The sequence below is a fragment of the Streptomyces sp. NPDC001781 genome, assembly GCF_053596035.1.
Genome location: NZ_JBSFFI010000012.1, coordinates 112,521 through 169,710, shown reverse-complemented (window position 1 = coordinate 169,710; position 57,190 = coordinate 112,521). Strand labels below are relative to the sequence as shown.

47 protein-coding genes and 1 pseudogene (2 of these 48 only partly in view) are annotated in these 57,190 nt (G+C 71.9%); 29 read left to right on the top strand and 19 right to left on the bottom strand.

Annotation, left to right across the window (positions count from 1 at the left end):
• The 5 genes from glnII to ACWCV3_RS14375 all read left to right on the top strand — a co-directional run.
• Positions 1-838, top strand: partial view of a glutamine synthetase gene (gene glnII, locus ACWCV3_RS14395; RefSeq protein WP_451222962.1) — the 3' portion only. The gene continues 203 nt to the left of window position 1, outside the view; the window shows 838 of its 1,041 coding nt (coding positions 204-1,041); its start codon lies beyond the left edge, outside the window; it ends in the stop codon at positions 836-838.
• A gap of 155 nt (positions 839-993) precedes the next feature.
• Positions 994-1,116 (top strand): hypothetical protein, encoded by a 123-nt coding sequence (locus ACWCV3_RS14390; RefSeq protein WP_451222960.1) that lies wholly within the window; start codon positions 994-996, stop codon positions 1,114-1,116.
• Between the two features lie 158 nt (positions 1,117-1,274).
• Positions 1,275-1,889, top strand: coding sequence for a winged helix-turn-helix domain-containing protein (locus tag ACWCV3_RS14385; RefSeq protein WP_451222956.1), 615 nt, complete (start codon positions 1,275-1,277; stop codon positions 1,887-1,889).
• Positions 1,890-1,950: 61 nt separating this feature from the next.
• Positions 1,951-2,979, top strand: a complete 1,029-nt coding sequence (locus ACWCV3_RS14380; protein WP_451222954.1) for an NAD-dependent epimerase/dehydratase family protein — start codon at positions 1,951-1,953, stop codon at positions 2,977-2,979.
• A 138-nt stretch (positions 2,980-3,117) separates the two neighbouring features.
• Entirely contained in the window at positions 3,118-4,680 is a 1,563-nt protein-coding gene (locus tag ACWCV3_RS14375; protein ID WP_451222952.1) for a DUF1996 domain-containing protein, read from the top strand.
• A gap of 116 nt (positions 4,681-4,796) precedes the next feature.
• Here the strand turns inward: ACWCV3_RS14375 and ACWCV3_RS14370 are convergent, their stop codons facing one another.
• A complete protein-coding gene (locus tag ACWCV3_RS14370; RefSeq protein WP_451222950.1) occupies positions 4,797-5,204 on the bottom strand; it encodes a hypothetical protein in 408 nt (135 codons plus the stop codon).
• Between the two features lie 125 nt (positions 5,205-5,329).
• On the opposite strand from ACWCV3_RS14370, the gene ACWCV3_RS14365 reads away from it, so the two are divergent.
• The 5 genes from ACWCV3_RS14365 to ACWCV3_RS14345 all read left to right on the top strand — a co-directional run bounded on the left by ACWCV3_RS14365 (position 5,330) and on the right by ACWCV3_RS14345 (position 10,622).
• The gene (locus ACWCV3_RS14365) at positions 5,330-5,836 is read left to right on the top strand and encodes a tetratricopeptide repeat protein (RefSeq protein ID WP_451222948.1); all 507 of its coding nucleotides are present in this window, start codon (positions 5,330-5,332) and stop codon (positions 5,834-5,836) included.
• Between the two features lie 61 nt (positions 5,837-5,897).
• Positions 5,898-7,820, top strand: a complete 1,923-nt coding sequence (locus ACWCV3_RS14360) for a hypothetical protein (protein ID WP_451222946.1) — start codon at positions 5,898-5,900, stop codon at positions 7,818-7,820.
• Between the two features lie 79 nt (positions 7,821-7,899).
• A complete protein-coding gene (locus ACWCV3_RS14355) occupies positions 7,900-8,802 on the top strand; it encodes a metal-dependent hydrolase (RefSeq protein ID WP_451222944.1) in 903 nt (300 codons plus the stop codon).
• Complete coding sequence (locus ACWCV3_RS14350; RefSeq protein WP_451222942.1) at positions 8,795-9,865, top strand: PDR/VanB family oxidoreductase; 1,071 nt, start codon at positions 8,795-8,797, stop codon at positions 9,863-9,865. Before ACWCV3_RS14355 ends, ACWCV3_RS14350 begins: the two co-directional genes overlap by 8 nt.
• Positions 9,866-9,932: 67 nt before the next feature.
• Entirely contained in the window at positions 9,933-10,622 is a 690-nt protein-coding gene (locus ACWCV3_RS14345) for a TetR/AcrR family transcriptional regulator (protein WP_451222941.1), read from the top strand.
• 4 nt (positions 10,623-10,626) lie between these two features.
• Here the strand turns inward: ACWCV3_RS14345 and pulA are convergent, their stop codons facing one another.
• From pulA to ACWCV3_RS14315, 6 genes are all read right to left on the bottom strand, one after another.
• Positions 10,627-16,023: a pullulanase-type alpha-1,6-glucosidase gene (gene pulA / locus ACWCV3_RS14340; protein ID WP_451222939.1), complete on the bottom strand. Its 5,397-nt coding sequence runs from the start codon at positions 16,021-16,023 to the stop codon at positions 10,627-10,629.
• 313 nt (positions 16,024-16,336) lie between these two features.
• Positions 16,337-17,713: an alpha-amylase gene (locus tag ACWCV3_RS14335; protein ID WP_451222937.1), complete on the bottom strand. Its 1,377-nt coding sequence runs from the start codon at positions 17,711-17,713 to the stop codon at positions 16,337-16,339.
• A gap of 158 nt (positions 17,714-17,871) precedes the next feature.
• A complete protein-coding gene (locus ACWCV3_RS14330) occupies positions 17,872-19,554 on the bottom strand; it encodes a glycoside hydrolase family 13 protein (RefSeq protein WP_451222935.1) in 1,683 nt (560 codons plus the stop codon).
• A 56-nt stretch (positions 19,555-19,610) separates the two neighbouring features.
• Positions 19,611-20,531, bottom strand: coding sequence for a sugar ABC transporter permease (locus ACWCV3_RS14325; RefSeq protein ID WP_364927501.1), 921 nt, complete (start codon positions 20,529-20,531; stop codon positions 19,611-19,613).
• Between the two features lie 19 nt (positions 20,532-20,550).
• A complete protein-coding gene (locus tag ACWCV3_RS14320) occupies positions 20,551-21,555 on the bottom strand; it encodes a carbohydrate ABC transporter permease (RefSeq protein WP_451222932.1) in 1,005 nt (334 codons plus the stop codon).
• Positions 21,556-21,659: 104 nt separating this feature from the next.
• Positions 21,660-22,934, bottom strand: a complete 1,275-nt coding sequence (locus tag ACWCV3_RS14315) for an extracellular solute-binding protein (RefSeq protein WP_451222930.1) — start codon at positions 22,932-22,934, stop codon at positions 21,660-21,662.
• Positions 22,935-23,393: 459 nt separating this feature from the next.
• Between ACWCV3_RS14315 and ACWCV3_RS14310 the strand changes: the two genes are divergently transcribed.
• Positions 23,394-24,428: a LacI family DNA-binding transcriptional regulator gene (locus ACWCV3_RS14310; RefSeq protein ID WP_451222928.1), complete on the top strand. Its 1,035-nt coding sequence runs from the start codon at positions 23,394-23,396 to the stop codon at positions 24,426-24,428.
• Positions 24,429-24,525: 97 nt separating this feature from the next.
• Positions 24,526-25,371 carry a phosphatase PAP2 family protein gene (locus ACWCV3_RS14305; RefSeq protein ID WP_451222926.1) on the top strand — a complete coding sequence of 282 codons (846 nt, stop codon included), beginning with the start codon at positions 24,526-24,528 and terminating at the stop codon, positions 25,369-25,371.
• On the opposite strand, the gene ACWCV3_RS14300 is transcribed toward ACWCV3_RS14305, so the two are convergent.
• Positions 25,359-28,352 carry a bifunctional [glutamine synthetase] adenylyltransferase/[glutamine synthetase]-adenylyl-L-tyrosine phosphorylase gene (locus ACWCV3_RS14300; protein ID WP_451222924.1) on the bottom strand — a complete coding sequence of 998 codons (2,994 nt, stop codon included), beginning with the start codon at positions 28,350-28,352 and terminating at the stop codon, positions 25,359-25,361. The genes ACWCV3_RS14305 and ACWCV3_RS14300 overlap by 13 nt on opposite strands.
• 472 nt (positions 28,353-28,824) lie before the next feature.
• Positions 28,825-30,186, bottom strand: coding sequence for a glutamine synthetase family protein (locus ACWCV3_RS14295; RefSeq protein WP_381140842.1), 1,362 nt, complete (start codon positions 30,184-30,186; stop codon positions 28,825-28,827).
• Positions 30,187-30,512: 326 nt separating this feature from the next.
• Here ACWCV3_RS14295 and ACWCV3_RS14290 point away from each other — a divergent pair, with 326 nt between their 5' ends.
• From ACWCV3_RS14290 to ACWCV3_RS14275, 4 genes are all read left to right on the top strand, one after another.
• The gene (locus ACWCV3_RS14290) at positions 30,513-31,193 is read left to right on the top strand and encodes a DUF3105 domain-containing protein (protein WP_451222921.1); all 681 of its coding nucleotides are present in this window, start codon (positions 30,513-30,515) and stop codon (positions 31,191-31,193) included.
• Positions 31,190-31,819, top strand: a complete 630-nt coding sequence (locus ACWCV3_RS14285) for a DUF305 domain-containing protein (RefSeq protein WP_451222919.1) — start codon at positions 31,190-31,192, stop codon at positions 31,817-31,819. The genes ACWCV3_RS14290 and ACWCV3_RS14285 overlap by 4 nt, the downstream gene beginning before the upstream one ends.
• Positions 31,820-32,017: 198 nt before the next feature.
• Positions 32,018-33,958 (top strand): S53 family peptidase, encoded by a 1,941-nt coding sequence (locus ACWCV3_RS14280; RefSeq protein WP_451222917.1) that lies wholly within the window; start codon positions 32,018-32,020, stop codon positions 33,956-33,958.
• A gap of 83 nt (positions 33,959-34,041) precedes the next feature.
• Positions 34,042-35,796 (top strand): NAD+ synthase, encoded by a 1,755-nt coding sequence (locus tag ACWCV3_RS14275; protein ID WP_451222915.1) that lies wholly within the window; start codon positions 34,042-34,044, stop codon positions 35,794-35,796.
• On the opposite strand, the gene ACWCV3_RS14270 is transcribed toward ACWCV3_RS14275, so the two are convergent.
• From ACWCV3_RS14270 to yczR, 3 genes are read right to left on the bottom strand one after another with little or no spacing between them, the layout of a single operon-like run.
• Positions 35,797-36,321, bottom strand: a complete 525-nt coding sequence (locus ACWCV3_RS14270) for a putative immunity protein (RefSeq protein WP_451222913.1) — start codon at positions 36,319-36,321, stop codon at positions 35,797-35,799. It abuts the gene before it with no gap.
• Complete coding sequence (locus tag ACWCV3_RS14265; RefSeq protein ID WP_451222911.1) at positions 36,318-36,521, bottom strand: hypothetical protein; 204 nt, start codon at positions 36,519-36,521, stop codon at positions 36,318-36,320. The genes ACWCV3_RS14270 and ACWCV3_RS14265 overlap by 4 nt, the downstream gene beginning before the upstream one ends.
• Before the next feature lie 60 nt (positions 36,522-36,581).
• Positions 36,582-37,973, bottom strand: a complete 1,392-nt coding sequence (gene yczR, locus ACWCV3_RS14260; protein ID WP_451222909.1) for a MocR-like transcription factor YczR — start codon at positions 37,971-37,973, stop codon at positions 36,582-36,584.
• Between the two features lie 117 nt (positions 37,974-38,090).
• Here yczR and yczE point away from each other — a divergent pair, with 117 nt between their 5' ends.
• Both yczE and ACWCV3_RS14250 read left to right on the top strand, forming a co-directional pair.
• Positions 38,091-38,741, top strand: a complete 651-nt coding sequence (gene yczE / locus ACWCV3_RS14255) for a membrane protein YczE (RefSeq protein WP_451222907.1) — start codon at positions 38,091-38,093, stop codon at positions 38,739-38,741.
• A gap of 23 nt (positions 38,742-38,764) precedes the next feature.
• Positions 38,765-39,508, top strand: coding sequence for a phosphodiesterase (locus ACWCV3_RS14250; protein ID WP_451222905.1), 744 nt, complete (start codon positions 38,765-38,767; stop codon positions 39,506-39,508).
• A 233-nt stretch (positions 39,509-39,741) separates the two neighbouring features.
• Here the strand turns inward: ACWCV3_RS14250 and panB are convergent, their stop codons facing one another.
• Entirely contained in the window at positions 39,742-40,605 is an 864-nt protein-coding gene (gene panB / locus ACWCV3_RS14245; RefSeq protein ID WP_030807844.1) for a 3-methyl-2-oxobutanoate hydroxymethyltransferase, read from the bottom strand.
• Between the two features lie 186 nt (positions 40,606-40,791).
• Here panB and ACWCV3_RS14240 point away from each other — a divergent pair, with 186 nt between their 5' ends.
• The 4 genes from ACWCV3_RS14240 (at position 40,792) to ACWCV3_RS14225 (ending at position 45,632) form a co-directional block, all read left to right on the top strand.
• Positions 40,792-42,375 (top strand): MFS transporter, encoded by a 1,584-nt coding sequence (locus tag ACWCV3_RS14240; RefSeq protein WP_451222903.1) that lies wholly within the window; start codon positions 40,792-40,794, stop codon positions 42,373-42,375.
• A 74-nt stretch (positions 42,376-42,449) separates the two neighbouring features.
• Complete coding sequence (locus tag ACWCV3_RS14235) at positions 42,450-43,079, top strand: TetR/AcrR family transcriptional regulator (protein ID WP_451222901.1); 630 nt, start codon at positions 42,450-42,452, stop codon at positions 43,077-43,079.
• Between the two features lie 187 nt (positions 43,080-43,266).
• On the top strand, positions 43,267-44,319 hold the full coding sequence (locus ACWCV3_RS14230; RefSeq protein ID WP_451222899.1) for an endonuclease/exonuclease/phosphatase family protein: 1,053 nt from the start codon (positions 43,267-43,269) through the stop codon (positions 44,317-44,319).
• Positions 44,320-44,417: 98 nt separating this feature from the next.
• Positions 44,418-45,632, top strand: a complete 1,215-nt coding sequence (locus tag ACWCV3_RS14225; protein ID WP_451222897.1) for an MFS transporter — start codon at positions 44,418-44,420, stop codon at positions 45,630-45,632.
• Between the two features lie 80 nt (positions 45,633-45,712).
• On the opposite strand, the gene ACWCV3_RS14220 is transcribed toward ACWCV3_RS14225, so the two are convergent.
• Positions 45,713-46,306, bottom strand: a complete 594-nt coding sequence (locus ACWCV3_RS14220; protein WP_451222895.1) for a YdeI/OmpD-associated family protein — start codon at positions 46,304-46,306, stop codon at positions 45,713-45,715.
• Between the two features lie 76 nt (positions 46,307-46,382).
• Between ACWCV3_RS14220 and ACWCV3_RS14215 the strand changes: the two are divergent.
• The 3 genes and pseudogenes from ACWCV3_RS14215 to ACWCV3_RS14205 form a co-directional block, all read left to right on the top strand.
• Positions 46,383-46,571: pseudogene (locus tag ACWCV3_RS14215) on the top strand (ADP-ribosylglycohydrolase family protein); the annotation flags it as partial.
• A gap of 90 nt (positions 46,572-46,661) precedes the next feature.
• Positions 46,662-47,687, top strand: coding sequence for an ATP-binding cassette domain-containing protein (locus ACWCV3_RS14210; RefSeq protein WP_451222893.1), 1,026 nt, complete (start codon positions 46,662-46,664; stop codon positions 47,685-47,687).
• Complete coding sequence (locus ACWCV3_RS14205; RefSeq protein ID WP_451222891.1) at positions 47,684-48,505, top strand: ABC transporter permease; 822 nt, start codon at positions 47,684-47,686, stop codon at positions 48,503-48,505. Before ACWCV3_RS14210 ends, ACWCV3_RS14205 begins: the two co-directional genes overlap by 4 nt.
• Positions 48,506-48,531: 26 nt before the next feature.
• Here the strand turns inward: ACWCV3_RS14205 and ACWCV3_RS14200 are convergent, their stop codons facing one another.
• Entirely contained in the window at positions 48,532-51,816 is a 3,285-nt protein-coding gene (locus ACWCV3_RS14200; protein WP_451222889.1) for a BTAD domain-containing putative transcriptional regulator, read from the bottom strand.
• Positions 51,817-51,968: 152 nt separating this feature from the next.
• On the opposite strand from ACWCV3_RS14200, the gene ACWCV3_RS14195 reads away from it, so the two are divergent.
• Positions 51,969-52,769, top strand: a complete 801-nt coding sequence (locus ACWCV3_RS14195; RefSeq protein WP_451222887.1) for a site-2 protease family protein — start codon at positions 51,969-51,971, stop codon at positions 52,767-52,769.
• On the opposite strand, the gene ACWCV3_RS14190 is transcribed toward ACWCV3_RS14195, so the two are convergent.
• Positions 52,759-52,956 carry a hypothetical protein gene (locus ACWCV3_RS14190; protein WP_451222885.1) on the bottom strand — a complete coding sequence of 66 codons (198 nt, stop codon included), beginning with the start codon at positions 52,954-52,956 and terminating at the stop codon, positions 52,759-52,761. The two genes, ACWCV3_RS14195 and ACWCV3_RS14190, sit on opposite strands and share 11 nt — an antisense overlap.
• Positions 52,957-53,019: 63 nt before the next feature.
• On the bottom strand, positions 53,020-53,745 hold the full coding sequence (gene npdG, locus ACWCV3_RS14185; RefSeq protein ID WP_451222883.1) for an NADPH-dependent F420 reductase: 726 nt from the start codon (positions 53,743-53,745) through the stop codon (positions 53,020-53,022).
• A gap of 127 nt (positions 53,746-53,872) precedes the next feature.
• On the opposite strand from npdG, the gene ACWCV3_RS14180 reads away from it, so the two are divergent.
• Positions 53,873-54,469 carry a hypothetical protein gene (locus tag ACWCV3_RS14180; RefSeq protein WP_451222881.1) on the top strand — a complete coding sequence of 199 codons (597 nt, stop codon included), beginning with the start codon at positions 53,873-53,875 and terminating at the stop codon, positions 54,467-54,469.
• A gap of 63 nt (positions 54,470-54,532) precedes the next feature.
• Here ACWCV3_RS14180 and ACWCV3_RS14175 read toward each other — a convergent pair whose 3' ends face one another.
• Positions 54,533-54,763 (bottom strand): hypothetical protein, encoded by a 231-nt coding sequence (locus ACWCV3_RS14175; RefSeq protein ID WP_451222879.1) that lies wholly within the window; start codon positions 54,761-54,763, stop codon positions 54,533-54,535.
• A 58-nt stretch (positions 54,764-54,821) separates the two neighbouring features.
• Between ACWCV3_RS14175 and map the strand changes: the two genes are divergently transcribed.
• Positions 54,822-55,679, top strand: a complete 858-nt coding sequence (gene map, locus ACWCV3_RS14170; protein WP_451222877.1) for a type I methionyl aminopeptidase — start codon at positions 54,822-54,824, stop codon at positions 55,677-55,679.
• Between the two features lie 86 nt (positions 55,680-55,765).
• Here map and ACWCV3_RS14165 read toward each other — a convergent pair whose 3' ends face one another.
• Positions 55,766-56,410, bottom strand: coding sequence for a PhzF family phenazine biosynthesis protein (locus ACWCV3_RS14165; RefSeq protein ID WP_451222875.1), 645 nt, complete (start codon positions 56,408-56,410; stop codon positions 55,766-55,768).
• 212 nt (positions 56,411-56,622) lie between these two features.
• Here ACWCV3_RS14165 and efeO point away from each other — a divergent pair, with 212 nt between their 5' ends.
• Positions 56,623-57,190 carry the beginning of an iron uptake system protein EfeO gene (gene efeO / locus ACWCV3_RS14160; RefSeq protein WP_451222873.1) on the top strand. Its footprint extends 569 nt past the window's final position, so only the first 568 of its 1,137 coding nucleotides appear in the window; the start codon lies at positions 56,623-56,625; its stop codon lies off the right edge, out of view.

The window sequence follows — 57,190 nt, the reverse complement described above, 5'->3', positions numbered from 1 at the left end:
CCGCGGCGGCGACGACATCCTGGTGCTGTGCGAGGTCCTCGACACCGACATGACGCCGCACGTCTCCAACACCCGCGCGGCGCTCGCCGAGACCGAGGAGCGCTTCGGCGCCCAGGAGCCGGTCTTCGGCATAGAGCAGGAGTACACCTTCTTCGACGGCACCCGCCCGCTCGGCTTCCCGGAGAACGGCTTCCCGGCCCCCCAGGGCGGCTACTACTGCGGTGTCGGCGCGGACGAGATCTTCGGCCGCGACGTCGTCGAGGCCCACCTGGACAACTGCCTCAAGGCCGGTCTCGGCATCTCCGGCATCAACGCCGAGGTCATGCCCGGCCAGTGGGAGTTCCAGGTCGGCCCGCTCTCCCCGCTGGAGGTCTCCGACCAGCTCTGGGTGGCCCGCTGGCTGCTGTACCGCACCGCCGAGGACTTCGGCGTCTCCGCCACTCTCGACCCCAAGCCGGTCAAGGGCGACTGGAACGGCGCGGGCGCGCACACCAACTTCTCCACCAAGGCCATGCGCGAAGGGCCTGAGGGATACGCCGCGATCATCACCGCCTGCGAGTCGCTCGGCGAGGGCTCCAAGCCGCTGGATCACGTCAAGAACTACGGCGCCGGCATCGACGACCGCCTCACCGGCCTGCACGAGACCGCCCCGTGGAACGAGTACAGCTACGGCGTCTCCGACCGCGGCGCCTCGGTCCGCATCCCGTGGCAGGTCGAGAAGGACGGCAAGGGCTACATCGAGGACCGCCGCCCCAACGCCAACGTCGACCCGTACGTCGTGACGCGTCTGCTGGTGGACACCTGCTGCGCCGCGCTGGAGAAGGCGGGCCAGGTCTGATCCCGCCCGCCCGGGAGGGGGCGCCCGCCGAGCCGGTGGGCGCCCCCTCCGGCTACCCCGGCAGGCGCCGGGTTTCGGCAAGGAAGGCGTCACGGAGGCGTCCGGGGAGTGAGAGAAGGCTCCTGCGCGGCGCCCGCGTCTGCTTCAATGGGCCCATGGTCGGCATCCAGAACTTCGTCGCTACGGGTCGTGAGGACCTGGAGCCGTTCTGGCCTTCCCGTCAGCACGACGACTTCGACCGGGTGTGTTGCCGCGCGGCCACCGCGCGAGCCCTCTGAGCACCGTAGCCCGCTGAGCGCCGTACACCGACGGCCCACGGACTACCCGGCCTCCGGCCAGCGCGTCACGACGAACGTCCCCCAGGCGTGCGCCCGACCACGGGTCAGGGCCGCCGCCTCGCCCGACGACACTCCTCGCGCGAAAGAGCTGACCTCTCATGGCGACCCACCGTCCCCAGTCCACCGCCACCACCCTCACCGACCGCCCCGCCGCCCCGGCCGGGGGCCCCCGGCACCGGCTGCGCGCCGTCGACCGGGACGAGGAGTGGCATCTGTCCTCCCCCGCCGTCGCGGAGACGGCCGCGGTGACCGCGGCGGACCTGCTGCCGCCCGGCTCCACCTGGCTGCCCGCGCCGCCGCACACCCTGCCCGACCTCCCCGGCCGGCCGCCGATGGTCGGCTACCTGGTCCTGGTCCCCGCCGGCCAGCACCCGCCCTTCGCCCCGGCGGCCGTCCCCGAACCGGCCGGGTCCGCCGCCGAACCGGTGGTGCGGATCGACGCCGTGCGCCGGATCGCCCTGGTGGACGGCCGTGAACTCGAACTGACCTACCTGGAGTTCGAGCTGCTCGCCCATCTGGTGGCGCATCCGCACCGAGTGCACACCCGCGACCAACTGGTCGGCACGGTCTGGGGATACGGCCATGTCGGGGACGGCCGTACCGTCGACGTGCACGTCGCCCGGCTGCGCCGGAAGCTCGGCGCCCAGTACCGGCACGCCATCCAGACGGTGCGCAGGGTCGGCTACAAGTACGCCCCGCCGACGTCCGGTTGAGCCGGTCCGCTCTGGGCGGACTCGCGTGCCGTCCGCGTCCGTCCGGGGCATGATCCCCGGCATGAAGCTACTCGTGCTGGGCGGAACCGAGTTCGTGGGCAGGGCCGTGGTGGAGGCCGCGCTGGAACGGGGCTGGGAGGTGACCGCGTTCAACCGCGGCAACCGTCAGCCCCCGCCGGACGTCAGGTCGTTGCACGGTGACCGCACCTCACCCGAGGGTCTGGCGGTGCTCACCGCCGACGCCACCCGCTGGGACGCCGTCGTCGACACCTGGACGGGCGCGCCGAGGACCGTACTGGAGACGGCCCGCCTCCTGGAGGACCGCGTCGAGCGGTACGCCTACATATCCACCCGCTCCGTGTACGCCTGGCCCTGGCCCACCCTCGGCGGCCTCGCCGAGGAGGGGCCCCTGGTGGAGGGCGCCGCCGACGCGGACGCCACCGACTACGCGGCCGACAAGCGGGGCGGTGAACTGGCCGTCCTGGACACCTTCGGCCCGGACCGCACTCTGCTGGCCCGGGCCGGCCTCATCCTCGGCCCGTACGAGAACGTCGGCCGGCTCCCCTACTGGCTGAACCGGATCGCGCGCGGCGGCGAGGTGCTCGCGCCGGGTCCGCGCGAGATGCCGATCCAGTACATCGACGCCCGCGATCTGGCCGACTGGGTGCTGGGCGCGCTGGACAAGGGGCTGAGCGGGCCGTACGACCTGGTGAGCGAGGCGGGCCACGCCACCATGGGAGAGCTGCTCCAGCGGTGCCGGGAGGTCACCGGCTCGGCCGCCGAGCTGTGCTGGACCGATCCGGAGACGATCCTCGGGGCCGGGATCGAGCCGTGGACCGAGCTGCCCGTCTGGACACCCCCGGACGGCGAGCTGGCCTGTGCGCACCGCGGGGACGTGTCGCGGGCACTGGCCACCGGGCTGCACTGCCGGCCGGTGGACGAGACGGTCGCCGACACCTGGCGCTGGCTCACCTCGATCGGCGGGCAGGTGCCCGGACGACCGGGCCGCACGGCGCCGGGCGTGCCGGCGGACAAGGAGGCGGCGGCACTCAAGGCCAACTCCAACTCACGCAGTTCAGAAGGTATTTGATCCACCGGGCGCGGGTGGATCCAGGAAAATGTTTGTGAGGCCGGTGAACACCTCTGGGGCGGCGTGCGTATGGAAGGGCGCCGCTTCACTCCTGTCGGGCGCCTCGAAGCTGCCCCGCAAGGAAGTCAGAGGAGTTCCATGGGACGCAACACACGTAAACGCCGCTCGCCGCTGGCCGTGAAGGTCACCGCCGCATCGGCGGCCCTAGCGCTCGGCGGGGGCGGGCTGATCTGGGCGAACTTCTACGCCTCGGCGCACGAGTCGGACAACGACGCGTGGGGAGGCAACCGCACCAAGGCCGCGACCGCGCAGGTCGCCACGATCTCCTGCCCGGACGTCGGCCAGAAGCTGACCAGCGTGCCGGACCGGGCCCGTACCGACGTCGCCGGCGAACTGTCCAACCTGGACCGGCAGATCACCGAGGCGTACCAGCGCCTGGCGACCACGCGGGACGCCCAGACCCGGGACGCGAGCTTCGTCCAGAACGCCATCCTCCAGCCGCTCAAGGACCGCCGCCAAGCCATCCTGGACCGGATCAAGCTGGAGATCACCCGCGTGGGCGGCACCGCCCCGGGTGACCTGGACACGCTGGCCAACTGCACCGGCACCCCGGCCGGCCAGACCAACGCCGGCGGCCAGCAGCAGGGCGGTCAGAACGGCGGACAGCAGCAGGGCGGCCAGCAGGGCGGCGGCCAGAACAACGGCGGCCAGCAGCAGGGCGGCCAGAACAACGGCGGTCAGCAGGGTGGCGGCCAGCAGGGCGGCAACATCGGCGGCCAGGCCGGCAACGGTCCCGTCGCGGCCGACTTCGTCGACATCACCAAGGTCCAGGCGAACGTGAAGGCCAAGCCGCGCAAGGCCCGCAACGCCTCGCGGGGCACCTTCACCACGCGGTGCGGTGTGAACACCAACAAGAACCACAACACCGACAACGTCATCGTGGCCCCCGGAGTGAAGAACGGCGCGCACCACCTGCACGACTACGTCGGCAACCAGAAGATCGACGCGTTCGCCAGCAACGACACCTTCCTCCAGGGCGGCTCCAGCTGCCAGAACAAGAGTGACCTGTCGTCGTACTACTGGCCGGTCGTCCGGGTCCAGGACGGTTCGCAGGACTTCGACCAGAACAACGACGGCGGCGGCAAGGAGGGCAACGTCGGCAAGATCCTGACGCCGGTCCAGGCGCAGATCAAGTACGTCGGCAGCCCCACCGGCAAGGTCGTGGCGATGCCGCAGTTCCTGCGGATCATCACCGGTGACGCGAAGACCACCACCAACGGCCTGGCCAACGCCAACGCGCACTGGAGCTGCACCGGGTTCGAGAACAAGGTCCAGCTCACCGAGCAGTACCCGATCTGCCCGCAGGGCAGCAAGGTCGTGCGGTCCTTCGCCTTCCAGAGCTGCTGGGACGGCCAGAACACCGACAGTGCCAACCACCGCACCCACGTGGCGTTCGCCGACGCGGGCGGCAACTGCCAGAACGGCTTCAAGGCCATTCCGCAGCTCACGATGCGCCTGGTGTACGACATCGCGGCGCCCACCGTCCAGAACGGCCAGGTGAAGAACGCCTACGCGGTGGACGGTTTCCCGGAGCAGCTCCACAAGCCCTCCACCGACCACGACGACTTCATCAGCATCACGACCAACGGCCTGGCCAACAAGATCGCCAACTGCGTGAACCGCGGCCAGAACTGCTCGTGACGCACAGCTCTTGAACCAGGACTCGTGATCCTCCGAAGACCCCCCTCCCCGGGGGATCACGACGGAAGGCCGGTGCCGGGAACCTCCCGTCACCGGCCTTCGCCGTGCGTGCCGCGTCAACCGGCGTGGTTCGCGCCGTGGCCGCCGTGGTCGGTGCCCACCTCGACCTCACCGCCGAGCGTGCCGCGCAGCGCGTCGACCACGCGGTCCTCGCCCACCGCGACCCACTTGCGGCCGACGAGGTAGTGACCGCCGTAGTCCTTCGCGTCGTTGATCCACTCGCGCTGGCCCCGGTCGGTGGCGAAGGTGGCCAGGACGAACTTTCCGTCGGCGTTCCTGCAGAGCGCCTGGCGGATCTCGTCGGCGTCGGTCTGCATGTCCGGGCGGCACTTCACCTCGGCGGCCAGGCTCTCCAGGCTGCCGGTCGCGGTGGCCGGCATCTTCGCGCCGGTGTCCCGGTCCGCGTCGCAGCCCGCCAGCGTCAGCACCACGGCGCCCACGAGCACCGCGCTGGTCATCCTCATCCGTTCCTCCGGTCCTGGTGGGACCGGGCATCTTTGCACCCGGGCCCTCGCAACGGGTACGGCTGCGAGGCCGGAGATGCTCAAATCCTTTGATCGCCAGGTCCGGTGCCTGCCAGAGTGGCCCGATGGACCAAGACTGGGAAGAGCGCGTGGCGGCCGCCTGGGCCGCCCTGGACACCTGGCCCGAGGACGACGCGGCGGGCTTCCGTGCCACGATCGACAAGCTGGCCGCCGAGCTGTCCGAGGACGACCCGCTGGGCCTGTTCGAGCGGGCCTGCGCCTTCGACTCGACCGGCCGCTCGGCCGAGGCGGTCGGGCTGTACCGCGCGGCCCTGGACAACGGCCTGTCAAAGGTCAGCCCGTACAAGGGCCGCCGGACGAAGATCCAGCTGGCCAGCTCGCTCCGCAACACCGGGCACGCGGAGGAGGGCGTCGCCCTGCTCACCCCCGAACTGGACGCGCAATTCGACGAGTTGAACGACGCGGTACGCGCCTGCCTGGCGCTGTGCCTGTCCAGCCTCGGCCGCGACCGCGAGGGACTCTCGCTGGTGCTCGGCGCGCTGGCCCCCCATCTCCCGCGCTACCAGCGGTCGATGGCCAACTACGCCCGGCTGCTGACCGAACCGGCTTGATCCCGGCCGCACATCACTCGTGCGGCGGTGACCTACGGCCGTCTCGCTCGTTCTCCCCGATGTGCAGTCACAGGATGTAGCCCAGCGTCACGCACCCGCCTCCTCCCGGAACCAGGAACCGGCCGTCGACGTCGGCCGGGCCGAGGCCGCACTCGTCGAGCACTATCCCCGGCTGGTCCGGCTCGCCTACCTGGTGCTTCCGCCCGCTCTCGGCCGGGGGCGCCGGGTCCTGACCGCACACGCCCTCGCCCAGCGCGCCCTGCCGCGCGGCCGCAGGCAGCGCGCGCTGATCCCGGCCCAGCCGACCGGGCGGGACGGCGACCCCGGCTACGACTTCGTCCGGCTCCGGGTGCTGCGCAGCGCGCTGGAGGCGTCCGAGCCGCGCAAGGGACTCCCCAAGCTGTCCCAGCTCCCGGCCCCGCTCCCCCAGGTCTGGGGTCTGAGGCTCTTCCCGCGCTCCGGCGGCGCCGATGAACTCGCCCTGGAAGAAAGGCTGTCGGACCTCTCCGGCCCGGCCCGCGCCGCCTACGTCCTGCGCGGCCTCGAGGGGCTGGCGGACGACGAGGTGCGCAAGGTCCTCAAGGGCGCGGGCGTCACCCGTACCGAGTCCGCGCTGGCCGGGGCGAACGGGGTGCCGGCGCGGTACGCGCTCCTCGCCTCCCCCGAGTTCGACGCCTGCTCGCTCCAGGCCCGGCCCACCGATCTGATGCGCCGCCGCCAGCACACCAAGGCGGCGGTGGCCGCCGCCGCCGCGCTGGCGGTGGCCTGCGTGCTGGTCGCGCTGCCCGGCGGCGGCTGGGGCCCGGACGGCGCCGCCGCCCCCGCGTACGCGGAGAACCCGGCGGCGGTGGCCGCGCTCGACCCCGCCAAGGTGCAGCGGGTGACTCCGGCCGCGTGGAGGACCTCGGCCCGTACCGACTTCTCCGTCTGGCCCGCGCGCGGCCCGCTCACCGGCGACGCCGGCCTGCTGCGCCGCGCACTGGCGGTCTGGGCGCGCCCCGGCGCCACGGTCCGGGTCTCCGCCACTCCGGGCACCTTCACCGGCGGCCCCGCCGGACCGCCCCAGCTCCTCTACGCGGGCGACGTGGACGCGGCCCGCGTGGTGGTCCTCTACGACGGCCTGCGCATCGCCCGCTACGCCGAGCCGAGGGACGGCACCGAGGGCGCGGCCCTCGACCTCGCCCGGGTGGACGGCGCGACCGGAGCCGAGGCGAGCGCGCTGGTGCTCGGCCGCTCCGACGGCAACGTCCGTTATCTGACCGCCCCCTGGGTGACGAAGGCCGCCGGGCGGGACCTGACCAAGCCGGAGTCGGCGCCGACCGCGCTCACTCTCACCGACGGGGTCACCTCCCCGCTGACCAGCCCGGCGCTGCGGGCGGGCGACTGCACGTCCTGGACCGTGCTCCAGCTGACGGACGGCGCCGGCACCCAGCTGTCCACCGATCTGGGCGAGCTGGTGCCCGCCCACCTCACGGCGGGCCGGCCGGGATCGACGGGTGAGGCGACCGGGGCCGACGGGCTGCGCGCCTGGGCCCCGTTCGCCTGCTCGCTGGCGGCGGAGCGGGCGGCCGGGGTGCGCGGGGTGAACGCGTGGGCGTTCGCCGAGCAGCCGCTGCCGGACGCGAGCGGCGCCGGGCAGTGGGTGTGCACGCGGGCCGAGACCTGGCGCGGCGACGGCACGGCCGCGCTGGCCCAGTTCCGGACGCCTGGCGGCCCGGCCGGTGCGGTGGTGGCCAAGGGCACCGACACCACGGCGTGCGGGCCGCGTGATCCGCACGTGCTGGCCGGGGTGCTGTGGAAGTCAAGTGGCGGGCACTGGTACCTGCTGGCGGCGGGCAGCCGGGGCGTGACCTCGATCCGGTCCTCGGGCGGAGTGTCCGCGTCCGGGCAGGGCCAGTTGCTGGTGGCCAAGGCGGAGCAGGGCGCCCAGGCGCGACTGGCGGGCACGCTGGAGGGCGGCCGGAAGATCGGCGGGCTGCACTGACCGGGCGCTGCTGACAGTCTGCCGAACAAGGTCGCGCACGGGGGTTCTCAGGCGCGGTACCCGTCAGTACATTGACGCCATGTCTAACAAGCAGCCCGGGCCCGGGCGGGCCGAGCGCATCCCGCTGAAGGCCCGCCGGGTGTCCTTCGCCTGGGAGGGCACCCCGCTGCACTGGGTGCCGGGCGACCCCTTCGCCTCGCACACCATCAATGTGCTGCATCTGCTGCTGCCCGCCGGTGAGCGCTGGTTCGTCCGTGTCTACGAGCAGGCACTGCCGCTGATCCGGGACGACCGGCTGCGCGAGGACGTGATCGGGTTCATCGGCCAGGAGGCGATGCACTCCCAGGCCCATGACGAGGTGCTGCCGCACCTGCGCGAGCAGGGGCTCGACCCGACGCCGTACACCGCGCAGGTCGACTGGTTCTTCGAGAAGCTGCTCGGCGACCGCGCCCTGCCGCCGGGGCGGGCGCGGCGCTGGTGGCTGCTGGAGCGGATCGCGCTGATCGCGGCGATCGAGCACTACACCGCGTTCCTCGGCGACTGGGTGCTGAACGCGGCCGAGCTGGACCGGCGGGGCGCCGACCCGACCATGCTGGACCTGCTGCGCTGGCACGGCGCGGAGGAGGTCGAGCACCGATCGGTCGCCTTCGACCTCTTCACGCACGTGGACGGCGGCTACCGGCGCCGGGTGCGGACCTGGGCGCTGGCCTTCGGCGCGCTGCTGTTCCTGTGGCAGCGCGGGGCCCGCTTCTTCATGGAGCACGACCCGGCGCCGGCCGTCGGCAGGGCGTCGTTCCGCGAGTTCCACGCGAGCGGCCGCCGGGGCACGCTGCCCGCCACGGGCGCCCTGCTGAGGTCCGTCCCGCGGTATCTCAGCAGGGCCTACCACCCGTCCCAGGAGGGCTCGACCGCGCAGGCGGTCGCCTACCTGGCCTCGTCCCCCGCGGCGCTGGCCGCGGAGAAGGCGGAGCACGATGCCTGAGCGGACCAGTCGCTCCGTCGCCGCCGCCGCGCTGCTGGTGGGCGCCGGTCTGCTGACCCGGCGGGCGCTGCGGCGCCGGGTCAGCAACTCGCCGCTGTGGCCGATGCCCGCGCTGGACCCGCCGGTCTCCGGGCGCCCCCGCACCCGGGCGCTGCGGCTGCTGCTCACCGGGCACGAGCGCGTCGCGGACGGCGTGGTGCGGCTCCGCCTGGAGGGCGGCGACCTGCCCGCCTGGGAGCCGGGCGCGCATCTGGACCTGGTGCTGCCCTCGGGTCTGGTGCGCCAGTACTCGCTGTGCGGGGACCCGGCGGACTCCTCGGCGTACGAGGTGGCCGCGCGGCTGGTCGGGGACGGCCGGGGCGGCTCGCGGGAGGTGCACGAACGGCTCGCCGTGGGGGCGGAGCTGGAGGTGCGGGGTCCGCGCAACCGGTTCCCGCTGGTGGCGGCGCCCGCGTACGTCTTCGTGGCGGGCGGCATCGGGATCACCCCTGTCCTGCCGATGCTGCGGGCCCTGGCGGGGGCCGTGGACGTGGACGTGCGGCTGCTGTACTGCGGACGCACGCGGGCCTCGATGCCGTTCCTGGCGGAGGCGGCGGCGCTGGCCGGGGACGGGTGCACGGTGGTGGCGGAGGACGAGGACGGGCGCCCCGACCTCACCGGCCTGCTGACCGGGCTGCCCGAGGGCGCGGTCGTGTACTGCTGCGGCCCGGAGGAGCTGATGGCGGCGGTGGAGGCGGAGCTGCCCGAGGGGACCGCGCTGCACCTGGAGCGGTTCGCCCCGCGTACGGCGGGCGGCTCGGACGGCGCGTTCGAGGTGGAACTGCGGCGCAGCGGGCGGACGGTGACCGTCCCCGCCGGCTCGACGGTGCTGGCGGCGGTGCGCCGGGAGCTGCCGGACACCCAGTACTCCTGTGAGCAGGGCTTCTGCGGGACCTGCCAACAGCGGGTGCTGGAGGGCGAGGTGGATCACCGGGACGAACTGCTGACGGACGGGGAGCGCGACGACTCGATGCTGATCTGCGTCTCCCGCGCCGTCGGTGAGCGGCTGGTGCTCGACATGTGAGCGCGGCGGGTCCGGCGGGTGGAACCAGATCGTCCAAGTGTCGTTGCCGGTCGGTAAGGTTGAACCCATGGGTACCGGGGTTCGCCGCAGGATGGGCGTCGAGGAGCGGCGGCAGCAGTTGATCAAGGTCGCGCTCGACCTGTTCAGCCGGCGCTCGCCCGACGAGGTCTCGATCGACGAGATAGCGTCGGCCGCGGGCATCTCCCGCCCGCTGGTCTACCACTACTTCCCCGGCAAGATGAGCCTGTACGAGGCCGCGCTGACCCGGGCGGCGGAGGATCTGGCGGGCCGCTTCGAGGAGCCGCACGAGGGCCCGCTCGGCGCCCGGCTGCTCCGGGTGATGGGCCGCTTCTTCGACTTCGTGGACGAGCACGGCCCGGGTTTCTCCGCCCTGATGCGGGGCGGCCCGGCGGTCGGCTCCTCGGCCACCAACGCCCTCGTGGACTCGGTGCGCCAGGCGTCCTACGAGCAGATCCTGTCCCACCTGGGGATCACCGAGGCGCCCGCCCGGCTGGAGCTGGTGGTGCGCTCGTGGATCTCGCTGGTGGAGTCGACGGCGCTGATCTGGCTGGAGGGACGCCGGGTGCCGCGCGAGGAGCTGGAACGCCAGCTCGTGCACGACTTCGCCGCCCTGGTCGCGGTCAGCGCCGCGTACGACCCCGAAATGGCCTCCGTGGTGAGGACGTTCGTACAGGGTGAGCCGGGCGACGGTCCCTTCGCGGAACTCGCCGCCCGGCTGATCTCCCTGGCGTCCTGACCCGTTACCGCGTGAACACGGCCACGGTCCGTGCCGGGACCGTGAAGGTGCCCGAACCGGCGCTGTAGGAAGCCGACTTGACCACGGCGTCCGAGCCGGCCGCCTGGACGGGGTGCAGGCGGTAGGCCGTGCCCGCCAGGGCGTCCACCCGCTGCTCCTGGCGCTCGGGCGTGGCGTTGAAGACCACGACCAGGTCGCCCAGGCGCATGGTGATCACGCCGGGGGTCTCGTCCTTGCCGGAGAGCGGGAAGGAGAGGCGGTCCTGCACCTGGGCGGTGGTGGCGAGGGAGAAGGCGTCCTCGCCGGTGCGGATGCGCAGCAGGTCGCGGTAGGCGGCCGAGGCGCCGGTGATCTGCGGGCAGCCGACCTTGACCGTGCTCAGCAGGGGCTTGGCGTACGGCCACTTGGACTCGTTGTCGGCCGCCGGGGGCAGCCCGCGTCCGAAGCCGTTGCCGTCGGCGCAGTTCCAGTGGATGGCGTTGAACCAGTCGCCGCTGTCGAAGGAGTTGCGGTCCAGCGACTTGGAGCGCAGCAGGTCGGTGCCCGCCTGCGACAGGGCCGGGCCCTGGGAGAGGGCGGCCGTGGCCATCGCGAGGACCTGCATCCTGGCCCGGTCGGACGCGGACGTCCCGGCGGGCAGCTTGAAGGTGAGGGCGTCGAACAGCGACTCGTTGTCGTGGGCGTCCGCGTAGGCCAGGGCGTCGCCGGGGGCGGCCGCGTATCCGGCGGGCGAGCCGTTGTAGTCCACCCCGGCGCCGGTGACCTCCTTGCCGTCGTCGCCGGTGAACCGGTATCCGGCGAGGTTTCCGGTCAGTCCGACCTTGATCAGGTCCTGGTAGTGCAGCAGCCGGGCCTTCTGCTCGGCCGGAGTGCCGTTCTCCGTGGAGGAGTTGGGGTCGGTGAACAGGCCGGAGGCGAAGCCCTGGACGCCGGGGTCCGCATCGAAGGGTCCGCCGCCGCGCACGGCGTCACGGGCCCGGTCGGAGAAGGTGGCGATGCCGGTGCCGGCCATGTTCTTCTGCGTGGCCTGGACGAACCGGGCGTCGTCGGCGACCTCGCCGAAGTTCCAGCCCTCGCCGTACAGGATGATCTTCTTGCCGTCGACCCCGTCCTTGGCGACGGTCAGCGCGTCCAGCGCCTTGCGGACCGCCAGGATGTTGGCCTTGGGGTGGTGGCCCATGAGGTCGAAGCGGAAGCCGTCGACCTTGTACTCCTTGGCCCAGGTGACGATCGAGTCCACCACGAGCTTGCCCATCATGGCGTTCTCGGTCGCGGTGTTGGCGCAGCAGGTGGAGTTGGCCACGCTGCCGTCCGCGAGGAGCCGCTGGTAGTAGCCGGGCACGATCCGGTCGAGCACCGAGGTGTCCGCCTGCCCGCTCGCCGCCGTGTGGTTGTAGACCACGTCCATGACGACCCGCAGACCGTCCTGGTTGAGCGACTGCACCATCTTGCGGAACTGCACCGTACGGGCCGTGCCGTCGGGGTCGGTGGCGTACGAGCCCTCGGGGACGGTGTAGTGGAACGGGTCGTAACCCCAGTTGTAGGCGTCCTTCGCGGCGGTCTTCGCCACGCACTCCTGCTGCTGGGCGGAGTCGGCCGGGAAGGAGGCCAGGTCGCAGTCCGGGGTGGCCTGGCCGGCCTTCCTCTCGGGGATGGTGGCGATGTCGAACGCGGGCAGCAGGTGCACGTAGGAGGTGCCGGCCCTGGCCAGCTCGCGCAGGTGCTTCGAGCCGTCGCTGTCCTTGTCGGTGAAGGCCAGGTAGGTGCCCTGGTCCTTCGCCGGGACGGTCCTGTCGGCCACCGAGAAGTCCCGGATGTGCAGCTCCTGGATCTGCGCGTCCCGCAGCGGGACCGCCTTGGGCTTGGTGAGCCCGGCCCAGCCCGCGGGGGCCAGGGAGCGGTCGGCCAGGTCGACGACGAGGCTGCGCCTGGAGTCGGCGGTCAGGGCGACCGAGTAGGGATCGGTGACCGAGTTGGTGACGAGCTTGCCGACGCTGGGCGCCCACACCCTGACCACGTAGCGGTAGGGCTTGCCCTTCCAGGACGCGGGGCCGGTGACGGACCAGACGCCGGTGGCGTCGTCACGGCGCATGGGTACCAGGGAGCCGTCCAGCTCCAGGGACACGTTCCGGGCCGTGGGCGCCCACACCGAGAGGGTGGGCTTGCCGGCGTGGAAGACCGGGCCGAGGCCGCTCTTCGTGGCGCTCGCGTACACGTCGTCCAGCACCCCGGCGATCTGCACGCCGGTCGCGGCCAGTACGGCTCCGTTCGCCGCGCGCTGGGAGGCGGCGAGCTGGCCGGTGAGGGCCTCGCGCACCCGGCCGCGGTCGCGCGGGTCGACGGTCCAGGCGGTGTAGTCCTTCAGGTGCGGGAACCTCGCCTTCTGGGCGTCGCTCAGCGTGCCCTTCTCCAGCCGCAGCCAGCGCTCGTCGTCGCTGGTCAGGGCGCCGTCCCTGACGGCGATCGAGCCGTCGCGGGAGTACAGCAACTGGGTGGAGGCAGCCCCCTCGGCGCCGTTCCAGGCGAGGGTGTCCCGGTCGATCCAGACCGCCTTGGCGGTGGTCAGGTCGAGCGCGGCCGCGCCGCCCTTGGGCTGCGGGAGCAGGTACTTCTCCTGGCCGCTCAACAGCCACACCTCGTGGCCGTCGGCCTTGAGGTCGAGGGACTGGTCGGTGGGCAGGTCCTTCTCGTCGCCCTTGTGGAGGATGTAGCTGAGACTGGTGGCACCCTCGGTGAGCGGTACCTCGTAGACCGCGCCATAGGCGTCAGTCTTCACCGGCATGAGGGGCTTCGACCAGTCGGTGGGGTTCGCGGCACCGGTCCAGGTGTGCAGGCCCCAGCCGTCGTAGTTCCCGTCGGCGCGGTGGTAGTGCAGTACGGCCTTGCCCTGGTCCTGGGCCGGGTACTCCGGGCGCTCGGTCAGCACCTCGGGCCTGCCCTGCTCCAGCCAGACCTCACCCGTCTTCGTGACGTCGATGCTCCGGTCGGCGGAGACGTCCTTGTCGCCGTTCTTGTCGATGACCAGGAAGCCGACGTTGGAGGCGCCCGGCCTGAGCCTGACGTAGGCGAAGGCGCCGTAGGCGTCGCGGCCGGTGAAGGGGTGGCTGGCCGGCCACTCGGTGGCCTCGCCGTCCGCGAGGTCGCCCCAGGCGTACAGGCCCCAGTTCGCGTAGTCCCCGTCGGCCCGCTTGTAGTGCACCACCGCGTAGTCGCGCGAGGCGGCGGCGGGCGGCTCGGGGGCGGGGGCGGTGCCGGTCGTGGAGGCGGCCAGTGCGCTCGTGGTGCGGCCCGCGGAGTCGGTCACCACGGCCTTGTAGCGCAGGGCGGTCCCGGAGGGCACGTCCTTGGCGATGGCCTGGGTGACCTTGTACGGAGCGTGGTCGGCGGAACCCAGCGTCCTCCAGGACCCGTTGCCGACCTGCGCGGCGAAGACGACCCGGTTCAGCCCGCCTCCGCCCACCTCGGCGCCGACCTCCACCGTGCCGGTGGCTCCGGCGGCCGGGGCGGTCAGGGTGAGCGTGGGCTTGGCGGCGGGGGCGGCGAGGTGCCTGGTGGCCCGGTAGACGACGGCGGTCCCGGCCGGGACGGTCAGGGTGAGCCGGCGCCCGGCGTCGGTGCGTACGGTGCGCCCGGTGCCGTAGATCCCGCGGTACGCCATGCCCGCCGAGCCGGTGGTGAAGGTGGCGCGCCTGGCCTCGGTGGCGTTGTTGAGGGCGACCACGTACTCGGCGCCGGTGCGCGCGTCGGTGCGGGTGAAGGCGTAGACACCGGCGCCGTCGGCCGCGTAGCGCTCGGTCTGCACGCCGTCCGTCAGCGCCGGGTTGGCCTTGCGGAGCCTGGCGAGCGCCGCGATGTCCCTGTAGAGCGGGGCCTTGGTGTCGTAGGCGTCGGCCGCGTGGGTGCGGGTGGTGCCGATCTCGTCGTCGTCCAGGTAGTCGGCGACCTTGGAGGCGAACATGGTCTGGCGGGCGTCCTTGTCGCCGCCGGAACCGGTGAAGCCCTGCTCGTCGCCGTAGTAGACGACCGGGTTGCCCCGGCTGAGGAACATGAGCTGGTTGGCCAGGCGGTCCTTGCGCAGGATCTCGGCGTCGGACGCCTTCGGGTCGTCCTGCTTCAGGAAGTACCCGATGCGGCCCATGTCGTGGTTGCCGAGGAAGGTGACCTGCTCGTAGGCGTTGGCCTTGTCGGTCGTGTACTTGTAGTCGTCCCCGAAGACCCCGGCGAGCTTCCTGGCGCTGCCGCCCTGGGAGGCGTAGGCGCGGGCGGCGTCCTGGAAGGGGAAGTCGAGGGTGGCGTCCAGCCGGCCCCGGGTGACGTACGGGGAGGTCACCGAGGTGTCGGCGGAGTAGACCTCGCCGAACATGAAGAAGTTCTTCCGCCCGCGCCCGGCCGCGTACTTGTCCAGCGCGGTGGCCCACTGGGTCCAGAAGTCCATGTCCACGTGCTTGACGGTGTCGATGCGGAAGCCGTCGACGGCGAAGTCCCGCACCCAGCGCTGGTAGATCCTCTCCATGCCGCTGACCACCTCGGGACGCTCGGTCCACAGGTCGTCCAGGCCGGAGAAGTCGCCGTACTCGGCGGACTCGCCCGCGAAGGTGGAGTCGCCCCGGTTGTGGTACATCGCCGGGTCGTTGAGCCAGGCCGGGACCTTGCTCCGGCTCTGCACGGTGGGAGTGCGGGGGAAGGAGGAGGTGTCCACGGCCGGGAACTTCTTCCGGCCGTCGGCGTAGTCGGCGTCGTCGAAGGGGCGGCCGTCCTCGGTCAGGTACGGGAAGGCGCCCTTGGAGAGGTACTCGTAGGACTTCTCGCGGTAGTCGACGAGGTCTGCGGTGTGGTTGGTGATGACGTCGAAGAAGACCTTCATGCCCTTGGCGTGCGCCTTGGCGATCAGGCCCTTCAGGTCGGCGTTGGTGCCGAAGTGCGGGTCGACCTGGGTGAAGTCGGTGATCCAGTAACCGTGGTAGCCGGCGGAGGCGTCGGCGCCCGATCCCTGCACGGGGCGGTTCTTGAAGATCGGGGCGAGCCAGATGGCGGTCGTCCCCAGGCCCTTGATGTAGTCCAGGCGCCGGGTGAGGCCCTTGAGGTCGCCACCCTGGTAGAAGCCCTTGTCGGTGGGGTCGTAGCCGGTGCTCAGCCGCGAACCGGTCAGCCCGCCGCGGTCGTTGGAGCGGTCGCCGTTGGCGAAACGATCCGGCATGACGAAGTAGAACTGCTCGCGCGTGTCGTCGTGCCGGGCGGGCTCGGCGGCGAGGCGGGCGTCGGAGGGCGGCGCGGGAGGGCTCGCCGCATGGGCGGACAGGGGCGTCACCAGGGTGGCGGCCAGGGCCGCGGCGACGACGGCCGCCGCCCGGCTCCGATAGGGGGTGCGGCGCGTCCAGCGCGCCTGCCAGGAGGGTCTCACGGGCACAAACTCCTAGGGCCTGTCTTCCGGATCCTGCCGGGGTCGCGGGGTGCGGTGCAGACCCCGCTCGGGTCAGCCAAGATGGCGCCGTAGGCGCGGGCCGGCCTGATCCGGAAGACAGGCCCTGCCGCTCACGGGGCGTTCGAGTCCGGCCTGAGGCACGGCTTCGCTGCCGGACGCGGCGTGACCGTACCGCCGTCGAAAGCCTTGCAGCAAGACTTGTGAAACATGAAGAAAGAAATTTCAGCGATGAACGAGGGACGAACCGCCCGTATGCGACGGACGGTTCGTCGGGAGACGCCTCGAGGGGGCGTCAGCAGCTCGACTTGCCCGCGTACAGCGCGAGCGCGGTGTTGGCGCCGAGGGTCGCGGTGAACTGGCCGCTGGAGTTCACCGACACGGTGGTGTTGTTCTGCACGTTGCAGTACGTGCCCGCCGCCAGCGAGGTCTGGTAGGTGCGCGAGAGCGAGGAGGACTCGTGGTTGATGGCCACGAACCCCTTGTTCCCGCGCCCGAAGGCGATGGCGTCGTTGCCGTCGTCCCACCAGTTGGAGAGGGCCTGGCCGCGGGTGGCGTTGCGGAAGGCGACCATGGACTTGATCTCCGGCCAGGCGTGCTGGCACTTCCAGCCGTCCTGCCAGCAGGCGTTGACCTTGCCCCCGTTGGGCGGCCCGGCGTCCGCGTCGGACCACTCGTAGCCGGAGTTGATGTCCGGGGCGCCGTAGGGGTAGGCCAGCATGAACACGTTGGCCAGCGTGTAGTTGGCGCCGTCCTTGTAGTTGAGGGTGCTGCCGTTGCGCTCGGTGTCGTGGTTGTCGACGAAGACCCCGGCGACCGAGCTGCCCATGTACCCCCAGCCCTCGCCGAAGTTCTTCAGGTAGGCGAGGTTCTCGTTGTTGAACACCCGCTTGAGGTCGTAGGCGTACCGGAACTCCTGGACGTCGCCGTTGCCCGTGTACTCGGTGGGCTGGACGGCCTCTCCCGCGCCGTAGATGACCTCCTGCTTCCAGTACACGGACGGGTTGGTCAGCCGGGACTTGATGTTGGCCAGGTCGGCCTTGTCGATGTGCTTGGCCGCGTCGATGCGGAAGCCGTCGACGCCGAGGGAGAGCAGGTCGTTCATGTACCCGGCGATGGTCTTGCGGACGTACTCCTCGCCGGTGTCCAGGTCCGCCAGGCCCGACAGCTCGCAGTGCTGGACGTTGTAGCGGTCCTGGTAGTTGCTGATCTGGGCGGTGCAGTCGTCGAAGTCGGGCGAGGAGTACAGGCCCGGGTAGTTGTACTTGCTGTACGACGAGCCGCCGGTACCGGTGCCGCTGCCCGCCGACATGTGGTTGATCACCGTGTCGGTGACGACCTTCACGCCGGCCGAGTGACACGTGTCGACCATGCTCTTGAAGGCAGCCCGGTCGCCGAGCCGGCCGGCGATCTTGTAGGAGACGGGCTGGTACGAGGTCCACCACTGGGGGCCCTGTATGTGCTCGGCGGGCGGGGAGACTTGGACGTACCCGTAGCCGGCCGGTCCGAGGGTGGTGGTGCACTCGCGGGCGACCGAGGCGTAGTTCCACTCGAAGAGGACGGCGGTGACGTCCTTGGTGCCGGGCGGGGACGCCTGTGCGGTAGTCGGGTACATGCCAACCGAGGTCGCTGCCGCGAGGGCGAGCGCCGCGGTGAGGATTCTGCGTGCCATGTGGGGGTTCCTTCGCCGTTGAAGGTTGTTGCCGCAGGACTGGGTGCCCTTGCTGAAATGTTTCAGCAAACTTGCGGTGACGCAGATGTTAAAGGCCCGCCGCCTGAAAAGGCAGCGGGCCGTCGCAAGTTGATGCAAGAAATTTCAGGGAGGGGAGGTCAGGCCGTGGTCCACCAGACCGTGGTGTCGGCCGGGATCTCCGCCCCGGCGGCTCCCTCGGTGATGTCCCCGCTGGCGAGCAGCAGCCGTCCGTACGCCGGGACGGTGACCGGTGCCCCGGTGGTGTTGGCGACGCAGGTGAACGCCCCGCGCCGGAGGGCGAGTACGCCCTCGGGGGCGGCCAGCCACTCGACGTCCGTACCCGCGCCCAGCGTGGGCTCGGCCCGCCGGACGGCGAGCGCGGCCCGGTACAGCTCCAGCGTGGAACCGGCCACGCCGGTCTGCGCCTGAACGCTCAGCTCACCCCAGCCCGCCGGCTGCGGCAGCCAGCTGCCCCCGCCGCCGAAGCCGTACGAGGAGCCCTCGCGGGTCCAGGGGATCGGCACCCGGCAGCCGTCCCGGAAGCCGTCCTGGCCCGCCCCGCGGAAGTAGGCCGGGTCCTGGCGCACCTCGTCGGGCAGGTCGACCACGTCGGGCAGGCCCAGTTCCTCGCCCTGGTAGAGGTAGGCGGAGCCGGGCAGCGCCAGCATCAGCAGGGTGGCGGCGCGGGCCCGGCGCAGGCCGAGGGCGCGGTCCCCGGCGGTGCGGATCTGGGTGCCGAGGCCGGGCGGGTTGGCGAAGCGGGTGGCGTGCCGGGTCACGTCGTGGTTGGAGAGCACCCAGGTGGCCGGGGCGTCGACCGGGCGCATCGCGGCGAGCGTGCGGTCGATGACCTCGCGCAGCTGCTCCGCGTCCCAGTCGGTGCCGAGGTACTGGAAGTTGAACGCCTGGTGCAGCTCGTCGGGGCGGACGTAGTTGGCGGTCCGTTCGATGGTCGGCGTCCACGCCTCGGCGACGAAGATGCGCTCCCCGGCGTATTCGTCAAGGACGGTCCGCCACTGCCGGTAGACCTCGTGGACGCCCTCCTGGTCGAAGAACGGCATCACGTCGTTGCCCAGCAGCTTGAGCTGGTCGTGGGCACCGAGGTCGGGCAGGCCGTCGGCCTTCACCAGGCCGTGCGCCACGTCGATGCGGAAGCCGTCGACGCCCATGTCCAGCCAGAACCGCAGGATGGACCGGAACTCGTCGCCCACGGCCGGGTGGTTCCAGTTGAAGTCGGGCTGCTCGGGCGCGAAGAGGTGCAGGTACCACTCCCCCGGCGTGCCGTCGTGCTCGGTGACCCGCGTCCAGGCAGGACCGCCGAAGATGGACTCCCAGTCGTTGGGCGGCAGTTCGCCGTCCACGCCCTTGCCGGGGCGGAAGTGGTAGCGCTCGCGCAGCGGCGAGCCGGGGCCCTCGGCGAGCGCCCGCTTGAACCACTCGTGCTGGTCGGAGGAGTGGTTGGGCACCAGGTCCACGATGATCCGCAGGGACAGCTCGTGGGCGTCGCGGATCAGCGCGTCGGCGTCCAGCAGGTTGCCGAACATCGGGTCGACGGCACGGTAGTCGGCCACGTCGTACCCGGCGTCGGCCTGCGGGGAGGCGTAGAACGGGCTGAGCCAGACGGCGTCCACACCGAGGTCGCGCAGGTAGGGCAGTCTGGCCCGCACGCCGGCCAGGTCGCCCATGCCGTCGCCGTTGGAGTCGGCGAAGCTGCGTGGATAGACCTGGTAGATCACCGCGCCGCGCCACCAGTCGCGGTGCTGGGCGGCGGGGTCGACGGCGGTGTCGTCGGCCGGGGCTGCGAGATGCTGCTGGCTCATGGCGTCCTTGGTGCGTGACGAGGTTCGGTTCGTTCGGGCGTGGGTGCGGCGGGGCGTCAGCCCTTGGTGCCGCCCGCGGTGAGGCCGGTGACGAGGTTCTTCTGCACGAGGTAGAAGAACACGGACACCGGTATCGCTATCAGCACCGCGGTGGCGGCCATGTAGTTCCACTGCGCGTCGTGCTCGCTGACGAAGGTCTGCAGACCGACCGCGAAGGTGTACTTGGAGTCGTCCAGCATGAAGGTCGTGGCGAACGCGACCTCGCCGACCGCCGTGATGAAGTTGTAGAACGCGGCGACGGCCAGGCCCGGGCGCGCCAGCGGCAGGATGAGCCGGAAGAAGGTGCCGAACGGGGTGAGCCCGTCCACCCGGCCCGCCTCGTCTATCTCGAAGGGGATGGTGTCGAAGTACCCCTTGAGCAGCCACGCGCTGTAGGGCACGGCGGTGGAGCAGTTGATGAGGATCAGCGCCCAGTAGGTGTCGATCAGGCCGAGCTCGCCGAAGATCTCGTACATCGGCACGATCAGGATGGCGATGGGGAACGCCTGGGTGAGCAGCAGGACCCACATCAGCGGCTTGTAGCCGGGAAAGCGCATCCGGGAGACGGCGTAGCCGGTGGTGGCGGCGACGAAGACGCCGATGAAGGTGGTGCCGAGCGCCACGATCATCGTCGACTTGAACCAGTCGAAGAAGCCGGTGTGCTGGAGCACGAAGGCGTAGTTGGCGAAGCCGGCCCGGCCGAAGATGCGGCCGGGGTGCAGGTAGTCGTCCTTCTCCGGGCCGAGGGACAGGAAGAACAGCCAGGCCACCGGGACCAGCGCGATCAGGCTCGCCAGGACCAGGCCGCCGTGCAGCAGGACGGTGCCCAGCGGGCCGCGCTCGCCGCGCCGGCGGGTCGCGCGGGGCCGGGCGGCGGCCGGCGCGGCGGCGGTGAGCGGGCGTCCCGGTGCGGTCTCGGGGGGTGTCGTGGTGCTCATGGCGGCGGCTCCTGCGGCGTCAGACGGCGAGCTGGTCATTGCGCTTCAGCCAGCGGAAGTAGAAGGAGGTGAACACGGTCAGGATCGACAGCAGCAGTACGCCGTACGCGGCGGACTGGGCGAAGTCGCGCGGCTGCTGTCCGAAGCCGAGGAAGTAGGCCCAGGTCACGAGGATCTGGGCGTCCGGGGCGCCGGTCGGGCCGAACAGCAGGAAGATGATGGCGAACTGGTTGAAGGTCCAGATCACACCGAGCAGGACGACGGTGGAGCTGACCGAGCGCAGTCCGGGCAGGGTGACGTGCCGGAAGCGCTGCCAGGCGCTCGCGCCGTCCATCTCTGCCGCCTCGTAGAGCGAGGAGTCGATGGACTGCAGTCCGCCGAGCAGCGAGAGCATCATGAACGGCACACCGCACCAGGTGTTGACCATGATCGCGGCGAACCGCTGCCAGAAGGTGTCCTCCAGCCACTGCGGCTGGGGCAGGTGCAGGGCGCCGAGGACCTGGTTGAGCACGCCGGAGTCGGCCAGCATGATCCGCCAGGAGAAGACGGTGACGAAGGTGGGCACCGCCCAGGGCAGTACGAGCAGCAGCCGGTAGAAGGTGCGGCCGCGCAGCTTCTGGTCCAGCATCATCGCGAGGCCGAGCCCGATGACGTAGTGCAGGGTGACGCAGGCGACGGTCCAGAACACGGTCCACAGGAAGTGCGACCAGAAGCGGTCGTAGGCCGTGGGGCCGAAGAGGATGTCCTGGTAGTTGTCCAGCCCGATGAACTTGTAGGTGGCGTCGATGTGGTTGACGCCGATGGTGCGCGCCGAGTTGAGGCTGTTGGCGTCGGTGAGGGTCAGGTAGACGCCCCGCACCAGCGGGTAGCCCACGAGGATGCCGAGCACGACGACCACGGGCGCGATCATCGCGTACGCGTACCAGTACCTCTGGTAGCCGTTCTTCAGGCGCTGCCCGAGACCGGGCCGGGGCGGCCGCTCACCGCTGCGCCGGCCGGTCGCGCGGTCGATGGCGACTGTCATGGTGCGACACCTTCTACAAGTTCGGGGGCGGGCTGGTCACAGGCCGGTGGCCGCCGGGTTCCCCTCATCCCCCACGGCGGGGGGAACCCGGCGGCCACACGGGCTCACTTGCTGAAGTCGGGCACCAGCTTGGCGATGGCCAGCTCGGCGTTGCTCAGGCCCTTGTCCAGCGGCTCCTTGCCCCCGGCCACCTTGGGCAGCTCGGTGTCCAGCGGGCCCCACAGGGAGCTGTACTCCGGAAGCGCCGGGCGGGGCTGGGCGGCGGAGAGCACACCCTGGTAGCCGGCGATGCCGGGGTCGGCCTTGACCTGGGAGGTGTAGGCGTCGCCGCGGGTCGGCAGCGTGGAGTTCTTCAGCGCGATGGTCTCCTGGGACTTCGCCGAGGTCATGAACTTCACGAACTTCAGGGCGGCTTCCTGGTGGGCCTTGTCCGAGCCGGCGTAGACCGAGAGGTTGTGGCCGCCGGTCGGGGCGCCGGCCTTGCCGGCCGAGCCGGCCGGGACGGTGGCGATACCGAGGTTGGACTTGTCCTTGAAGGCCGAGCCCTTGTAGAAGTTCGTGATCTCCCAGGGGCCCTGGATGATCGAGGCGACCTTGCCGTTGACGAACGCGTCCTGGATGTGGGCGTAGGCGTCCGCGGTGGTGTCCGCCTTGTGCAGGCCCTTGCCGGAGAACGTGCTCAGCCAGGTGCCGTACGCCTTCTTCGCCGGGGCGGAGGCGACGGTGATCTTCTTGCCGGCGGCGTCGACGGTGTCGGTGCCCTCGCCGTAGAGGAAGCACTGGGCGTAGTAGGCCTGGGTGGAGCCCCAGTAGCCGTCGACCTTCGCCTTGTCCGTGACCTTGGCGGCGTCGGCCTTCAGCTCGTCCCAGGTCTTGGGGGCCTCGGTGATGCCGGCCTTCTTGAACAGGGCCTTGTTGTAGACGAACGCGAGGGTGTCGGTGACCAGCGGCACGCCGTAGGTCTTGCCCTCGTACTGGGCCTGCTTGATCAGGTTGGGCTGGAACTTGTCCTGCTCGGCCAGGGCCTCGGTGCCGTCCAGCGGCAGGAAGAAGCCCTTCTTGGCGAAGGACGGGGTCCAGCCGACCTCGGACCGCAGGATGTCCGGCGCGCCCTTGGAGCCGGCGGCGGTGTCGAACTTGTTCTGCGCCTGGTCGAAGGGCACGTTGACGTACTTGACCTTGATGTTCTTGTTGGCGGCCTGGAACTGCTCGACCAGGGCCTTGTACGTCGGCGCCTCATTGGTGGCGTTGGAGGTGTCCCACCAGGTGAGGGTCACCGGGCCGTTCGACTTGCTGTCGCCGTCGTCGCTCCCGCCGCACGCCGTCGCCGTGAGGGCGAGGGACGCCACGAGCGCGGAGGCCGCTATGCCACGCCGCATGAGTTCTCCTTGAGGGTGAAAAGCCCGAGATTGCAGGGACGGCCCCGTCTGCCGCCTCCCGCGTCGTGCCGACTGCGCCATTGCCGCGGCCGGGCGACTCGGAACGTAACAGCGATGTAAGCCCTGCGAAAGACCTTGCAGAAAAAAAGTGCAAGAAACCGGCCGGGTTACCGTGTCGTGACCTGCGCCAGACCTTGTCGAAATACTGGCCTACCGCCGGTAGACGGGTTGACGGACACTTGTGCAAGACTCTGCAAGCTCTTGCCGCGGGGGGCCGCCGCCGGGATCATCCCCTTGCGGCCGTGCGCCGGGCGGACCGTCCGGCGGGCACGAGCGACCACATATTCATGAGGGGCGAGGAACGCGATGACGCGGCAATCCACGGCGGGCCGTTCGGCCGCCCGCGCACGGCGTCCCGCCGGTGCGCCGGGCACGGTGCGGCCGGTACAGTCCACAGGCGTGACCACACGGCTTGCGGACATCGCTGCGCAGGCGGGGGTGAGCGAAGCGACCGTCAGCCGGGTCCTCAACGGGAAGCCGGGCGTCGCAGCCACCACCCGCCAGTCCGTCCTGGCCGCGCTGGACGTGCTCGGCTACGAGCGTCCGGTACGGCTCCGCCACCGCAGCGAGGGCCTGGTGGGCCTGATCATCCCCGAGCTGGAGAACCCGATCTTCCCGGCGCTGGCCCAGGTCATCGGCCAGGCGCTGACCGGACAGGGCTACACCCCGGTGCTGGCCACCCAGACCCCGGGCGGCTCCACCGAGGACGAGCTGACCGAGATGCTGGTGGACCGGGGGGTGGCCGGGATCATCTACGTCTCCGGGCTGCACGCCGACACCACCGCCGACATGCAGCGCTACGAGCGACTGCGCGCCCAGGGCGTGCCGTTCGTGCTGGTGGACGGGTTCTCGCCAAGGGTGCAGGCACCTTTCATCTCCCCCGACGACCGCGCCGCCACCACACTGGCGGTCACACATCTGGTGTCGCTGGGCCACACCCGGATCGGGCTGGCCCTCGGGCCGAAGCGGTTCGTGCCGGTGCAGCGCAAGATCGAGGGTTTCGTCCGCGCGATGCAGGACCAGCTCGGACTGGCCGCCGACCTGGTCGCCGAGGAGCTGGTGCAGCACTCGCTGTACACCCTGGAGGGCGGGCAGGCGGCGGCCACCGCGCTCATCGAGCGCCGGTGCACGGCCATAGTGTGCGCCAGCGACATGATGGCGCTCGGCGCCATACGGGCCGCCCGCCAGCTCGGCCTCGAGGTACCGCGCGACGTGTCGGTGGTCGGCTTCGACGACTCGCCGCTGATCGCTTTCACCGACCCGCCGCTGACCACCGTCCGCAAGCCCGTCCCGGCCATGGGCCAGGCGGCGGTGCGCACGCTGCTGGAGGAGATCGGCGGGACGCCCGCCCCGCACAGCGAGTTCGTCTTCATGCCGGAGCTGGTCGTGCGCGGCTCCACCGCCTCGGCGCCCGGCGAGCGTTCGCGGGGCTGAGCCCCCGCCCGCCAGGGGCTCTCACGCAGAACATGCGCGAGGGCACCGGCCTTGGGATGATCTGTCGAGCACGCCGTGTCTGGCAGACTTGGTAGCTATGAGTGACTCGACCGTCACAGGCCCGTACGGCCACCGCGAGGAGGTGGCCGTACCGCGGACCGTCACGGGCCGGAGCGCCGGCGGGGCGCGGGCCCTGCGCGAGCGGGTCCGCGTTCCCCGGCGCCCCCGGCTGTGGTTCGAGATCCTGCTGATCGGCGCGAGTTACTGGACGTACTCGCTCATCCGCAACGCCGTCCCGGAGCAGAAGCGCGAGGCGCTGCGCAACGCCGACGCGGTGTGGTGGCTGGAGCACCGGCTGGGCATCGCCGTGGAGGCGTCCGTCAACCACGCCGCCGACTCGGTGGGTTGGCTGATCATCGGCATGAACTACTACTACGCCACTCTGCACTTCGCGATCACCATCGGGGTGCTGGTGTGGCTCTACCGATGGCATCCCGGGCGCTACGCCCCCGTCAGGCTGGTGCTGTTCGCCACCACGGGCGTGGCCCTCGCCGGGTACTACCTCTTCCCGCTCGCCCCGCCCCGGCTCATGCGCGGCGGCCACTTCGTCGACACCGTGATGGTGCACCGGACGTGGGGCTCCATGGCGTCCGGCGACCTCAAGCACATGTCCAACCAGTACGCCGCGATGCCGTCCATGCACATCGGATGGTCGCTGTGGTGCGGTCTGACCGTGTTCGCGCTGGCCTCCGTGCCGTGGGTCCGGGTGCTGGGGCTCGCCTACCCGGCGCTGACGCTGCTGGTCATCGTGTCCACGGCCAACCACTTCTGGCTGGACGCCGTGGGCGGGACGCTGTGCCTCGCCTTCGGGGTGGGTACGGCCCGCCTCTGGTACGGGCGATGGCCGCAGGCTCCCGCCGCCGTACTGGTTCAGCCGGTGTAGAAGAGCTCGTCCACGACCGTCCGGGCCCGGCGGGCGGTGCGGCGGTACGCGTCCAGCATGTCGCCGGCCCGGCCCTCGCCGTAGCCCAGGTAGCGCCCCACCGCGGCCAGCTCGCGCGGCTCGGTGGGGAAGGTGTCGCCCGCCCTGCCCCGGACCAGCATCACCGCGTTGCGGACCCGGCTGGCCAGCACCCACGCCTCGTCCAGCACGGCCGCGTCCTCGGCGCCGATCAGGCCGGCTCCGCGGGCCGCCTCCAGTGCCTCGCGCGTCCTCGGGGTGCGCAGGCCCGGCACCTCCCAGGCGTGCCGGAGCTGGAACAACTGGACCGTCCACTCCACGTCGGACAGGCCGCCGGGGCCCAGCTTGGTGTGCAGCTTGGGGTCGGCGCCGCGCGGCAGCCGCTCCGACTCCATCCGGGCCTTGAGCCGGCGGATCTCGCGCACCGCGTCGTCGTCGAGGCCGCGGGCCGGGTAGCGCAGCGGGTCGATCAGCGCCGTGAAGCGGCGGCCCAGGTCCTCGTCCCCCGCCACCGGCTCCGCCCGCAGCAGCGCCTGCGACTCCCAGCCCAGGGACCACCTGCGGTAGTACGCCTCGTACGACTTCAGGGTGCGCACCAGCGGGCCGGACTTGCCTTCCGGGCGCAGGTCGGCGTCGATCAGCAGGGGCGGGTCGGCGCTGGGGAGCTGGAGCAGGCGGCGCATCTCGGCCACCACCTTGCCGGCGGCCTTCGCGGCCTCCTGTTCGTCCACGCCCTCGCGCGGCTCGTGCACGAACAGGACGTCCGCGTCGGAGCCGTAGCCGAGTTCGTGGCCGCCGAACCTGCCCATGCCGATGATGGCGAACCTGGTCGGGAGGGTGTCGCCCCAGGTCTCGCGGACCACGGCGCGGAGGGTTCCGGCGAGGGTGGCCGCGGTGAGGTCGGAGATCGCGGCGCCCGTGCGGTCCAGGAGGACGCCCTCGTCGGATTCCGCCGGGATGGTCTCCGTGCCGTAGGAGCCGACGATGTCCGCCGCCGCGGTGCGGAAGAGCTCTCGGCGCCGCACGCCGCGGGCGGCCGTCACGCCCTGCTCCGCGTTCTCCGCGCGGTTCACCGCCGCGGTGATCTCCTGTTCCAGCTGGGCCCTGCCCCGGGGCTCCAGGCCGCCGGCGTCGCCGTCGCCGAGGAGGGCGACGGCCTCGGGGGCGCGGAGGAGGAGGTCGGGGGCGAGGCGGCCGGCCGAGAGGACCCTCGCCAGGTTCTCCGCCGCCGCGCCCTCGTCCCTCAGCAGGCGGAGGTACCAGGGGGTCTTGCCGAGGGCGTCCGAGACCTTGCGGAAGTTCAGGAGGCCGGCGTCGGGATCGGCCGAGTCCGCGAACCAGCCGAGGAGGACGGGCAGGAGGGTGCGCTGGATGGCCGCCTTGCGGGTCACCCCGGAGGCCAGTGCCTCCAGGTGGCGGAGGGCGGCCGCGGGGTCGGCGTAACCGAGGGCCACCAGGCGTTCCCTGGCGGCTTCGGCGCTCAGCCTCGTCTCGCCGGGGGCCAGTTGGGCCACGGCGTCCAGGAGGGGGCGGTAGAAGATCTTCTCGTGCAGTCGGCGGACCACTCCCGTGTGGCGTCTCCATTCCCGGCGCAGGCCCGCCACCGGCTCCGTGCGGAGACCGAGCGAGCGGCCCAGGCGGCGGAGGTCCTCCTCGGCTTCGGGGACGAGGTGGGTGCGGCGCAGCTGGAACAGCTGGATGCGGTGTTCCAGTTCGCGGAGGAAGCGGTACGCCTCGTCGAGGCGGGCGGCGTCCTCCCGGCCCACGTAGCCGCCCGCTGCCAGGGCCTGCAGGGCCTTCAGGGTGGTGCCGCTGCGCAGGGCCTGGTCCGTGCGGCCGTGGACCAGCTGGAGGAGCTGGACCGCGAACTCGACGTCCCGCAGGCCGCCCGGGCCGAGTTTCAGCTCCCTGTCGACCTCCGCCGGGGGGATGTTCTCCACCACCCTGCGGCGCATCTTCTGCACGTCCGTGACGAAGTTCTCCCGGTCGGCCGCCTGCCAGACCAGGGGGGTCAGGGCGGCGGTGTACGCCTCGCCCAGTTCCCTGTCCCCCGCCACCGGTCGGGCCTTCAGCAGTGCCTGGAACTCCCAGGTCTTCGCCCAGCGCTGGTAGTAGGCGAGGTGGCTGCTCAGGGTGCGGACGAGGGGGCCGTTGCGGCCTTCCGGGCGGAGGTTCGCGTCCACCGGCCAGATCGAGCCCTCGATCGTGGTTTCCGAGCAGACGCGCATCATGCGGGAGGCGAGTCGGGTGGCCGCCTTCAGGGCCTTCGTCTCGTCCGCGCCCTGGGCGGGCTCCGCCACGAAGATCACGTCCACGTCGGAGACGTAGTTCAGTTCGTGGCCGCCGCACTTGCCCATGGCGATCACCGCCAGGCGGCAGGCACGGGCGTCCTGGGGGGCTTCGGCCTCCGCCATGGCCAGGGCTGCGCGGAGGGTGGCCGTCGCCAGGTCCGCCAGTTCCGCGGCGGTCTGGGTCACGTCCGTGGTGCCGCAGACGTCCCTCGCGGCGATGGAGAGCAGGCAGCGGCGGTACGCGATCCTCAGTTCCACCGGGTCCGACGCGTCCGCCAGGCCGCGTTCGAAATCCGTCACTCCCGGGTGCAGGTCCCTCGGTTCGTAGGTGACCAGTTCCTGCCAGTCGTGGGGGTGGCGGGCCAGGTGGTCCGCCAGGGCCGCTGAGGCGCCCAGCACGCCCAGGAGGCGGTCGCGCAGGGGTTTCGCCGCGATCAGCGTGTCCAGGAGTTCCCGGTGGTCCGTGGGGGCCGGCTGGGCCTCCAGCAGCCTCACCAGGCCGCGCAGGGCCAGGTCCGGGTCCGCCGTCGCGCCCAGCGCCTCCAGGAGGACCGGGTCCGCCCTCACCGGGGCCAGCTCGGGGCTGTCCAGCAGGCGTTCCGCTCCCGAGGGGTCCGTGAAGCCGTGCCGAAGCAGTCTGGTGAACGTACTGCTCCTGCGCCCCGGCGTCATCCGCGGCCTCCCCTCGTGATCGAGACGGTCCTGGCCAGAGCCTAACCGTGCCACCGCCCCGACCTCGTGCGGCATCGGCCTCGCGTCGCCCGCGGGCCCGCCCCCGCGTCGTGCGGCAGAGGCTCCGCGTCTCCCGTGGCTCGCCCCCGCGTCGTGCCGCGTCGGTCTCGCTTCGCCCGTGCTTCGCCCTCGCGTCGTCGTGGGTCGGGGCCGCGCCGGGGGGTGTCCGCCCTCGGTCCGGCGACTTCTGTTTCTCCGACTCTCCGAACTTGCCTCATCGCCGGCCGCTGCGGGCGGACACCCCCCGCCACGTCCCCTTGCCGCCGTTTGCGGGTGCGGCTTCGTGAGGTGTGCTCAGAGGTCGTCCGGCAGGACTCGGGGGGCCCAGAGGCAGTGAGACGCGAGGGGGCCGACAGTCGGCGACCGTCGGCCCCATCCGGCGAATCTGGGGTAAATCCGCTCTGACCTGGGCCTACAGCACCGGCAGGTTCTTCCGCAGCTCGAACGCCGTCACCTCGGAGCGGTACTCCTCCCACTCGCTCTTCTTGTTGCGCAGGAAGAAGTCGAAGACGTGTTCGCCCAGGGTTTCGGCCACCAGGTCGCTGCGTTGCATCAGGGTGAGGGCCTCGCCCAGGTTCTGGGGCAGCGGTTCGATGCCCATGGCGCGGCGTTCCGCGTCGGAGAGGGCCCAGACGTCGTCCTCGGCGCCCGGGGGGAGTTCGTAGCCCTCCTCGATGCCCTTGAGGCCGGCGGCCAGGAGGACGGCGTAGGCGAGGTAGGGGTTGGCGCCGGAGTCGAGGGAGCGGACCTCCACGCGGGCCGAGCCGGTCTTGCCGGGCTTGTACATCGGGACGCGGACCAGCGCCGAGCGGTTGTTGTGGCCCCAGCAGATGTACGAGGGGGCCTCGCCGCCCGCGCCCGCCGTGCGCTCCGAGCCGCCCCAGATGCGCTTGTAGGAGTTGACCCACTGGTTGGTCACCGCGGAGATCTCCGCCGCGTGCCGCAGCAGGCCCGCGATGAAGGAGCGGCCGACCTTGGAGAGCTGGTACTCCGAGCCGGACTCGTAGAACGCGTTGCGGTCGCCCTCGAAGAGGGAGAGGTGGGTGTGCATGCCCGAGCCGGGGAACTCCGAGAACGGCTTCGGCATGAAGGTCGCCTGGACCCCCTGCTCCAGCGCGACCTGCTTCATGACCAGGCGGAACGTCATGATGTTGTCGGCCGTGGAGAGCGCGTCGGCGTAGCGCAGGTCGATCTCCTGCTGGCCGGGGCCGCCCTCGTGGTGGGAGAACTCCACCGAGATGCCCATCGACTCCAGCATGGTGATCGCCTGGCGGCGGAAGTCCATGCCGACGTTCTGCGGGGTGTGGTCGAAGTAGCCGGAGTTGTCCGCCGGGGTCGGCCGGCTGCCGTCCGTCGGCTTGTTCTTCAGCAGGAAGAACTCGATCTCCGGGTGGGTGTAGAAGGTGAAGCCCAGGTCGGAGGTGCGGGCCAGCGCGCGCTTGAGGACGTAGCGCGGGTCGGCGAAGGACGGGGAGCCGTCCGGCATCAGGATGTCGCAGAACATGCGGGCCGTGCCGGGAGCCTCGGCGCGCCAGGGCAGGACCTGGAACGTGGACGGGTCAGGCTTGGCGATCATGTCGGACTCGTAGACGCGGGCGAAGCCCTCGATGGCCGAGCCGTCGAAGCCGATACCCTCGTCGAACGCCTGCTCGAGCTCGGCGGGGGCCACGGCGACGGACTTGAGGAAGCCCAGCACGTCCGTGAACCACAGGCGTACGAACCGGATGTCGCGCTCCTCCAAGGTCCGGAGTACGAACTCCTGCTGCTTGTCCATCTTCCGCTTCCCCATCCTTGCTGGTCAGGCCGCCTGTCCGTGGTGCGACGGGAGGCGGTCGGCACCTGAGCATCCCACCACATCCGCGTTTCGCGCGCGTTGCGGAGCTTGATCGGCCGGACGTCTGCGGACCGAACGTTCCGCCTGCGGCGGACCCACCGTCCTGCCGACCATCTTGCATGTTCCCAGGGCCGCCCGTCATGGCCGCGGCCGTCGGCGGGCCCGCAGGTGTGGATTATCCGGTTGTCGCACATCGCTCCCCCGCGCTCCACCCCTCCCATTACGATCAGCGGGCCCCGAGACAGCTCCGCGGAAGGACACGCCCCATGGGTTCCGATCAGCACAGTCCCGCCTCTCCGCGCGCCGCGCGCATAGAGGAGATGCGGCGCGCCGAGCGGGCCCGCGCCCGCCGCAACCGGGTGCTGGCGATCGCCGCGAGCGTGGTGGTCGTCGCCGGGCTGGCCGTGGGCGGGGTGGTGCTGGTGCGCGCCCAGTCGGACTCGGGCAGCGACCGGGACACGGCCGCGAGCGGGGACGCCAAGGGCGGCTCCGGGCACTTCACCACCGGCGCGGACGGGGTGCGCACCTGGTCCGGCAAGCTGTCGCGGACCCACGTCACCACCAAGGTGACGTACCCGATGCATCCGCCGGTCGGCGGGAACCACAACCCGGTCTGGCTCGACTGCGACGGCCACGTCTACAAGGAGCCGGTGCGGGACGAGAACGCGGTGCACGCGCTGGAGCACGGCGCGGTCTGGGTGACGTACACCGGCAAGGCGAGGAAGGCGGACGTGGACGCGCTGGCGGCCAAGGTGAAGCGGACGCCGTACTCGCTGATGAGCCCGTACGCGGACCAGGACGCGCCGCTGATCCTGTCGGCGTGGGGTCACCAGGTGAGCGTCAGGAGCGCGTCCGACCCGGAGGTCGACAAGTTCTTCGCCGCCTATGTGCAGGGCGAGCAGACCCCGGAGCCGGGCGCCCCCTGCACCGGCGGGGTCATGAAGTGAGGCGCGGGTACGCCGGGGCGGCGGCCGGTGCCGCCCTGCTGGCCGTGGTCGCGGCGGGGGCCGGGGGGTACGCGGCCGGCGAGCGCGGTTCCCCGGTCGTGACGGTGCCCGGCGCGGAGTCGGCGGACGCGGGGTTCGCGCGGGACATGGCCGTGCACCACCAGCAGGCCGTGGAGATGTCGTATCTCGTGCGCGACCGCACCGACGACGAGGAGGTGCGGCGGCTCGCCTACGACATCGCGCAGACCCAGGCCAACCAGCGCGGGATGCTGCTGGGCTGGCTGGACCTGTGGGGACTGCCGAAGGTGTCCGCCGAGCCGCCGATGACCTGGATGGGCATGGGGGACATGCCGCCGGGTCAGGACGGTGCGCTGATGCCGGGCATGGCGACCAACTCCGATCTGCGCAAGCTGGGTTCGCTGAAGGGGCGCGCGGCGGAGGTTTTCTACCTGCAGCTCATGACGGAGCACCACAAGGGCGGGGTGCACATGGCCGAGGGGTGCGCGGCCCGGTGCGCGGCGGGGCCGGAACAGCGGCTCGCGCGGGGGATGGCGGACGCCCAGCGGTCCGAGATCCAGCTGATGGCGGACATGCTCAAGAAACGGGGCGCACGCGCCCGTTCATGAGAACTCCGGATCAAGTCCGCTCTTTTCCTGGTTACTTGAGACTCTCTTGACCTTTTGCTTCCCCTGACATGAACGGTTCATCGGCAAGAGTGGCCCCCATCGTGCGATCTCCACGCCGGTCGACACCGCCGCTTCACCGGCGCGCATCCGCGACGTACCGACCACGACATGCATGCGAAACGCATCGCAGGGGGTTCTATGAGATCCAACCGCGCCAAGACGCGCGCCGGTGTGAGCATGGCGGCGACGCTGCCGATGATCGCCGGAGCGCTGGCGCTCGGCATACCCGCGGCCCATGCGGACGGCCCGGCGCGCAACGCGCTGACCGGCACCCGCCCGCTGTGGGCCACGGCGAAGGCCGACAAGGGCGCCGCCGCCGGCAACGCCCGCGTCGACGCCCGCGTCTACTTGGCCGGACGGGACGCGGCCGGGCTGGCGGCCTACGCCAAGGCCGTCTCCGACCCGGCGTCGCCGCTGTACGGCAAGCACCTCAGCGCCAAGCAGGCGCAGGCCCGCTTCGGGGCCACCAAGGCCCAGGTGAGCGCCGTCAAGTCCTGGCTGAGGTCGGCCGGTCTGACGGTCACCGGGGTCACCGCGCACTACGTCGCCGTCTCCGGTGACGTGACCGCCGCCGAGAAGGCTTTCGGCACCCGGCTCCACAACTACGCCAAGGGCAAGCACACTTATCGCGCCCCGGCGAAGACCGCGTCCGCGCCCGCCTCGCTCAGGGGCGCCGTGCTCACCGTGTCCGGCCTGGACAACGCGCCGCACAAGTCGAACCACGACGAGCAGCTCCCGCCGCCGGACGCGGTGTTCAAGAACGCCGGTCCGTTCTCGAGCTACTTCGGCTCGAACATCGCGCGCAGCCTGCCGGACGCGTACGGCCACAAGATCCCGTACGCGATCCGGGGTTACACCGGCAAGCAGCTCCGCGCGGCCTACGGCGCGGGCAAGTACACCGGCAAGCACGTGCGCATCGCCATCACGGACGCCTACGCCTCGCCGACCATCGCCTTCGACGCGGGCTCCTACGCCAAGAAGCACGGCGACGCGGCGTGGAGGACCGGCCAGCTCCACCAGGTGCTGCCGGCCGACTACACCAAGACCGAGGAGTGCGGGGCGTCCGGCTGGTACGGCGAGGAGACCCTCGACGTGGAGTCCGTGCACGCGGTCGCGCCGAACGCGGACGTCACCTACGTGGGCGCCGCGTCCTGCTACGACGACGACCTGCTGGACTCGCTGAGCAAGGTGGTCGACAACCACCTGGCCGACATCGTCTCCAACTCCTGGGGCGACGTGGAGGGCAACCAGACGCCCGACCTGGCCGCCGCCTACGACCAGGTGTTCCAGTTCGGCGCGGTGCAGGGCATCGGCTTCTACTTCTCCTCCGGCGACGACGGCGACCAGGCCGCCGCGTCGGGCGTGAAGCAGGTCGACACCCCCGCCAACTCGGCCTGGGTGACGGCGGTCGGCGGTACCTCGCTGGCGGTCGGCAAGGGTGACGCGTACCAGTGGGAGACCGGCTGGGGCACCCAGAAGGCCACCCTGTCGGCCGACGGCAAGAGCTGGGACGCCTTCCCCGGCGCCTTCACCTCGGGCGCGGGCGGCGGCACCAGCAGGACCGTGCCGCAGCCGTACTACCAGCAGGGCGTCGTCCCGAAGAAGCTGGCCACGGCCAACAACAAGGCCGCCAACCGCGTCGTCCCGGACATCGCGGCCATCGCCGACCCGAACACCGGCTTCCTGGTCGGCCAGACCCAGACCTTCCCGGACGGGACCCAGCGCTACAGCGAGTACCGCATCGGCGGCACCTCGCTGGCCGCGCCGGTGATCGCGGCCGTGCAGGCCCTGGCGCAGGAGGCGCGCGGCGGCAAGGCGATCGGCTTCGCCAACCCGTCGATCTACCAGCGGTACGGCAAGAAGGGCGTCTTCCACGACGTCACCGACAACCCGACGGGCTCCGGCCTGGCGGTGGCCCGTACCGACTTCGTGAACGGTCTGGACGCCTCGGGCGGCCTGGCCACCTCGGTCCGCAGCCTCGGCAAGGACAGCTCGCTGCACGCGGTCAAGGGCTACGACGACGTCACCGGCGTGGGCTCGCCCGCGAACGGCTACGTCCAGTCGTACAAGGGCCACTGACCGGCAGTAGCCGATGAGGGGGGCGTGGGGTGTCGGACACCTCACGCCCCCTATCGCGTCTGAGTGACGATTACACTGGCCAGGTGCCTCAACTTCGTCTCGCCCTGAATCAGATCGATGCCCGGGTCGGCGACATCGCCGGCAACACCGAGTCCGTCGTCCGCCGGGTCCGGCGGTCGGCCGAGGCGGGAGCGCATCTGGTCGCGTTCCCGGAGATGGTGCTGACCGGCTATCCCGTGGAGGACCTCGCCCTGCGCTCGTCCTTCGTCGAAGCCTCCCGCGCCGCCGTGCGCACACTGGCCGCCCGGCTGGCCGAGGAGGGGCTCGGCGAGGTGCCGGTGGTCGTCGGCCACCTCGACCGCTCGGCGACCGCGCAGCCGAGGTACGGCCAGCCGGCCGGCGCCCCGCAGAACGCGGCGGCCGTGCTGTACCGCGGCGAGGTGGCCCTCACCTTCGCCAAGCACCACCTGCCGAACTACGGCGTCTTCGACGAGTTCCGCTACTTCGTGCCCGGCGACACCATGCCGGTGATCCGGGTGCGCGGGGTGGACGTGGCGCTCGCCATCTGCGAGGACCTCTGGCAGGACGGCGGCCGCGTCCCCGCCGCCCGCTCGGCCCACGCGGGCCTGCTGCTCTCGGTGAACGCCTCGCCCTACGAGCGGGACAAGGACGACACCCGCCTGGAGCTGGTCCGCAGGCGGGCCCGGGAGGCGGGCTGCACCACGGCCTATCTGGCCATGACCGGCGGCCAGGACGAGCTGGTCTTCGACGGCGACTCGATCGTGGTCGGCGCGGACGGCGAGGTGATCGCGCGGGCGCCTCAGTTCGAGGAGACCTGTCTGCTGCTGGACCTGGACCTGCCCGCCGCCGACCCCGACGCGCCGGCCGGTGTCGTGGACGACGGTCTGCGGATCGACCGCGTGGTCCTCTCCCCCGAGCCCGTGCCGCCGTACGAGCCGGAGCACCCCGGCGGCTGCGCGGAGCGGCTGGACGACGACGCGGAAGTCTACGGGGCGCTGGTGACGGGCCTGCGGGCGTACGTCACCAAGAACGGCTTCCGCTCGGTGCTGATCGGGCTGTCCGGCGGCATCGACTCGGCGCTGGTGGCCGCGATCGCGTGCGACGCGGTGGGCGCGGAGAACGTGTACGGGATCTCGATGCCGTCCGCGTACTCCTCCGAGCACTCCCGGAGCGACGCGGCCGAGCTGGGCCGGCGGACCGGGCTGCACTTCCGCACGGTGTCGATCGAGCCGATGTTCGACGCCTACATGGGCGCACTGGGTCTGACCGGGCTGGCGGAGGAGAATCTCCAGTCCCGGCTGCGCGGCACGCTGCTGATGGCGGTGTCCAACCAGGAGGGCCAGCTCGTGCTGGCTCCGGGCAACAAGTCCGAGCTGGCGGTGGGGTACTCGACCCTGTACGGCGACTCGGTCGGCGCGTACGGCCCGATCAAGGACGTCTACAAGTCCTCGGTGTTCCGGCTCGCCCGCTACCGCAACCGCGCGGCCGAGGAGCGCGGCGAGACCCCGCCGATCCCGGAGAACTCCATCAGCAAGCCCCCCAGCGCCGAGCTGCGTCCCGGCCAGGTCGACACCGACTCCCTCCCGGACTACCCGGTCCTCGACGCGATCCTCGACCTCTACGTCGACCGCGACCAGGGCGCCGACGCGATCGTGGCGGCGGGCTTCGACCGTGACCTGGTCGTCCGGATCCTCCGCATGGTCGACACCGCGGAGTACAAGCGGCGGCAGTACCCGCCGGGCACGAAGATCTCTCCGAAGGGGTTCGGGAAGGACCGGCGGCTGCCGATCACGAACGGGTGGCGGGAGCGGGCGTAGCTATTCCGTGCGGGCGCGCAGGGCGGTGTCCAGCAGGCGGGTCAGCTCCCCCACCCGTCCGCCGCCGTCGGGGGCGGACGGGTAGCGTCCGAGCACGTCGATGACTTCGGGTGCCGCCCGCCGCACCGTCCGTTCGAGGTGGCCGGCCGCGCTCTCGCCGGTGGCCAGCTCGGCCGCCCTCGCCGCATGGGCCCCGGCGCCGAGGATGTGCTTGACCTGGGTGGCCTCGGCCAGCGGATGCAGATAGGCGGCCCCGGCCGCGGCCATCGCCGCCCGCGCGGCCTCCCTCGCGGCCTCCGTGTGGGCCGTCCGCGCCGCCTTGAGCGCCGCCCACGCGGTGTCGCGCAGCACCTTCCCCCGCTTCCCGCCGCGCGCGAACACCCACGCGGCTTCGACGGCATCCCGGGGGCGCGAGTCCTCGGGCTGTTCGGCCTCGAAGACCGTCAGCACGGTCTCGGCGGAGCCCGCTGCGAACGCGGCGACCGCCCGCAGATCCTCCGTGCTCAACGCGATCCCGGCGCTCATCGCCCCTCTTCCGGGGCGGACCGCCGGTCGGCGAGGCGGTCCTGATCCGCCGCGTTCCCGGTTCGGGCCTCGGTACGGCGCCCGCGTTCCAGGTAGTCGCGGACGATCAGCTCGACCGCGTCCTGCGGACTCCTGGTACCGGCCATCAGCATGACCTCGATGGCCAGATCGGCGTCCAGACTGACGGTGACTCTCGCCATTTCCCCTCCTGAACAGGCTCCCTTGAGCAGCGTAACCGGATCGGGCCTCGTCGTCGGCGCTCATGCGACAGGTGCGGGGGTGTGGGTACCGGTGGCGCCTCGGGCGAGTGCTCGCCGTGCTCGTGCCAGTCGGCCGATCGCCTCCGTCAGCCGGCCGGGAGGGAGGGTGTAGGGCAGCCGGACGTTGCGTTCGAACGCGCCGCCGATGCCGAAGCGCGGTCCGGCGGCGACGGTCACTCCGTGGTCCGGCGCGATCGCCGCCAGCCGTGAGCTGATGGGCTCCGGGAAGGCCGCCCACAGGGTGAAGCCGCCGTCGGGCCGGCGGGTCTGGACCTCCGGCAGGTGCTCGGCGAGTGCTTCGCACAGCGCGTCGCGTTGGGATCGCAGTTGCCGGAGTGTGCCGGGGCGCCGGGTCTGGTGCTCGTTCAGGAGCACTGCGGTGGCCAGCTGTTCGACGACGGGGGTGCCGAGGTCCGTGGCGTTGCGGGTCTGCTGGACGCGTTCGAGGAGAGACGGGGTCGCCCGGATCCAGCCGATGCGCAGGCCGCCCCAGATGCTCTTGGAGACCGAGCCGACGCTGATCGCCGTCGGCATGTGCAGCGCGAAGGGTTCCGGGTCCGTTCCTTCCAGGGCCAGGTCGGTCATGGTCTCGTCGACGATCGTGGGGCAGGTGAGCCGGAGTCCGGCGCGCACGCCCGTCGGCATGCACAGCCCTGTCGGATTGTGGAAGTCAGGGATCAGGTAGGCGAGGTTCGCCCCGCGGGCCGCTTCCCGGAGCTGTGCCGTGTCCCAGCCCGAAGGCGTCAGGGCGACCGCCAGCAGCCGGGCGCGGGCCTCGGTGAACGTACTGATCGCGTGCGGGTAGGTCGGATGGTCGATCAGGACCCGGTCGCGCGGGGACAGCAGGGTGCGCGCGAGCAGGGCGAGCGCGTGCTGCGCGCCGTTGGTGATCAGGATGTGGTCGGGGGCCGTGGGCAGGGAGCGCCGCCGGTACCAGCCGGCCACCGCTTCGCGCAGTTCCGCGATGCCGTACCGGTCGTAGCCGTGCCGCTCGAAGTGGCGTGGCAGTTGTTCGAGCGCGGTCGCGAAGGCGGTGTGGAGGATCTCGACGGGCGCGGGTGGAGCGGCGAAGGACAGGTCGACGGCCGACGGGCCCGCGGTGCTCCCGCGTCGGGGCGGTGGGTCGTCGGGCAGCCGCACCGTCGCCCTGGCTCGTGCCCGGGTGGCGACGTATCGCTGCTCGACCAGCGTGCGGTACGCGGCGCCGACGGTGGTTCGGCTGGTGGAGAGCGTGGCGGCGAGGTCGCGCTCGCCCGGCAGGGCGGAGCCGAGCGGGAGGCGTCCGTCCAGGACCAGGAGCCGCAGCCTGTCGGACAGGCGCTGATGCGCCGGGCCGGGTCCCTCCTGCCAGGTCCCGAGCATGCGTGCCACCGCGTGCGCGCTCACTTTCACCGCGCCAGCATACGCAGTCTGGCTATGGAATCGAGGTCCAGATGCCAGCAGGCTCACCGCATGGCATCTCCTGCTCCCGCTTCGCACGTTTCCGTCCAGGCGCGTCATGACCCGTCTGTGCCGGCCCGGTTGAACGCGCTCGCCCAGTTCAGAGCGGGCCGCACGACACGTCGCGTCCTCCAACTGCTGGTCGGTCTGGTGGGGTACGGGGCCGCCGTGATGACGCTCGTCCGGTCCGGGCTGGGAGCGGCAAGCTGGAACGTGCTCACCGAAGGCACCGCCGGGGTGCTCGGAGTCTCGTTCGGGTGGGCGACGAACCTCATCTCCCTGGCGGTCCTTCTGGCGTGGATTCCGCTGCGGGAGTTGCCCGGTCTCGGCACGCTTCTCAACGTCGCCGCCGTCGGCTTCGCCGCGGATGCCACCGCGGCCGTCCTCCCCCGCCCGCAGGGGACTCCCGCCGAGATCGCCTACCTCGTACTCGGCCTCGTCGCGCTGGCCTTCTTCGACGCGCTCTACCTCGGTGCGCAGTTCGGGTCCGGCCCGCGCGACGGCATCATGACCGGACTCGTCCGGCTCACCCGCCTGCCCGTCGCCGTGGTGCGCACCGGCATCGACGTCGCGGTAGCCGGAGCCGGCTGGCTCATGGGCGGAACCGTCGGCGCCGGGACCGTGCTCGTCGCCCTGTGCATGGGGCCCCTCGTCGGCCTCTTCCTTCCCCGGGTGGCGGTCCGCCTCCCCGTCGCCGAGGCCGGCCGGCCCACCCTTTGAACACCCCCTACGAGAGGACGAAGATGACGGTGCTACTCGCCCAGATCAGTGATCTGCACCTGGACGGCGGTGAACGGGCCACGCGGCGCGCCGAGCGCGTCATGGACCACCTGCGGGCACTGCCGCACCCGGTGGACGCGGTGCTGGTCACCGGTGACATCGCCGATCACGGCGAGGAGGCCGAGTACGAGCAGGCCGCCCGCATACTGGCGGCCCCCTTCCCGGTGCTCACCCTCCCCGGCAACCATGACGTGCGCGCGGCCTACCGCAAGGCGCTGCTCGGCGAGGCGCCCGGCGACGCCCCCGTCAACCGGCTGCACGACGTCTCCGGGACCGCTGTGCTGATGTGCGACTCCACCATCCCCGGCCGCGACGAGGGACGTCTCGACGCGGCGACCCTCGACTGGCTGGACACCACCCTCACCGGCCTGCCCGAGGACACCCCGGCACTGGTCGCCTTCCATCACCCACCGGTCGAACTGCACCACCCGTTCCTCGACTCCATCATGCTGGAGCAGCCCGGACACCTGGCCACCCTGCTGGCGGCGCACCCCCAGGTCGTCGCCGTCCTGACCGGCCACGCCCACACGGCGGCCGCCTCCACCTTCGCCGGCCGCCCGCTGATCGTCGCCCCCGCCGTCACCTGGACCCTCCGCCTGCCATGGGAGGGCGACGACCTCGCCGACCGCACCCAGCCACCAGGCATCGCCTTCCACGTCCTGGACGACGACAGACGCCTGACCAGCCATTACCGGGTCGTGATCTGAGAGAAGCCGCGGCCCGCAAACCACAGGGCAGCCCGCCGGCAGGGGGAAGGTCCGGCGGGCTGCCCGTCGGTGGTGCGGCGGTGGCTGGTGCTGTGACCGGAAGGGTTCACCGGCTCGCGGCGTCCGGCACGGCACCTCGCCGCGTCGTCGCATCGCCCGAGTACATCCAGTACGCGGACGATGCACCGCACCGGACGCCGCGAGCTTTCCGGCAGACCTTTCCAGTCACCGCACTAGTGGACGGAGTGCTCGTCGAGGGGGAACGTCCCGCCGACGACGTCCTCCGCGAAGGACTTGGCCGCGTCGCCCATGACCTCGCGCAGCGCGGCGTACTTCTTGACGAACTTCGGGACCCGGCCCGAGGTCAGGCCGAGCATGTCGGTCCAGACGAGGACCTGGGCGTCGGTGTCCGGGCCCGCGCCGATGCCCACCGTCGGGATGTGCAGGACCCGCGTCACCTCGGCCGCCAGCTCCGCCGGGACCAGCTCCAGTACGACCGCGAACGCGCCCGCGTCCTGGACCGCCTTCGCGTCGCGCAGCAGCTGCTGGGCCGCCTCCTCGCCGCGTCCCTGGACCCGGTAGCCCATGGCGTTGACGGACTGCGGGGTGAGGCCGATGTGGGCCATCACCGGGATGCCGGACTCGACCAGCAGCCGGATCTGTTCGTGCGACCGCTCGCCGCCCTCCAGCTTGACCGCGCCCACCCCGGCCTCCTTGACCAGGCGGGTCGCCGAGCGCAGCGCCTGCACCGGGCCCTCCTGGTAGGAGCCGAAGGGGAGGTCGCCGACGATGAGGGCGCGGCTGGTGCCGCGTACCACGGCGGCGGAGAGCATGGTCATCTCGTCGAGGGTGACCGGCACGGTGGTCTCGTAGCCGAGGTGGCAGTTGCCCGCCGAGTCGCCCACGAGGAGGACCGGGATGCCGGACTCGTCGAAGACGGAGGCGGTCATCGCGTCGTAGGCGGTGAGCATGGGCCACTTCTCGCCCCGCTCCTTGGCGAGGGCGATGTCGCGGACCGTGATGCGGCGGGTGCCCTTTCCTCCGTACAGCGTCCTGCCGTCGGAGGGCTTCGTCTGGGCAGCCGAGAGCTGCGTCATGGCAACGGCTCCTTCAGTTCATCTCGAGGCGCCCTTTCGGCGTCCCCGGATCGTCTCCATGGTGGCACTTCGTGCCGGAGGTGGCCAGGGGGACCCCCGGACCCCTGCGGCGGCCCGCGCAATACCTCGGCAAAGGAGTTCAGATACGAGACGGTGCCGTAATGGAATACGCCTACGATCGGGCACATGACAACCTCCCCTGCCCCCCGGATACCGGAAGCCGTGCACCGGCGCCGCTGGGCGATCCTCGGCGTGCTGATGCTGAGCCTGCTCATCGTGGTGCTCGACAACTCGATCCTGAACGTCGCCGTCAAGACCATCGCCACCCCGGCCCCCACCGGTCTGGGCGCCACGCAGAGCCAGATCGAGTGGGCGATCAACTCGTACACCCTCGTCTTCGCCGGCCTGCTGTTCACCGCCGGGCTCATCGGCGACCGGCTCGGCCGCAAAAAGGTGCTGCTCGGCGGTCTGGTGGTGTTCGGCGTCGGCTCGGCGCTCGCCGCCGAGTCCGGCTCCCCGGGCCAGCTGATCACCTACCGCGCCGTGATGGCCCTCGGTGCCGCCTTCGTCATGCCCGCCACCCTGGCCGTGCTGATGAACGTCTTCGAGCGCTCCGAACAGCCCAAGGCCATCGGCATCTGGGCGGGCGGGGTCGGTCTCGCCATCGCCATCGGCCCGATCACCGGCGGCGCGCTGCTGGACCACTTCTGGTGGGGCTCGGTCTTCCTGATCAACGTGCCCATCGTGCTGGTCGCCCTCGCCCTGATGGTCTGGCTGGTCCCCGACTCCCGCGACCCCAGGCCCGGCCGCCTGGACCCCGTCGGCGTGGTGCTCTCCGTGCTCGGCCTGGTGCTGCTGGTCTACGGCATCATCAAGGGCGGCGAGCTGGCCGACTTCACCGACGCCAAGGTGCTGGCCACGATCATCGCCGGTGTCGTCGTGCTGATCGGCTTCGTGATCCACGAGAAGCGCAGCGACCACCCCTCGCTGGACGTGACCTACTTCCGCAACAGGGTCTTCTCCGCCGCCATGGCCGCCATCGCCCTGGTCTTCTTCGCACTGATGGGTGTCACGTTCTTCGGTGTCTTCTACACCCAGAGTGTGCGCGGCTACTCCCCGCTGGAGTCCGGTCTGCTGATGCTGCCGCTGGCCGCCGCCCAGATGATCTTCGCGCCTCGCGCCCGGCTGCTGGTCGACCGGTTCGGCAACAGGGCCACCACCACCGCGGGCATGCTGCTGATCGCCGCCACTCTGGCCGCGTTCGCCGGCTTCGAGGCCGACACGCCCATCTGGATGCTGGAGGTCGTCTTCTTCCTCATGGGCACCGGGATGGCGCACATCATGACCCCGACCTCGGTCGTCATCATGCAGGCCCTGCCCCGCGAGAAGGCCGGCTCCGCCTCCGCGCTCAGCAACACCTTCCGCCAGGTCGGCGGCGCCCTCGGCATCGCCGTGCTCGGCTCGGTGCTCGCCACCTCCTACCGCAACGGCATCGAGGACAGCCTCGGCGCGCTCCCGCCCGGGCTGCGCGACAGCGCGGGCGAGTCCATCGAGGCCACCCTCGGCATCGCGGAGAAGCTCGGCCCGCGCGGCCAGGCCCTGGTCACGCCCGCCCACGACGCCTTCCTGCACGCCATGCACGTCACCGCGCTGTGGGGGACGGGCGTGGCGCTGATCGGCGCCGTCGTCGTCGCCGTGTTCCTGCCGGGCAGGTCCCCGGCCGCCCCGGCCGGCGAGCGTGAGCCGGAACTGGTCGGCACCGGCGACTGAGCGAGGGCATCCGGCGGGGGAGGCTGCCGCTGCGGGAGAATCTCCCGCAGCACCACCGAGAGGACGACGTAGACGTGAGCCTTGCCGCAGACCGGCCCGCGCAGCCCGCCACCCCCCGGGGCAGGCCCCGCAGCGAGGCCGTGGAGCACGCCATCATCGAGGGCGTGATGAAGCTGCTGGAGGACGGCGTACCGCTGGCCGACCTCTCCATCGAGCGGGTCGCGCGCACGGCCGGGGTCGGCAAGGCCACCATCTACCGCCGGTGGAGCGGCAAGGAGGAACTGTTCGTCGACGTCATGCGGGCCGCCGAACCCCCCGACCCGGAACTCCCCGGCACCTCCATGCGCGACGACCTCGTCGTCCTGCTGGAGACCCTGCGCCGCCGGGGCCTGGTCAGCCGCTCCTCGGCGATCATGCACAACGTCTACGTCCAGGCGAAGTGCAGCCCCCGCATCTGGGCCGCGTACGAGGCGGGCGTCATAGCGCCCCGCCGCGCCCTCGCCCTGGACGTGCTGCGCCGGGGCCAGCGCGACGGGGAACTGCGCACCGACGTCGACGTGGAGCTGGCCAACGACATGTTCGTCGGCGCCATGCTCGTACGCACCGTCCTGCGCCCCGACGCCGACCTGCCGGAGGAGCTCGCGGAGGAGATCGTCGACACGCTGCTCGCCGGCCTACGGCCCGTCAGGCCCCCGGCGCAGTAGCCCGGATGTGCGCGTTTCGTCACAGAAACCCTTTCCGGAAGGGCTTTCCGGAACTGACGGCGCCGCCTCGTACGTCATCGTCTTCCGAACGGCCGTCATGGGACGGCGGAACGGAGCCCGGCATCCCCTAGGGTCGTACAGACACACGGGGGGATGACGGAGTGCACGGCAGGCAGTGAGGCACGGTATGGCGCAGCAGGCGTACATGACGGAGACGGACAACGGCGGCTCGGGGCCCGAGCGACCAGTGTCCCGGCTTCGGCGCCTGGCGCACCGCCTGTTCGGCGGCTGGCGCGGCGACCCGCGGATCTGGCGGCGCGGGCTGGTCACCGCCGCGCTCGCGCTGCTGCTGGCGCTGGTGATGGTCGTCCACTCGCGCGTCCCGAACCGGCTCGGCAACCTCGGCAGCCTGATCGAGACCTTCCTGCCCTGGCTGGGCCTGGCGATCCCGGTGCTGCTGGTGCTCGGCCTCGTCCGGCGCTCCGCCACCGCGCTGATCGCGGTGCTGCTCCCGGCGATCGTCTGGCTGAACCTCTTCGGCGGGCTGCTGCTCTCCGACAAGTCGGGCACCGGCGGCGACCTGGTCGTGGCCACCCACAACGTGAACGCCGACAACCCGGACCCGGCCGCCACCGCCCGCGACGTCTCCGCCTCCGGCGCCGACATGGTCGCCTTGGAGGAGCTGCCCGCCTCCGCCGTGCCGGTGTACTCCGGCGCGCTCAGGGCCGCGTATCCCTACCACTCCGTGGTCGGCACGGTCGGGCTGTGGAGCAGGTACCCGATGAGCCAGGTCGAGCCGGTCGACATCAAGCTCGGCTGGAAGCGGGCGATGCGCGCCACCGTCTCCACCCCGGACGGGCTGGTCGCGGTGTACGTCGCGCACCTGCCCTCGGTGCGGGTGAAGCTGGAGGCCGGGTTCACCGCCCGGCAGCGCGACAAGAGCGCCGACGCGCTCGGCGAGGCCATCGCGGACGAGCCCCTCACCAGGGTCGTGCTGCTCGGCGATCTGAACGGCACGATGAACGACCGCTCGCTCAACGCCGTGACCTCACAGCTCCGCTCCACGCAGGGTGCGGCGGGCAGCGGCTTCGGCTTCAGCTGGCCGGCCGCGTTCCCGATGGCACGGATCGACCAGATCATGGTCAAGGGCGTCGAACCGGAGAGTTCCTGGACCCTGCCGCGCACCAACAGCGACCACCTCCCGGTGGCAGCTCGTGTGAAGCTCGACATGCCGTCGTAACCCGCAGGAATACTGACCTTGAAAGACTTTGTTCCGTACGGGAACATAGACGATTCCCCCGAGCCCTGTACGGCACTTACGTTCTGAGAGGTCCCTTCATGCCCCTGGCCCTGCTCGCCCTCGCCGTGGGCGCCTTCGGCATCGGTACCACCGAGTTCGTGATGATGGGCCTGCTGCCCGACGTCGCGGACGACCTGCACATATCCATCCCGACCGCCGGGCACCTGGTCTCGGCGTACGCGCTGGGCGTGGTCATCGGCGCTCCGCTGCTGGCCGCCGTGACCGCCCGGATGTCCCGCCGCACGGTGCTGATCGGCCTGATGGCCGTGTTCGTCGCGGGCAACGCGCTCTCCGCGTTCGCCCCCGGCTACGAGTCCCTGCTCGCCGCCCGCTTCCTCAGCGGCCTGCCGCACGGCGCCTTCTTCGGCGTCGGCGCGGTCGTCGCCACCGGCATGGTCGCGCCGGAGCGCAAGGCACGATCGGTCTCCCTGATGTTCCTGGGGCTGACCGTCGCCAACGTGGCGGGCGTACCCGTGGCCACGCTCATGGGCCAGCACCTGGGCTGGCGGGCCACCTTCCTCGGGGTCAGCTCCATCGGCCTGGCCGCGATAGCCGCGCTCGCCCTGCTCATACCGCGCGACCACGGCCACGCCACGGCGGCGGGGCTGCGTCACGAGCTGGCCGCGCTGAAGTCGCTGCCGGTCTGGCTGGCGCTCGGCACCACGGTCGCGGGCTTCGGCGCGCTGTTCGCCGCGTACAGCTACGTCACCCCGATGCTGACCGAATCCGCCGGGTTCGCACCGGCCAGCGTGACGCTGCTGCTGGCACTGTTCGGCGTCGGGGCCACCGCGGGCAACCTGCTCGGCGGACGCCTCGCCGACCACGCGATGCGGGGCACGCTGTTCGGCGGTCTGGCCGCGCTCGGCGTCGTCCTCGCGCTGTTCCCGGTGCTGATGCGTGCCGAGTGGAGCGCGGCGCTCGCGGTGTCCCTGCTCGGCATGGCCGCGTTCGTCACCGGCTCGCCGCTGCAGCTCATGGTCATGGAGAAGGCCGCCGCGGCCCCCTCCCTCGCCTCCTCCGCCAACCAGGCCGCCTTCAACCTGGCGAACGCCGGCGGCGCGTGGATCGGCGGGCTCGCCCTGGCGGCGGGGTTCGGCGTCACGTCGCCCGCGCTGGCGGGCGCGGCGCTGGCGGTACTCGGCCTGGGTGTCGCAGGCGTCGCCTACGGGGTGGACCGGCGGCGGGCGTCCGCCCCTGCGGGCCGGCTCGTGGCAGCGCACGTTCCCGGGACGCAGGAGCAGGTGCACAGCTGAACCCCGCCCCCGCTTGCCCCTCAGGCCCCGTTCATCCGCTGTGGCAGCGGACGGACGGGACCTGAGGGCCGTGGCGGCGCTCAGGGGTGGAGCTTTTCGCCCTTCGCCAGCATCGCCACGTACTTCTCGATCCGGCGTGCCCGGGTCTCGGCCCTCTTGGCTTCCTGGACTCGGTACAGGATCGCGTAGCGGTTCTGCCGGTCCAGTCCCTCGAAGAACTCCGCCGCGGCCGGGTGGGCGGCCAGGGCCGCCATGAGGTCGTCCGGCACCGTGGCGGTCCGCGCGCTGTCGTAGGCCGCATCCCAGCGGCCGTCCGCCTTGGCGCGGTCGATCTCGGCCTGCCCCGGCGGCCGCATCCGGCCCTGTTCGACCAGGGCGGCCGCATTGTCCCGGTTGACCTTGGACCACCGGCTGCGCGGCCTGCGCGGGGTGAACCGCTGGAGCCACCACTGGTCGTCGAACCTGGTCTTCCGGCCGTCGATCCAGCCGTGGCAGAGAGCCACGTCGAGCGCCTGGGCGTAGTCCAGCGCGACGATTCCCGGGCCCTTCTTGCGCAGCTTGAGCCAGATGCCGGGCGAGACGGCGTGGTGCTCGCCGAGCCATGCCTCGAACGCCTCGGCGGATTCGAACGCGACGATCTCCGGGTCCTGGGTCACCCGAGCAGCGAACCACACCCCTGTGACAATCGTGACGCGTTCGGGCCGCGGCCCCGGAGCCCTGGAAACCGGTGTACGGGGCAGTCGGCGCGCGTACGCCCTGTGGTGCGCGGCAGGGCACCCGGACGACCCGCAGGAGGGCCTGTGGATCACGGTCGCCGGGCGCGGTGACATCGACACGACCTGCGCCATCGCGGGCGGGGTCATCGCCGCCCGCACCGGCGTCGCCGCCCTTCCGCCCGCCTGGCACGCGGCCCGTGAACCGCTGCCGCCAGTGACGTAGCGGGAGGCGCCGACAGGCCGGGCCGCCCGGCGAGGGCCCTGTCGGCCGCGTGTCGGTGCTTTGTCGGTGCCTCCTGACACAGTCCTTCCCATGACGCGAATCGACGAGAACCCCGGCGGCGGCCGTTCCGCGGTGTCCGTACGGGGGATGGTCAAGCACTACGGCGAGACCAAGGCGCTGGACGGGGTGGACCTGGAGGTCCGGGAGGGGACCGTGATGGGGGTGCTCGGGCCGAACGGCGCCGGGAAGACCACCCTGGTACGGATTCTGTCCACGCTGATCACCCCGGACGCCGGCGAGGCGCTCGTGGCCGGGTACGACGTCGTACGGCAGCCCCGTCAGCTCCGCCGGGTGATCGGGCTGACCGGGCAGTACGCCTCGGTGGACGAGAAGCTGCCCGGCTGGGAGAACCTGTACATGATCGGCCGGCTGCTGGACCTGTCCCGCAAGGACGCCCGCGGCCGCGCCGACGAGCTGCTGGAGCGTTTCTCCCTGACCGAGGCGGCCAAGCGCCCCGCCTCCACCTACTCCGGCGGCATGCGGCGGCGCCTGGACCTGGCCGCCTCCATGATCGGCCGCCCCCAGGTGCTGTTCCTGGACGAGCCCACCACCGGCCTCGACCCCCGGACCCGCAACGAGGTCTGGGACGAGGTCAAGGCGATGGTCGGTGAGGGCGTGACCGTGCTGCTCACCACCCAGTACATGGAGGAGGCCGAACAGCTCGCCTCCGAGCTGACCGTGGTGGACCGGGGCACGGTCGTCGCGGGCGGCCGGATCGAGGAGCTGAAGGCGAAGGTCGGCGGCCGCACCCTGCGGGTCCGCCCCGTCGACCCGCTCCAGCTGGAGCCGCTCGCCACCACGCTGGACGAGCTGGGCATCACCGGCCTGGCCACCACCACCGTGGACAGACGGACCGGGACGCTGCTGGTGCCGGTCCTCAGCGACGAGCAGCTCACCGCGGTCGTCGGCGCGGTCACCGCGCGCGGCATCACCATCTCCTCCGTCGTCACCGAACTCCCCAGCCTGGACGAGGTGTTCCTCTCGCTCACCGGCCACCGCGCCAGTGCGGCCGAGGACGCCGCGCCCGCCGATTCCCGCGAAGAGGTCGCCGTATGAGCGCCACCACGACCGTCCCGCCCGTACCGCTCGCGAACTCCCGCATCACCCTGCGCGGCCACCTGCGGCACACCGGCGCCCTCGTCCGCCGCAACCTGCTGTGGATCAAGCAGGACCCGGAGACGATGTTCGACGCGCTGCTGATGCCCGTCGTCTTCACCCTGCTGTTCGTGTTCGTCTTCGGCGGCTCGATCGGCCAGGCACTCGGCGGCGGCCAGGAGCGGTACGTGCAGTACGTCATCCCCGGCATGCTGGCGATGATGAGCATGACGATGTCGCAGGGCGTCGGCACCGGCTTCAGCCAGGACTTCAACAGCGGGGTCATGGACCGGTTCCGCTCGCTGCCGATCGGCCGGGGCTCGGTGCTCTTCGCCAAGCTCGCCGTGGAGCTGGGCCGGATGCTGTTCGCCACGGCCGTGCTGATGGTCGTCGCCGTGCTGGTCGGCTTCCACATCACGAGCTGGCCGGGGCTGTTCGCCACCGTGGGTCTGGCCACGCTGTTCGCGTCCTCGATCATGTGGGTGTTCCTCACCCTGGGCGTGGTCATGAAGAGCGCGCAGTCCGTGCAGGCGATGGGCTTCCTGGTGCTGTTCCCGCTCCAGTTCGGCTCGTCCATCTTCGCGCCGACCAAGTCGATGCCCGGCTGGCTGCAGGCGTTCACCGACTACAACCCGCTGTCCACGCTCGCGGACGCGGCGCGCGGCCTGATGGTCGGCGGCCCGGTCGCCCACGACCTGTGGGTCACGATCGCCTGGTCGGCGGCGATCACCGCGGTGATGGCACCGGTCGCCATCCACAAGTTCCGCACCAGGACCTGACGTTCACCGGCGTACGGTCCGCCGGTTCACACCAGGGCGGTGGCTTCCACGAGGGAGAGGCCACCGCCCTCGGCGTACGCGGCGCCGAACGCGCTCGCGTCGAGCACTTCACGGATCCGCGCGGTGGTGCGGTCGTACGCCCGCTGCTCCACCCGCGGCCGCAGATGCCCCTTTGGCATCAGTGCCGAGGAGGCGCCCAGGCAGCGGGCGGCGTCCAGGGCACGGGAGCCGCCGGGGACGAGGGCCAGGGCGAGCGCCGCGACGGTGAGGCAGACGCTCGGCATCTGCGGTGCCACCACCTCGCACAGCGAGTCGCCGGCCAGGCCGAGCGCCCGGCGGACGCCGTCCAGCGCGCGCTCGAAGTGCCCCTCCTCCGCGTCCAGCCAGGCTTCCTGGGCCAGGATCATGGCGTCGAAGACGATGAACCGGGCGAGCACGAACTCCTCGCGCAGCAGCGTGAGCTGGGTGCGCGCCTCGGACGGGCGGCCGGTGACCAGGAGCCAGGACGCCAGATGCAGCCGGGCCATCGGCATGGCCTCGCTGTGCCTGCCGTCCAGTTCGTGCACGACCTCGTGCAGCAGCCGTTCGCCGCGCTCCTCGTCCCCCGCCTCCAGCAGCACGTTGCCGAGGCGGGCGCCGAGGACGGCCATCTGGGCCCGGGCACCGAGATGTTCGGCGTGTGCCATGGCGCCCTCGTAGTCGGCGGCGGCCTCGCGGTACCGCCCTTGGCGCTCATGTGCCTCGCCGCGCGCGGACAGCGCCTCGGCCAGTCCCCAGTCGTCGCCGAGGCGCCGGTAGATCTCCAGTGCCTCGTCCGCGTCACGGGTGGCGTCGCCCGCCCAGGTGGCCCGGTTGGCGAGCAGGTTGGCGCGGGCCTGGAGGGCGCCGGCCAGCTCCCACTCGTAGCCGGGAGTCTCCCGGCAGGTGCGCACGGCGGCGTCGCTGATCTCCGGCAGCCGGGCCACGCCGTGGGCGAGCATCTCCGCGAACCACCAGAGCATGCCGGGCGAGCGGCAGGTCTGCGGCAGGCCCGGGCGGTACACCTCGGTGACGGCGATCAGCTTGTCCCGTGCCGCCGGGGTCTGCCACGCCTCCATGTCGGTGTCCATGCAGGCGAGGTGGGCCAGGTGCAGGCCGCGCCGGGCCTCGGCGAGGTCCTCGCCGGTGAGCGGGGGCGGGTTCTCGGTCCCGCGCGTCCACACCGGCCGGGCGGGGGCGGCCGGTTCCGCGAAGGGGTCGGGGCCGAGCGCCATGACCTCCCCGCACCAGGCACGTACCTCCAGGCGCTGGTCGCGCATCTGCCAGTACCAGAGCAGGGACAGCACCATGCACAGTCCCTCCTGCTCGTCGCGCAGGGCGACGGCGTGCCGGAGGGCGGTGCGCAGGTTCTCGTACTCCACCTGGATGCGCTCGATGGCCTCGCGCTGGCGGCGGCCGCGCAGCAACGGGTCCGTAGTGCGGGCGAGTTCGCGGTAGTAGGTGAGGTGGGCGCGCTCGGCGGCGGCACGCTCGCCGCTCTCGTCCAGCCGTTCGGCGGCGTACTCGGCGACGGTCTCCAGCAGCCGGTAGCGCATCGCGGAACCGGCCGAGGGTGCGGCCACCACCAGGGACTTGTCGACCAGGGAGCCGAGGGCGTCCAGCGCGACCGGTCCGCAGACGGCCTCGGCGGCGGCCAGGTCGCAGCCGCCCGCGAACACCGACAGCTTGCCGAGCACCTCGCGTTCGTCGGCGTCGAGCAGGTCCCAGGACCAGTCGACCACCGCGCGCAGGGTCTGCTGGCGGGGCAGCACGGTGCGGCTGCCGGAGGTGAGCAGCCGGAACCGGTCGTACAGCCGGTCCGCGATCTGGCGTGGCGTGAGCATGCGCAGCCGGGCGGCCGCCAGCTCGATGGCCAGCGGCAGACCGTCGAGGCGCCGGCAGATCTCCGCGCACGCCTCGGAGTCTTCGGCCACCGTGAAGCCGGGCCGGGCGGCCGCGCCGCGGTGGCCGAGCAGCCGCAGCGCCACCGGCTCGGGCAGCGGCTCGACGGGCCTGAGCAACTCTCCCGGCACACCGAGGGGTTCGCGGCTGGTGGCGAGGACGGTGAGGGAGGGGCAGTCGGCCAGCAGGCGTTCGGCGAGCCGGGCGGCGGCGTCCACGACGTGCTCGCAGTTGTCCAGGATGATCAGCATCCGGCGCCGACCGCAGTGCTCCACCAGCCGTGCGACGGGGTCGTCCCGGCGGTCCGAGGCCGCGCGCACACTGTCGACGCCCGCGCCGTGCAGCACGGTCTCGCGGGCGCCGATGGCGGTGAGCACGGCCTGCGGTACGGCGTCGGGGTCGTCCACGGGCGCGAGTTCGGCGAGCCAGGCCCCGTCGGGCACGGTGTCCCGGACCGCCTCGGCGGCCTCGAGGGAGAGCCGGGTCTTGCCCGCCCCGCCGGGCCCGAGCAGCGTGACGAGGCGGGAGCCGGCGAGGTCGGCGCCGATGGCGTCGATGTCGGACTCCCTGCCGACGAAGGAGGTCAGCCGGGCGGGCAGGTTGCCCGGCGCGGTCCGGAGCCCGGCCGGGGCCGCCGGCGCCGGCGCCACCGGTCCGGGCGCGGTGCCGGCCAGCAGCTCGGCGTGCAGCGCGCGCAGCTCGGCGCCGGGGTCGGAGCCCAGCCGGTCGGCGAGGAGCCGGCGTACGTCCTCGTAGGCGGCCAGCGCCCGGGCGGTGCGGCCGGTGTCGCGCAGGGCGCGCAGCCGCAGGGCCTGCAGGGGCTCGTCCAGGGGATGTCCGTCGCACAGGGCGGCCAGCTCGGGCAGGGACGACTCGGCGTGACCGAGGGCGAGCGCGGCGGTGTGCCGGGCGCGCAGCGCGTCCAGCCGGCGGGTCTCCCAGCGGGCGGCGTCGGCGGTGCGGTCGGGCAGGTCGGCGAGGACCGGGCCGCGCCACAGGGCGAGGGCGTCGTCGAGGAGGGCGGCGGCCTTGGCGGGGTCGCCGTCGTCGAGGGCACGGCGGCCGTCGCCGGTGAGCCGGTCGAAGCGGGCCAGGTCCACGTCGTCCGGGGCGGCGGTGAGCCGGTACCCGCCGTCGGCGGAGGCGATGGCGTCCGCACCGAGGGCCCGGCGCAGCCGCCCGACGAGCGCCTGGAGGGCGCCCGGCGCGTCGGCGGGCGGGTCGGCCCCCCACACCTCGTCGACCAGCAACCCGGCCGGTACGGTCCGGCCCGCGCGAAGCGCGAGCACCGTCAGCAGGGCGCGCAGCCGCGCTCCGCCGACGGGGACGGAGGTGCCGTCCGGGCGGAGGGCCTGCGTGGTGCCGAGGAGCCGATAGCGCACGGAGTCCATTGTCTCCGGGGACGCACCCGCGGCGCCTCAGGGTTTCACCGCGCCGCGTGACGACGTGGCGGGCGGCCCGGAACCCCGAGGCGGGGGCGGGACGTTGCCCCCACATCACCGGTACGGTCGACCCCCAGCACTCATCCGTAGGCAGGAGCCCCATGACCACCGCCCTCTCGCGTGCCGGCGACCGCCGGATCAGTCCCGTGTTCGCCGGAATCGTGGCCATCGCGGCGGTGACGGGCTGGGCGACCTGGACGGGGTTCGCGGCGCAGCCGGGGCTCGCGGTGTTCCTGTTCGTGACGGCCGCCTGGATCGTCTCGCTGTGTCTGCACGAGTACGCGCACGCCCGTACCGCCCTGCACAGCGGGGACGTCTCCGTCGGGGCCAAGGGCTATCTGACGCTGAACCCGCTGAAGTACACGCACGCCCTGCTGAGCGTCGTGCTGCCGGTGCTGTTCGTGATCATGGGCGGGATCGGGCTGCCGGGCGGCGCGGTCTTCATCGAGCGGGGCCGGATCAGGGGCCGCTGGCGGCACAGCCTGATCTCGGCGGCCGGTCCGCTGACCAACGTGCTGTTCGCGGCGGTGTGCACGGCGCCGTTCTGGCTGCACGCGCTGGACGGCGTCCCGCGCGACTTCCGGTACGCGCTGGCGTTCCTCGCGCTGCTCCAGGTCACGGCGGCGGTCCTGAACTTCCTGCCGGTGCCGGGCCTGGACGGCTACGGGGTGATCGAGCCCTGGCTGTCGAACGGGATCAAGCGGCAGGTGGAGCCGATCGCCCCGTTCGGCCTGCTGATCGTGTTCGCGCTGCTGTGGGTGCCCTCGGTCAACCGGGTGTTCTTCGACGTGATCTACACCCTGCTGAGCGCGCTGGGCGTGGACGGCGCCTTCTCCGACTGCGGCTACTACCTCTACCGCTTCTGGACCGAGACCCCGCAGGTGTGCTCGGTCATCCCGTGACGGACCCGCCGCCGGCGCCGCCCGACCTGGCCCGTTCGCGCCGGATCGCGAGGAACGTCATGTTGGACGTCAGGCCCGCCAGCAGCACCCAGACGATCCCCAGCCAGCTTCCCTGGACGAAGGACACGACGGCCGCGGCCACCGCGAGCACGCAGACGGCGAGGGTGACGAGGGCGATGCGGGGCATGGGGTCGGCTCCTGTCGGGGGACACTGCTACGCCGTCCAGTGTCCCCCATCGGACCGGCACCGTCACACGTCGGTGACGCGGAGCCCGGCGTGCGCCTTGTAGCGGCGGTTCGTGGAGATCAGGTTGGCGACCAGCCCCTCCACCTGGTGGGCGTTGCGCAGCCGCCCGGCGAAGACGCCCCGCATGCCGGGGATGCGGGCGGCGAGGGCCTGCACGATGTCGGTGTCGGCCCGCTTGTCGCCGAGGACCATCACGTCGGTGTCGATCTCTTCGATCTCCGGGTCCTCCAGGAGGACGGCGGAGAGGTGGTGGAAGGCGGCGGTGACGCGGGAGTCCGGGAGCAGCGCCGCGGCCTGCTGTGCGGCACTGCCCTCCTCCACGGTGAGCGCGTAGGCGCCCTGCTTGTCGAAGCCGAGCGGGTTGACGCAGTCCACGACGAGCTTGCCCGCGAGGTCCTCGCGGAGCGACTTCAGGGTGTCGGCGTGGCCGTCCCACGGCACGGCGACGATCACGACGTCGCTGCGGCGGGCGGTCTCGGCGTTGTCGGCGCCCTCGACGCCGTGGCCGAGCTCCTCGGCGGCCGCGTGCGCCCGCTCGGCGGAGCGGGAGCCGACGATCACCTTCTGGCCGGCCTTGGCGAGCCGCTGGGCGAGGCCCTTGCCCTGCGGTCCGGTGCCGCCGATGACGCCGACGGTCAGCCCGGAGACGTCGGGCAGGTCCCAGGGGTCCTTGGCGGGGGCCTTCGCGGGGGCGGAACCGCTCTGCTGTGCGCTGTCGCTGGAGGTCATGGGCCGACTCTACGTCCGGGCCGGAGCCGTCACCCGGCGAGGGTGCGCCGCGTCGCGGGTACCCGCAGGGGTGAACCATGCGTGAACTGCGGTGCGGGAGTGACCGGTTGCGGCAGGATGCGGCCCCATGGACGCCGTACGGGTCGCGCTGCTGCGCGAAGTGCTCGCCGGGACCGAGTGGTTGGGTGCCACCCGGCGGTTCGCCGGGGTGCTGCGGGGCTCGGTGACGGCCCACGGCGGCGGCCTGCTGCTGGCGGGCACCGAGGAGTACGAACCCTGGCACCTGGCCGCGCACCTGGTGGACGAGGCCGCCTGGTCCGGCACGCCCGAGCTGGCCCCCACGCTGGTCCGTCACCACGCCCGCCCCGGTGACCCGGCGCATCTGGCGGTGGGCCCGGGCCGGATCGCGGAGGCCCGGCGCGGCGAGACGCTGCTGGTGGTGGCGCCGGATGAACCGGCCGCGCTGCTGGAACGGGTGCACAGCGCTCGGCGGGCCGGAGTGACGGTACTGGCCCTGGGGGCGGGCGGGGGCGAGCTGGCGGCGATGGCGCACGAGGCGCTCGCGGTGCCGGACGGCGCGGAACTGGACCTGGACAGCGTTCAGCACCTGGTGAGCGCGGCGGCCGGGGAGAACGCGGGGCCGCCCAGGGCACGCCGGGGATTCAGGGACCGGCTGTCCCGGCTGGCGGAGACCCTGACGGCGCCGCCGGCGGCGCCGTGGTGAGAAGCGCGAAGCCGCCCCCGCCGAGGGCGGGAGCGGCTCGTGGACACGCACGAAGGAGCGGCGTCAGTCCTTGCCGGACTCGTCGGCCGGGGTGTCGTGCCAGCGCGGGTCGGTCTCCCAGTCGGCGTTGCGCTCTCGGGCGGTCTCCATGGCGTGGCGCGCCTCGTCCGGGGAGGCGTAGGGGCCGAAACGGTCCTTGCCGGGACAGTCGGGGCCCTCCTCGACCTTCTTGTGCTCCAGGCAGTAGTACCACTCGCCCGGCTTGCCCTGGGCGCGCTTCTTGAACAGGGACATCAACGACTCCTCTCGCCACCCACATGTTCCCCCATGCCCGCTGGTTAGACTCGCTGGCATGTCTGGCCAGTCGCTGCTCGTACCAGGGGAGCTCTCCCCCACCCGCCCGGTGCCCGGGAACATCCGCCGCCCGGAGTACGTGGGAAAGCCCGCGCCCACGCCGTACACCGGTCCGGAGGTGCAGACGCCCGAGACGATCGAGGCGATGCGTACCGCCGGCCGGATCGCCGCGCGGGCCATGGCGGAGGCGGCGAAGATCATCGCCCCCGGTGTCACCACGGACCAGCTCGACAAGGTCGCGCACGACTACATGTGCGACTACGGGGCCTATCCGTCGACGCTGGGTTACCGGGGCTTCCCCAAGTCGCTGTGCACCTCGGTCAACGAGGTCATCTGCCACGGCATCCCGGACTCGACGGTGCTCCGGGACGGCGACATCGTCAACCTGGACGTCACGGCCTACATCGGCGGGGTGCACGGCGACAACAACGCCACCTACCTGGTGGGCGAGGTGGACGACGAGTCGCGCCTGCTGGTCGAGCGGACCCGCGAGGCGCTGGCCCGGGCGATCAAGGCGGTGAGGCCCGGCCGGCAGATCAACATCATCGGCCGGGTCATCGAGTCCTACGCCAAGCGCTTCGGCTACGGCGTGGTGCGGGACTTCACCGGTCACGGCATCAACTCGTCGTTCCACTCCGGGCTGATCGTGCCGCACTACGACTCCCCGCACGCCACCACGGTCATCCAGCCCGGCATGACCTTCACCATCGAGCCGATGCTCACCCTCGGCACCCACGAGTACGACATGTGGGACGACGGCTGGACCGTGGTCACCAAGGACCGCAAGCGCACGGCCCAGTTCGAGCACACCCTCGTGGTCACGGACACCGGCGCGGACATCCTCACGCTGCCCTAGGGCCTCTCGTTCGGATCATGCCGGGCTCGCGGGGGCCGGTGCCGCCCCCCCTGATCCGGCCTGATCCGAACGAAAGACCCCAGGGGTCAGCGTTCCAGCACGACCCGGCCGCCGACCTCCACCCAGCCGTGCGGCTGGGGGGCGGTGAGGATCTGGGAGCCGCGGCCCTGGGTGATGTTGAGGGCGCGGCCGAGCCGGTCGGTCAGCAGCAGGGCGGCCGCGCCGGTCGCCTCGTCCTCGTCGATGCCGTCGCCCCGGCCGGGGAAGGCGCGGGCGCGCACCCGGCCCGCCGCCTCGTCCTCCCAGGCCCAGGCGTAGATCCACTCCCCCGGCGGCGGCACCTCGAGGGCGTCCACCTCGGCGGCGCTCGCGTACTGGCGCAGGGTGCGCGGCGGGGCCCACTCCGCGCGGGCCTCGATCCAGGTGAACTCGCCGTCCAGCCGGGTGCCGACCTCCCCGGCGGGCGTGACCAGTTCGGGCACGTCGAGCAGCCACGCGGTGCCGACGCAGGGGTGGCCCGCGAAGGGCAGCCGCGAGGCGGGGGTGTAGATGTCGATCACTCCGCGCTCGGGGTCGTCCACGAACACGGTCTCGCTGAAGCCGAGTTTGGCGGCGAGCGCCTGCCGGTCGTCCCGTCCGGGCACCCGCGAGCCCTCGCGGACGACGCCCAGTTCGTTTCCGTAGCCGCCCCTGGGGCCGCAGAAGACCCGGAGCACGTCGTAGTCAGTCACCGGTGCATTCAAGCATCACGGCCGCTTGACCTTTTCTTTGCCATTGCTTGAGATCGTTTTTTGATCGGCGACATCAAGTCGTGTCTGTGATCTTTTCCAGGCGGCCGAATCCGGTACCCGGCGGGGACGGACGGACTAAGGGTCGGGTAAGTTAGGCAAGCCTCACCGAACGAGCGGGCGGGTTCATGCCGCCCTGACCGCCTGGAGCCCGTATGCGAGCCGCCCGTCCGATCGCGATCGCCGCCACCGCGGCCGCCGCGCTGACCGCCCTGTCGGCCTGTACCGCCAAGAGCGACGCCAAGGGCGGCGACGCCATCGAGGTCACTGCCGCGGACAGCCGGTGCGACACCTCGGCGAAGTCGGTGCCGGCCGGCCAGGTCACCCTGAAGATCGAGAACAAGGGCTCGCGCGCCACCGAGGTCGAGATCGTCTTCCCCGACGACCGGATCGTCTCCGAGAAGGAGAACATCGGGCCGGGCACCAGGTACACGCTGACCGCCGAGGTGAAGGCGGGCTCGTACGAGATCGCCTGCCGTCCCGGCATGAAGGGCCACGGCATCCGGCAGAAGCTCGACGTGACCGGCTCGGGCAAGTCCGCTCGGCGGAACCCGGCGCTGGACGCCGCGGTCGCCGGGTACCGCCAGTACGCCCAGGACCAGGCCGACAAGACGGTCCCGCTCGCCGAGACCTTCGCCAAGGCGGTCCAGGCCGGCGACCTCGGCGCCGCGAAGAAGGCGTACGCGCCCTCGCGGCTGGGCTGGGAGCGCACCGAGCCGGTCG

Coding starts and splice junctions, on each gene's coding strand:
- ACWCV3_RS14180 (WP_451222881.1), top strand. CDS start 53,873: ATGGACGCCGTACGGGTCGCGCTGCTGCGCGAAGTGCTCGCCGGGACC.
- ACWCV3_RS14385 (WP_451222956.1), top strand. CDS start 1,275: ATGGCGACCCACCGTCCCCAGTCCACCGCCACCACCCTCACCGACCGC.
- ACWCV3_RS14280 (WP_451222917.1), top strand. CDS start 32,018: ATGAGATCCAACCGCGCCAAGACGCGCGCCGGTGTGAGCATGGCGGCG.
- ACWCV3_RS14195 (WP_451222887.1), top strand. CDS start 51,969: ATGACCACCGCCCTCTCGCGTGCCGGCGACCGCCGGATCAGTCCCGTG.
- ACWCV3_RS14230 (WP_451222899.1), top strand. CDS start 43,267: ATGGCGCAGCAGGCGTACATGACGGAGACGGACAACGGCGGCTCGGGG.
- ACWCV3_RS14370 (WP_451222950.1), bottom strand. CDS start 5,204: ATGAGGATGACCAGCGCGGTGCTCGTGGGCGCCGTGGTGCTGACGCTG.
- ACWCV3_RS14225 (WP_451222897.1), top strand. CDS start 44,418: ATGCCCCTGGCCCTGCTCGCCCTCGCCGTGGGCGCCTTCGGCATCGGT.
- ACWCV3_RS14380 (WP_451222954.1), top strand. CDS start 1,951: ATGAAGCTACTCGTGCTGGGCGGAACCGAGTTCGTGGGCAGGGCCGTG.
- ACWCV3_RS14325 (WP_364927501.1), bottom strand. CDS start 20,531: ATGAGCACCACGACACCCCCCGAGACCGCACCGGGACGCCCGCTCACC.
- ACWCV3_RS14390 (WP_451222960.1), top strand. CDS start 994: ATGGTCGGCATCCAGAACTTCGTCGCTACGGGTCGTGAGGACCTGGAG.
- ACWCV3_RS14355 (WP_451222944.1), top strand. CDS start 7,900: ATGTCTAACAAGCAGCCCGGGCCCGGGCGGGCCGAGCGCATCCCGCTG.
- ACWCV3_RS14305 (WP_451222926.1), top strand. CDS start 24,526: ATGAGTGACTCGACCGTCACAGGCCCGTACGGCCACCGCGAGGAGGTG.
- ACWCV3_RS14210 (WP_451222893.1), top strand. CDS start 46,662: ATGACGCGAATCGACGAGAACCCCGGCGGCGGCCGTTCCGCGGTGTCC.
- ACWCV3_RS14335 (WP_451222937.1), bottom strand. CDS start 17,713: ATGGCACGCAGAATCCTCACCGCGGCGCTCGCCCTCGCGGCAGCGACC.
- ACWCV3_RS14200 (WP_451222889.1), bottom strand. CDS start 51,816: ATGGACTCCGTGCGCTATCGGCTCCTCGGCACCACGCAGGCCCTCCGC.
- ACWCV3_RS14315 (WP_451222930.1), bottom strand. CDS start 22,934: ATGCGGCGTGGCATAGCGGCCTCCGCGCTCGTGGCGTCCCTCGCCCTC.
- ACWCV3_RS14300 (WP_451222924.1), bottom strand. CDS start 28,352: ATGACGCCGGGGCGCAGGAGCAGTACGTTCACCAGACTGCTTCGGCAC.
- ACWCV3_RS14330 (WP_451222935.1), bottom strand. CDS start 19,554: ATGAGCCAGCAGCATCTCGCAGCCCCGGCCGACGACACCGCCGTCGAC.
- ACWCV3_RS14365 (WP_451222948.1), top strand. CDS start 5,330: ATGGACCAAGACTGGGAAGAGCGCGTGGCGGCCGCCTGGGCCGCCCTG.
- ACWCV3_RS14320 (WP_451222932.1), bottom strand. CDS start 21,555: ATGACAGTCGCCATCGACCGCGCGACCGGCCGGCGCAGCGGTGAGCGG.
- ACWCV3_RS14240 (WP_451222903.1), top strand. CDS start 40,792: ATGACAACCTCCCCTGCCCCCCGGATACCGGAAGCCGTGCACCGGCGC.
- ACWCV3_RS14290 (WP_451222921.1), top strand. CDS start 30,513: ATGGGTTCCGATCAGCACAGTCCCGCCTCTCCGCGCGCCGCGCGCATA.
- panB (WP_030807844.1), bottom strand. CDS start 40,605: ATGACGCAGCTCTCGGCTGCCCAGACGAAGCCCTCCGACGGCAGGACG.
- ACWCV3_RS14265 (WP_451222911.1), bottom strand. CDS start 36,521: ATGGCGAGAGTCACCGTCAGTCTGGACGCCGATCTGGCCATCGAGGTC.
- ACWCV3_RS14270 (WP_451222913.1), bottom strand. CDS start 36,321: ATGAGCGCCGGGATCGCGTTGAGCACGGAGGATCTGCGGGCGGTCGCC.
- ACWCV3_RS14295 (WP_381140842.1), bottom strand. CDS start 30,186: ATGGACAAGCAGCAGGAGTTCGTACTCCGGACCTTGGAGGAGCGCGAC.
- ACWCV3_RS14345 (WP_451222941.1), top strand. CDS start 9,933: ATGGGTACCGGGGTTCGCCGCAGGATGGGCGTCGAGGAGCGGCGGCAG.
- ACWCV3_RS14250 (WP_451222905.1), top strand. CDS start 38,765: ATGACGGTGCTACTCGCCCAGATCAGTGATCTGCACCTGGACGGCGGT.
- ACWCV3_RS14205 (WP_451222891.1), top strand. CDS start 47,684: ATGAGCGCCACCACGACCGTCCCGCCCGTACCGCTCGCGAACTCCCGC.
- ACWCV3_RS14375 (WP_451222952.1), top strand. CDS start 3,118: ATGGGACGCAACACACGTAAACGCCGCTCGCCGCTGGCCGTGAAGGTC.
- ACWCV3_RS14350 (WP_451222942.1), top strand. CDS start 8,795: ATGCCTGAGCGGACCAGTCGCTCCGTCGCCGCCGCCGCGCTGCTGGTG.
- ACWCV3_RS14190 (WP_451222885.1), bottom strand. CDS start 52,956: ATGCCCCGCATCGCCCTCGTCACCCTCGCCGTCTGCGTGCTCGCGGTG.
- map (WP_451222877.1), top strand. CDS start 54,822: ATGTCTGGCCAGTCGCTGCTCGTACCAGGGGAGCTCTCCCCCACCCGC.
- npdG (WP_451222883.1), bottom strand. CDS start 53,745: ATGACCTCCAGCGACAGCGCACAGCAGAGCGGTTCCGCCCCCGCGAAG.
- ACWCV3_RS14175 (WP_451222879.1), bottom strand. CDS start 54,763: ATGTCCCTGTTCAAGAAGCGCGCCCAGGGCAAGCCGGGCGAGTGGTAC.